This window comes from Actibacterium naphthalenivorans, from assembly GCF_014196965.1.
Lineage (GTDB): Bacteria > Pseudomonadota > Alphaproteobacteria > Rhodobacterales > Rhodobacteraceae > Actibacterium_A > Actibacterium_A naphthalenivorans.
Genome location: NZ_JACIEQ010000003.1, coordinates 1 through 56,073, shown reverse-complemented (window position 1 = coordinate 56,073; position 56,073 = coordinate 1). Strand labels below are relative to the sequence as shown.

The window sequence follows — 56,073 nt, the reverse complement described above, 5'->3', positions numbered from 1 at the left end:
TATCATGCAGGTTTTGACGGCGGGCGGGCAGTGGGCGTGATGGGCTGGGTCGCCGAACCCTACATGGCGGCGCGTCACCGTGCGATGCTGATGTCGGTTTATATTCGCCCCGCCTGGCGCGGCGCGGGGGCGGCGGGGCAGCTGCTGCACCAGGTGCTGGCTGATGCCGCGCGCCACGGCATCCGGCAGATGGAACTGGGCGCCCGCGCCGGCGATCCGCGCGCTGTGGCGTTCTACAAGCGTCACGGGTTCCACCCGATGGGCGAGATCCCCGATGCATTCCATCATGACGGGCAGTCGCATGACGAGCTTCTGATGTTCCGACGCCTGGACGCTTGAGACACACGCGCAGGCCGGATATGTGAAGGGCAAGGAGAGACCCATGCCCCAGTTTCTTGACACCACCGATCCCGATTTTGCCGCCCGGTTCGACGCCCTGCTGGGCGCCAAGCGCGAGGATGCGCCGGATGTGGACGAGACCGTGGCGGCGATCATCGCTGACGTGCGTGCGCGCGGCGATGCGGCGGTGCTGGAGCTGACCGCGAAGTTCGACCGGCTGGAACTGACGCCCGAGACGCTGGCCTTTTCCCCCGAAGAGATCGAGGCCGAATGCGCCAGGGTCTCGCCCGAGGATCGTGCCGCGCTGGAGCTGGCGGCGCAACGCATCCGCGCCTATCACGTGCGCCAGATGCCGGAGGATCAAAGCTGGACCGACCCGGACGGCGCCACGCTCGGCTGGCGCTGGACGCCGGTTTCGGCGGCCGGGCTTTACGTGCCGGGCGGGCTGGCCTCTTACCCGTCCTCGGTGCTGATGAACGCGATCCCGGCGCAGGTGGCCGGCGTCAAGCGGCTGGTGATCTGTGCCCCGACGCCGGATGGCGTCTGCAACCCGCTGGTTTTGCTGGCGGCGCGGCTGGCCGGGGTGGATACCGTCTATCGCATCGGCGGCGCCCAGGCGATCGCGGCGCTGGCCTATGGCACCGCCACCATCGCCCCGGTGGACAAGATCACCGGCCCCGGCAATGCCTTTGTCGCCGCCGCCAAGCGCCGGGTGTTCGGCAAGGTCGGCATCGATATGATCGCCGGCCCGTCGGAGATTCTGGTGATCGCCGACCGCAACAATGATCCAGACTGGATCGCGGTGGACCTGCTCAGCCAGGCCGAGCATGACGAAAGCGCCCAGTCGCTCCTCATCACCGATGACGCGGCTTTTGGCCGTGCCGTCGCCGCCGCCGTCGAGAAACGGCTCGAAACGCTGGAGCGGCGGGTGATCGCCGGGGCGAGCTGGCGCGACTACGGCGCGGTGATCATTGTGCGCGATCTTGCCGAGGCGGCCGCGCTGTCGGATCGTATCGCCCCCGAGCATCTGGAGCTTTGCGTCGATGATCCCGACGGGCTGTCACGGATGGTCACCCATGCCGGGGCGATCTTTCTGGGGCAATGGACGCCCGAGGCGATCGGCGATTACATCGGTGGCCCCAATCACGTGCTGCCCACGGCGCGCTCGGCGCGGTTTTCCTCTGGCCTCTCGGTGATGGATTTCCTGAAACGCACCACGCTGGCCCGGATGACGCCCGAAGCGTTGCGCGCCATCGGCCCCGCCGCCGAACGGCTGGCCATTTCCGAAAGTCTGGAGGCGCACGGCTTGTCGGTGCGCGCCCGGCTTGAGCGTCTGAACGAGGGCACAGAATGACCCTATCCCGCCTGTCCCAGGTCGAAATCGACGATACTGGCCTGCCCGCCCCGACACCGGAAATCGAGCAGGAGCGCAAGGTCGCGATCTTCGATCTGCTCGAAGACAACAGTTTCGCCCTTCCGCCCCGTGACGGGCAGGCGGCGCCCGCCGGGCCCTATAACCTGCATCTGGCCATCCGCGAAAAGCGGCTGGTCTTCGAAGTCCGCACCGAGGCGGGCGAGGCGGTCGCCGAGTTCCACCTTTCGCTGGGGCCGTTCCGGCAGGTGGTGAAGGATTACTTCCAGATCTGCGAAAGCTATTTCGACGCGGTCAAGAAACTGCCCCCCGCCAAGATCGAGGCCATCGACATGGCCCGCCGCGGCATCCACAACGAAGGCGCGCGCGTGCTGCAGGAGCGGCTGGATGGCAAGGTCGAACTCGATACCGATACCGCCCGGCGGCTTTTCACCCTGATATGCGTTCTGCATTTCGGGGGCTGATGTGGTGATGAGGGACCTCCCACAATCGGTTCTCTTTTGCTGTGATCACAACGCCGTCCGTTCCCCCATGGCCGAGGGGATGGCCAAGAAGTTTTATGGCCGTCGGTTCTATGTGCAATCGGTAGGCGTGAAGAATGATCTGGAGGTCGACGGTTTCGCCATCGCCGTCTGCGCCGAAATCGGTGTGCCGCTCGAGCGGCATCAATCGCGCTCGTTCGACGAGATGGAGGAATGGGGCGATGACCTGTCCAGCTTCGATCTGGTGGTGGCGCTGTCGCCGGCCAGCCAGCGGCGCGCACTGGAGCTGACGCGCTTCTATCATCTCGACGTGGAATACTGGCCGATTCTGGACCCGACCGGCCTGGGCGAGACGCGGGAGGCCAAGCTTTCGGCCTATCGCCAGTCGCGCGACCAGATACGCGATCACCTGATCGAACGGTTCGGCCCGCCCTGTGCCTGACGGCAAACGCGGGCGGGTGCGGCCGCGAATACCACTGAAATCGAAGGAAATGCGGTTTTCCGGCGGGCGGCGCGCAATGCGCGGCAGCGCCGTTTTGCGCCCGCGTGGCGCGGCATCCTTGCCCGCAGGAACAGTTTTGCGCGATCCGCCCTTGAAAAAGCAGGGGTTTAAGAGCATTTAAGGCCACGCTCGCATCCTGGCGGGCAAAACCACTTAGGAGTGACCATGGCCAAGGAAGAAATGCTCGAATTCCCCGGCGTCGTGAAGGAACTCCTGCCTAACGCGACATTCCGGGTCGAGCTTGAGAACGGCCATGAGATTATCGCGCATACGGCAGGAAAAATGCGCAAGAACCGTATCCGCGTTCTTGCCGGCGACCGCGTTCAGGTGGAAATGACACCGTACGATCTGACCAAGGGTCGGATCAACTATCGCTTCAAGTAACCGGCTGATGCGGCTGGTTCTGGGCTCTGCCAGCCCGCGCCGGAAGGATCTTCTGGCGCAGATCGGAATCGTGCCTGACGCGATCCGCCCTCCTGACATCGACGAAGACCCCGCAAGGGGCGAGCTTCCGCGCCCCTATTGCGCCCGCATGGCCATCGAAAAGGCCCGCGCGGTTCAGGCCGGGGCCGACGAGGCGGTGCTGTGCGCCGATACCACCGTGGCGCTCGGGCGCCGCATTCTGGGCAAGCCCCGGAACGCGGGCGAGGCGGCGGAATTCCTGCTGGCGCTGTCGGGCCGCCGCCACAGCGTGATCACCGCCGTGGCCCTGCGCCTGGGCGAGCGTGTGTGGGAGCGTGACGTGGTGACGGCGGTAAAGTTCAAGCGGCTGTCCGACGAAGAGCTGAACGCCTATCTGCGCTCTGACGAATGGCGGGGAAAGGCGGGCGGCTATGGCATACAAGGCATGGCCGGCGCCTTCGTGCCCTGGATCAGCGGCTCGTTTTCCGCCGTCGTCGGCCTGCCGCTGGCCGAAACCGCATCGTTGCTGCAGGCGGCGGGCTATCCGCTTTACAAGGAGGCGCCATGAAGGGCCGCACCGTCATTCTGGGCCAGCTCAACGGGCGCGCCGCCGCCGCGCTGATGGTCAACGGCCGCCTCGAAGACCTGCTTGTCGATCCGCCCGAGGATCTGCCCGCGCCCGGCGCCATCTTTCGCGCCACCGTCGACCGGCAGGTCAAGGGGCAGGGGGGTATCTTCCTGAAACTGCCCGGCGGCACCGCGTTCATGCGGCAGGCCAAGGGGCTTGCCCCTGGCCAGACGCTGCTGGTGCAGGTCTCCGGCTTTGCCGAGCCGGGCAAGGCAGTGCCGGTCACGCCGAAACCCCTGTTCAAGAGCCGCTATGCGATCGTGACGCCCGGCGCGCCGGGGCTCAACGTGTCGCGGACCATCCGCGATGACGAAGAGCGTGACCGCCTGCTGGAAATCGCCCATGCCGCGATGGGCGAGGAGAGCTCCGGCTTCGGGTTGATCCTGCGTTCGGCCGCCGCCGGCGTGGCCGAAGAAGAGATTGCCGCCGACATTTCCGCGATGCGCGACGTGGCGCAGGCGGTCATGTCGGAAGGCGTTGGCGCGCCCGAGTTGCTGCTGGATGCGCCCGATGCCCATATGCGCGCCTGGCGCGACTGGGCCGATCCCGATCCCGATGAGGTGATCGAGGGTGACAGCGCCCTTGCCGATCTGGGCGTGCTGGATGCCATTGACGCGCTCGCCGGGCCCGCATCCCTGCCCGGCGGCGGCGCGCTTTATATCGAGCCGACGCGGGCGCTGTTGGCAGTGGACGTGAACACCGGCCCCGACACGTCGCCGGCGGCCGGGCTGAAGGCCAACCTCGCCGCAGCGCGGGATCTGCCGCGGCAGTTGCGGCTGCGGGGGCTGAGCGGCCAGATCATCGTCGATTTCGCGCCGATGCCGCAAAAAGACCGGCGCCAGCTGGAACAGGTGCTCAAGGCCGCCTTTCGCCCCGATCCGGTCGACACCACTTTTGCCGGCTGGACCCCGCTGGGCAATTTCGAGATCCTGCGAAAGCGCGAGCGCTTGCCGCTGACGGAGGGCCGCGAAAAATGAGTTGCCCGATCTGCGGAAAAGACAGCGCCCCGAAATACCGGCCCTTCTGCTCCCGGCGCTGCGCCGATGTAGACCTCGGAAAATGGCTGACCGGAGGCTATGCCATCCCCGACGACACCCCGGAGGCGCTGGAGGAGGCGGCCGACGAGGCCGACCGTCAAACGCGCAAGCCGAACTGAGCCGCGGCCTGCCCGAAAACCCGCGGCAGGGGAAGGCGGCATTGGAGGGCGAATTTTTATGCTCCGCCCTCTGGACACCGCCCAGCCGCGCGTCTAGAAGATCGCAGCCCGAACGGCGGTGCGGCAGGTTTCCCGGCCGATCACCACACCCGTTCACCCGTGCCCGGGTAGCTCAGGGGTAGAGCAGTGGATTGAAAATCCTCGTGTCGGTGGTTCGATTCCGCCCCCGGGCACCATTTAAACATTCGCAATGAATGGCTTATGCCAAGGTGGAACTCTCCACCCTCCCGTGCCTTGCGGGATGGCTTCGCCCGCCGCGAAGCTGCGGCTGCCGCACCTCCAGCCTGGCTATAAAGGAGCCGGCTCTATTCCGCCGCCAGTTGCGATGCGCTGTTTTGGGGGTGCAACGCCGCGAAATGGCGGACATAGCGCATCCCCTCGGCATCGGCGGTGGCGAGCGTCTTGCGGAACACGCCGATCGTATCGCCCCAGTCGGTATCCACGTTGCGATAGGTCTTTTCCATCGCCCTTGCCTTGGTGCTGTTGTTTTCGCGCCAATGATCCAGATGCCGGGTTTCCCAGTCGGTGGTGGCCTCGACAACCTCCAGCCCGGCCCAACGGGCCAGCGCGGTCATGCCGTCGCGGTAGAACCGCCAGCAATCCTGCGGCGCGCGATGTTCGTAGCCGCGCGACGGCGCGATATGGATCATCAGACCGCCCATCTTCAGAACCCGCGACATCTCCAGAAAACTCAGCCAGAACATTTCGTTATGTTCCAGCATCTGGCCACTGATCACCGCGTCAAAGCTTTGATCTTCCAGCGGAAACAGGAACGGGTCGGACAGTACCACGTCAACATTCGGCCCATCGGCCAGATCGCAGCCCACATAGGACCAGCCGCCGCTTTCCCAGATTTTCCGATATTTCGGCCGCCGCCCCATCGCACCGATATCCAGCACACGGCCGGGTTCAAGCTTGCTCGCGTGGTCCTGAAACATGCGCTGCATGTAAAGACGGGATTCCCTGTGCATGGCACATACCTGCTCTGATTTATTTGTTTTTGAACTGCTCTTGTTACCAAGAGGTTAGCACAGGCGGCGAATCACCGGCAAGCGTGATGATCCGGTTTCTTATCCGGCGCTGGCGGCGGGCTGCACGCAGCGCCCCCCGGCCCACACGGCGCTCACCGCGCGGTCGTCACCCATCATGATCGTGGGGAACAGCGCCTCCCATATGTCGTTGGCGCGGGTGCTGCGTTGGGCGATGGCGGGAGTCGACGCAAGGTCGAGCACCACGAGATCGGCCTCGATCCCCGGCGCAAGGTTGCCGATGCGGTGATCGAGCCGCAGGGCGCGCGCGGCGCCCTGCGTGGCCAGCCAGTAAAGTTCGGCCGGATGCAGGGCACGCCCGCGCAGCTGTGCCACCTCATAGGCGGCGGCCATGGTGCGCAGCATCGAAAAGGATGACCCGCCGCCGGTGTCGGTGGCCAGGCCGATGCGCTGGCCTTCTCGCATCAGCCCGTCCATGTCGAACAGGCCCGATCCGATGAAGGTGTTCGACGTCGGGCAATGCACAAGGCTGGCATCCGCCTCTTTCAGCCGCGCCCGTTCGCGCGGTTCCAGATGGATGGCATGGCCGAACACCGCGCCGGCGCCCAGAAGGCCGTGGCATTCGTAGGTATCCAGATAGTCGCGCGCCTCCGGGAAGAGGGACCGGGCCCAGGCCACCTCATCAACCTGTTCGCTCAGATGGGTCTGCATCAGGCAATCTGGATGTTCGGCCCAGAGCGCGCCCATGGCGGCAAGCTGTTCGGGGGTCGAGGTGGGCGAAAATCGCGGCGTGATCACATAGGACAGCCGGCCCGCCCCATGCCATTTCTCCAGCAGCGCCTTGCTGTCGTCATAGGCCGATTGCGGCGTGTCGCGCAGGCCTTCGGGCGCATTGCGATCCATGCAGGTCTTGCCGCCCAGCATCCGAAGGCCGCGCGCCTGTGCCTCGGAGAAATAGGCATCCACGCTTTCGGGGTGGATCGTGCAGAAGGAACAGACAGTGGTGGTGCCGTTGGCGAGCACCAGATCGAAATACCGCGCGGCGATTTCGGCGGCATAGGTGGCGTCGGCGAAGCGCATCTCTTCGGGGAAGGTATAGGTGTTGAGCCAGTCGATCAGCCGTTTGCCCCAGCTTGCGATCATCGCCGTTTGCGGGAAATGCGCATGGGCGTCGATGAATCCTGCGGTGATCAGCCCGTCGCCGTAATCCCGCACCGTGGCACCCGGGTGCCGCGCGCGCAGCTCATCCGCCGTGCCGGTCTCTTGGATCAGGCCGTCGCGCAACGCAACGCCGCCGTGGCGCACATGAACGGCCGATTCCGCCACGCCCGCGGCGAAGGGATCGGCGCGAAAGCTCAGGGTCTGCCCCAGAAGAAGCGTGGTGTCGGCCATGCGTGTCCCTCGTGTTTCCGGCGCAGCGTAAGGGGCGCGCGCCGCGGCGTAAATCACGCATCTTGCCCTGTTGCTCGATCCGGGCTTTGGCTATGGTCGGGCCAAAGCGCAGGGGGCAGGCCATGGCGGAAGAGATCACCGAGCAGGTGGAACGCGAAGACGACGGATACGGGCTGGACAACCGCACCGTTGCGGCGGTCCGGCTTGCCGTGGCGGCAGGCGATGGCCCCCGGCTGGGCGCGCTGCTGGAGCCGCTGCATGCCGCCGACATCGCCGACCTTCTGGAGCAGATGGACAGCGGCCACCGGCGCGAGATCCTGCTGCTGGACCCGAGCCATGTGGATGGCGAGGTGCTCTCGGAGCTTGATGACAGCATCCGCGAGGAGGTCATCGAATTCCTGCCCAGGAATGTTCTGGCCGACGCGGTGCGCGATCTGGAATCCGACGATGTCGTCGATCTGGTCGAGGATCTGGAAGAGCCGCAGCAGGCGGCGATTCTGGATGCGCTGGAAGATGCCGACAGGGTCGCCGTCGAACAGGCGCTGAGCTATCCGGAATATTCCGCCGGCCGCCTGATGCAGCGCGAAGTCGTGGCCGCGCCCGAGCATTGGAACGTGGGCGATGCGATCGACTATCTGCGCTCCAACAAGAAGAAACTGCCCGAGGAATTCTATCATATCATCGTGGTCGATCCGCGGATGAAGCCGGTGGGCTATGTCACCCTTGGCAAGCTCCTGTCGACCAAGCGCAGCGTGCCCCTGACCGGTATTCTGGAAGACAGCTTCCGCGCCATCCCCGTGACCCAGCCGGAATCCGAGGTCGCCTATGCCTTCAACCAGTATCACCTGATCTCTGCCCCCGTGGTCGATGACGAAGGGCGGCTGGTGGGCATGATCACCATCGATGACGCGATGATCGTGCTGGATGAAGAGCATGAGGAAGACATCATGCGCCTGGCCGGTGTTGGTGAGGGCAGCCTGTCGGACAGGGTGATCGAAACCACCAAGCGCCGCTTCCCGTGGCTGTTCGTGAACCTGATCACGGCCATTCTGGCCTCGCTGGTGATCGCGCAGTTCGAGGCGACGATCGCGCAGTTCGTGGCGCTGGCGGTGCTGATGCCCATCGTCGCCTCGATGGGGGGCAACGCGGGCACCCAGTCGCTGACCGTGGCCGTGCGGGCCATCGCCACCAAGGACCTTACCGGATCGAACGTCTGGCGCGTTGTCCGCCGCGAGGCGCTGGTGGGGCTTGTGAACGGCAGCATCTTCGCGCTGGTCATGGGCGTCATCGGCATCCTGTGGTTCGGCACGCCGATGCTGGGCGTGGTGATCGGGGTGGCCATGGTGGTGAACCTGGTGATCGCCGGTCTGGCCGGGATCCTGGTGCCCGTGGCGCTGGACAGGTTCGGCGTGGATCCGGCGCTGGCCTCGGGCGCCTTCGTGACGACAGTGACCGACGTGGTCGGCTTTTTCGCCTTTCTCGGGCTGGCCGCGGTTCTGCTGCTGTGAGCGGGATCGCCGAGCAGAAGGCCGCGGCGCGCAAGGCGGCCTTCGCGCGCCGCAAAGACGTGCATGACGAGCTGCGCGGGGCAAGGGCGGCGCAGGTGCTGCTGGAGGTGCTGAGGCCGCAGGCGGGCAGGGTGGTCTCTGGCTACATGCCGATCCGCACCGAGGCCAGCCCGCTGCCCGCGATGCTGGGGATGATCGGCCTGTCATCCGTGACCGTGCCTGTCATCCAGGGCGAGGGCCTGCCGCTGATCTTCCGCGAATGGCGCCCCGACAGCGCGATGATCGATGGGCCGTTCGGCGCGTTGGTGCCGGCCGACGGCGATTTTCTGGCGCCGCAGGTGCTGATCGTGCCCTTGCTGGCGTTTGACCGGCGCGGCTACCGGCTTGGCTATGGCGGCGGGTATTACGACCGGACGCTTCAGGCCCTGCGCGCAAGCGGGCCTGTGCTGGCCATCGGCTTTGCCTATGCGGCGCAGGAAATGGCCGAGGTGCCGACGGAGGACACCGACCAGCCGCTGGACATGGTGGTGACAGAGGCGGGCGCGCTGGCCCTTGCCGGATGATCGCGCCCAAAAATCGCGCCGCGCATCGCGGGGGCTTGCCCTGACCGACCGGGCGTCCTAGGCATTACGCCATGAAAATCCTCTTCCTTGGCGATGTGATGGGCCGTGCCGGCCGTGCCGCGATCACCGAGCGCCTGCCGAAGCTGCGCGCCGACTGGGGCCTCGATTTCGTTGTGGTCAACGGTGAGAATGCCACCTCTGGCGCGGGGCTGACCGCGGCCCATGCGAAGGCTCTGCTGGAGGCCGGCGCCGATTGCCTGACGCTGGGCGATCACGCCTTCGACCAGAAAGAGATGCTCAGCTTCATCGAGCAGGAGCCGCGTATCCTGCGGCCGCTGAATTTCGCCAAGGGCGCGCCGGGCAAGGGCTACCGGCTGTGTTCGGCTGCGGGCGGGCGCAAGGTGCTGGTGACCCAGGTGCTGGGCCAGGTCTTCATGAAGCGGCCCTTCGACGATCCCTTCTCTGCGATCGATCTGGTGCTGAAGGCGCACCCGCTGGGCGGGCAGGCGCAGGCCATTCTGGTTGATATGCATTGCGAGGCGACATCAGAGAAGATGGCGATGGGCCATTGGTGCGACGGGCGCGCCAGCATGGTGGTCGGCACCCATACCCACGTGCCGACCGGCGATGCCCAGATCCTGCCGGGCGGCACCGCGTTCCAGTCGGACGCGGGCATGTGCGGCGATTACAATTCGGTCATCGGCATGGACAAGGCGGAGCCGCTGCGCCGGTTCATCACCGGTATGGGCAAGGGGCGTTTTACCCCGGCGGGGGGCGAGGCCACGCTTTCCGGCCTGTATATCGAAACCGACGACCGGACGGGCAAGGCCACCCGCGTGCGGATGATCCGTGAAGGCGGGCGTCTGGAGGCGGCCGCGCCATGACCGGGCGCCCGGCTCTGGTCGCGTTTCTGGCGCTTCTGGGCGCGGGCTGGGGGATGACACAGCCGCTTGCGAAACTCTCTGTCTCGGGCGCGTATCGCCAGTTCGGGATCATCTTCTGGCAACTGGTCATCGGCGCGCTGCTGCTGGGCGCGATCACCTGGCTGCGCGGCAGGCCGCTGCCGATGACGGCGCGCCACCTTCGGCTTTATGTCTTCATCGCGCTGGTCGGCACGCTGCTGCCCAACGCAGCGTCGCTGCAGGCGGCGGTGCATCTGCCGGCCGGCATCGTCTCTATCCTGCTGTCGCTGGTGCCGATGGTCTCTTTCCCCATGGCGCTGGCGCTTGGCGTTGACCGGTTCAGCTGGCCGCGCATGGCCGGGCTGGGCTGCGGGTTGGCCGGGGTGGTTCTGATCGTCGGCCCCGACGCGGGGCTGCCCGACCCCGGCATGCTGGTTTTCGTCCCGCTGGCCCTGATCGCGCCGGTGTTCTACGGGGTCGAGGGCAACGCGGTGGCCAAATGGGGCACCGCCGGGCTGGACCCGATCCAGCTCTTGTTCGGGGCCTCGCTGGTGGGGGCGGTGCTGGCGCTGCCCGCCGCGCTGCTGCTGGGGCAGTGGATTTCGCCGCTGCCGCCCTGGGGCGTGGCGGATCTGGCGCTGACTCTGAACGCGGTGATCCATGCGCTTGTCTATGCCGGCTATGTCTGGCTGCTGGGACGGGCGGGGGTGGTTTTCGCGGTGCAGGTTTCCTACCTGGTCACCGGTTTCGGGGTTCTGTGGTCCATGCTGCTGCTGGACGAGGCCTATTCGGGCTGGGTCTGGGCGGCGATGGCGCTGATGTTCGCCGGTCTGTTCCTTGTACAGCCCCGCCCGAACAAGGTGCTTGTGCCGCCGCCGCCTGTGGCTAATGATACGGGCTGACCGGACAACAGGCCCAGGCTGAATGATCGCACTCTCCCTTTCTCCCACAGGCGATGCCATTCTGGCGCTGTCTGTTGTGTTCGTGATGTTCGTGCTTTTCGTCCGGGAACAATACCCGGCCGAGGTTGTGGCGATCTCCGGTGCGGCGGTGATGCTGGTGCTGGGCATACTGCCCTATGACAGGGCGCTGAGCGTGTTGTCGAACCCCGCCCCCTGGACCATCGCGGCGATGTTCATCGTGATGGGGGCGCTGGTGCGCACCGGCGCGCTCGACGGGTTCACCCAGGCCGCGGAGCGCAACGCGCAAAGCCGCCCCAGGCTGGCGGTGGGCGGTCTGATGCTGTTCGTGGTCGGGGCCTCGGCGGTGGTGTCCAATACGCCGGTGGTGGTGGTGATGATCCCGGTGTTCGTCCAGCTTTCGCGGACGCTGAACCGGCCGGCCTCGAAATTCCTGATCCCGCTCAGCTATGCGGCGATCCTGGGCGGCACGCTGACGCTGATCGGCACCTCGACCAACCTGCTGGTGGATGGCGTGGCGCGGGCGCAGGGGCTCAAGCCCTTCACGATTTTCGAGGTCACGCCGCTCGGGCTGGTCCTTGTGGTCTGGGGCATGATCTACCTGCGGGTCTTCGCGCCGCGGCTGTTGCCGGAACGGGCGAGCATGGCCACGCTGATGTCCAACAAGTCGAAGATGAAATTCTTCACCGAAGTCGCCATACCCGAAGACAGCGAACTGGTGGGCATGCCGGTGATGACGGTCGATCTGTTCCGGCGCGAAGGCGTGCGGCTGATCGACGTGCTGCGCGGCGATGCATCGCTGCGGCGCGACCTGAAATCGGTGCTGATCGAACCGGGCGACCGCATCGTGCTGCGCACCGAGATGTCAGAGCTTCTGGGCATGCAGCAGAACAAGAGCGTGCGGATGATCGACAAGCTCAGCTCGGTCGCCACCTCGACGGTCGAGGTGCTGATCACGCCGGGCTGCCGCATGGTGGGCCGCAGCCTCGGCTCGTTGCGTCTGCGCCGCCGTTACGGCGTCTATCCGCTGGCGGCGCACCGGCGGAACCAGAACATCGGGCGTCAGCTTGACGACCTTGTGGTGCGCGTGGGCGACACGCTGCTGCTGGAAGGCTCGCCCGAAGACATTCAGCGGCTGGCCGTGGATATGGAACTGGTCGATATCACCCAGCCCTCGGCGCGCGCTTATCGCCGGGGCCATGCGCCTGTCGCCATCGCGTCGCTTGTGGGGATCGTCGCGCTGGCCGCCTTTGGCGTGGCGCCGATCTTCCTTCTGTCGGTGCTTGCGGTGGCGGTGGTTCTGCTGACGCGCTGCATTGACGCCGAAGAGGCGTTTTCCTTTATCGACGGTCGGTTGCTGGCGCTGATCTTCTCGATGCTGGCGATCGGCGCGGCGCTGGAGGAATCGGGCGCCGTACAGCTTATCGTCGATGCGGCCTCGCCTGCGCTGATGGGCCTGCCGCCGTTCCTGATCGTCTGGGCGATCTACCTGCTGACCTCGTTCCTGACAGAGCTTGTGTCGAACAATGCGGTCGCCGTGGTGGTAACCCCCATCGCCATCGGGCTGGCGCAGGCGCTCGGCTTCGACCCGCGGCCGCTGGTGGTTGCGGTGATGATCGCCGCATCGGCCAGTTTCGCCACGCCCATCGGCTATCAGACGAACATGCTGGTCTACGGCCCCGGCGGCTACAAGTTCACCGATTTCATGCGGGTGGGCATTCCGCTGAACCTGTCCATCGGTCTGCTCGCCTCTGCGATCATACCGTTGCTCTGGCCGCTCTGAGCCGCTATTGCGTCCGCCCAAGGAGAAACCCGCATGTTCCGCGCCCTGCTGCCCGTTTTGCTGTTCGTTGCCGCCTGCGGCGTGCAAACCTCCAGCCGCCCCGAAGCGGTGCTTGTCGAGCGTGACCGGATCACCGTCAGCATGAGCAGCGGCTGGCCCTGTATGGGCTTTCGCACTGATGAAACGCGCACGGCCGATGGCTGGGCCGGGCGGCTGGAAGGCTGCCCCGACGCGTATCCCTACCGGGTCTCGCTCTACGGCATGTCGAATCCGCTGCGGACGCTGCTCGTCGAGGTGTTCGAGGCCATCGGCGCCGAAGACCTGATCGCGCCGGCCGCGCTGGTCGAGATCACGACGGATACCGGCCATGTCTATCGCTTCCGCTCGCCCGATCCGCGCAAGGATGATTGATCCGCCAGGGCCCTAGCGATCCGGCGTTTTCCAGTCGGCCCGCGGCGCGCCCCGGTCGCGCAGCCGCAGCGCCATGCCCACCGACACGCCGACACCGATGGCGACGGTCAGATCAACCGTGACCGTCAGAACCAGCGTCAGCAGCAGCAAGAGCCGGTCGGACGGCCGGGCCGCCATGTAGCCGCGCCACTTGTGCGGCTCGCTCATGTTCCAGGCCGTCAGGATCAGCAGCGCGGCCATCGCCGGCATGGCCAGGTATCCCGCCAGCGGCGCGGCAAGCATCATCAGCCCCAGGATAACCAGCGCGTGCACGATTCCGGCCACGGGGGTTTTCCCGCCGGCCCGGATATTGGTCGCGGTGCGGGCGATGGCGCCGGTGGCGGGCAGGCCGCCGAACAGCGACGAAGCGATATTGGCAACGCCCTGCGCCAGCACTTCGGCATTGGGGCGGTGGTGCCCCTCGATCATCCGGTCGGCCACCATGGCCGACAACAGCGACTCGACCCCCGCCAGAAAGGCGATGATCAGCGCCGATGGCAAAAGCTCGGTCACCCGCGCGAGGGTGAATACCGGCAGGTGCGGGGCGGGCAGGCGGTTTGGCAGCGCCCCGAACCGGCCGTTGATCGTATCGACCGGCAGATGGGCCAGCGCCACCAGGGCCGAGCCTATGGCCACCGCTACGATCAGGCCGGGCAGTTTGGGCCAGGCGCGCCGGAACACCACGATCAGCACGATCGTGACCAGCCCCACCCCGACGGCCCACGGGTTGAGCGTGCCGCGCGCCGCGAACAGCCCCGCCAGCTTGCCGAAGAAATCGGCGGGCAGGGCGCCGGTGGACAGGCCAAGGAAATCCTTCAGCTGGCTGGTGCCGATGATGATGGCGATGCCGATGGTGAACCCGTTCACGACCGCCTCGGGGATGAAGGCGATCAGGTTGCCTATCCTGAAATACCCCGCGATCAGCAGGATGATCCCCGCCATGAACGTCGCCAGCACCAGCCCGTCATACCCATGCCGGGCGATCACCCCGTAGACGACCACGATGAACGCCCCGGTAGGCCCGCCGATCTGCACCCGGCTGCCACCGAGCAGCGAAACGAAGAACCCGCCGATGATCGCCGTGACCAGCCCCTGCGCCGGCGTGGCGCCCGAAGCGATGGCGATTGCCAGGCTCAGCGGTATGGCGACCATCGCGACGGTAACGCCCGCCATCGCATCGGCGGCGAAAAGGGGCCAGCTGTAAGTCCTGAGGGTCGTGAGGATTTTCGGGTGTCGCATGGTGAAATCAATTGAAAAAGGGGTGCGCGCCCCGATGACAGCGTTTCACATGGAAGGCATGGTTGGCAATCGGAATTCAGCATTTCCCCTGCGGCTCATTTCACCGCTGCCCTTGCAGGCCGCGCCGCCCCTGAATTATAGAGTGCCGCAGGCACGGGATCAGGTTCGGAGAGTTTCATGGCAGGCCATTCCAAATGGGCGAATATCCAGCATCGCAAGGGGCGGCAGGACGCCGCGCGGTCAAAGCTGTTTTCCAAGCTGTCCAAGGAAATCACCGTCGCGGCCAAGATGGGCGATCCCGACCCCGACAAGAACCCGCGCCTGCGGCTGGCCGTGAAAGAGGCCAAATCCAACTCGGTGCCCAAGGATGTGATCGACCGCGCCATCAAGAAGGCGACCGGCGGCGATGCCGAGAGTTACGATGAGATCCGCTACGAAGGCTACGGGCCCGGCGGCGTTGCCGTGATCGTCGAGGCGATGACAGACAATCGCAACCGCACCGCCTCGAACGTCCGCTCCACCTTTACCAAAAGCGGGGGCAATCTGGGCGAGACGGGTTCAGTGGGGTTCATGTTCGAACGCAAGGGGCAGGTAACCTATGCCGCCGATGTCGGGGATGCCGACACGGTGATGATGGCCGCGATCGAGGCGGGCGCGGAGGATGTGGAGAGTTCGGAAGAGGGCCACGTCATCTGGTGCGCCGATACCGACCTCAACGAGGTTTCGACCGCGCTCGAGGCGGCGCTTGGGGAATCGGTCTCGACCAAGCTTGTGTGGCAGCCGCAGACCACCACCGAGCTGGATCTTGAAGGTGCCCAGAAGCTGATGAAGCTGATCGAGGCGCTGGAGGATGACGACGACGTGCAATCGGTCACCGCGAATTTCGAGATCTCGGACGAGGTGATGGCGCAGCTTTAAGGGCGGCACGGGCGAAGCCGGGTTGATTTTGTTCCCGGTTTTGACGCCGCACCTGGTGATGTGATCCGGCGGCGCGCTCCGGGCTCCGCATTCTTCCTTGGGCGGCACGGCACTTCTGACCTGCCGCGCCGTGACACTGCGCGTCGAACCGACTAGGGTTCGAACTATTGAAGACGTGAAAAGATATTGAATGCGCGTGGGCGCGCTCCGCTTGCCCACGGCGGCAGAGAGGCTGATTTTTAGCATGACAGAAAACATTACCCCGGACCTGCGCCAGGGTCTGCCCGAAGCCCTGCGGTATCTGGTGGCCGAATACCCGCGTGACATCTGGAGCGGCCACCGGAATTTCGAAGGCCTGACCCGCTTCTGGCTGGAGCGTCACGTCATGTTCCGGCAGGTGCTGGCACGGCTGGAGCAGGAGGCCGAGGCGATGCTCGACGGCAAGATGGAGGCACGGCGCTATCAGCAACAGACCGCGCGCCTGGCGGGGCTTTTTCTGAACCAGCTCGACAGTCATCACCAGGTCGAGGATCAGCACTATTTTCCGCAACTGGCCGCTCTCGAGCCCCCGCTTGCACGCGGGTTCGAGATTCTGGATGCCGATCATCATCTGATCGACGGTCATCTGACCCGGCTGGCTGACACGGCAAATGCGATGCTGCGGGCCGATCCCCTGTCGCCCCTGACCGATGTAGTCGGAGCGCTGAAGCACACTTATGAACGGATCGCGCCCTTTCTGAATCGCCATCTTCTGGACGAGGAGGAACTGGTCGTGCCGGTGATCCTCAAACACGGCCCGCTCCTGCACGGCTGATCCTCGAAAGGGCGGAAATTTTCCGCCGGAAAATGCGCAGCTGAGCGTTTACCTGTGGATGGGTCCAAACGATGGAGTGATGTGGGATGTCGATCAGACGGGTATTCTTTTGGGCCCACCTTGTGGCGGGCGTGGCTGCGGGCCTTGTCATCGTCTTTCTTTCGGTCACAGGGGCCTTGCTGACCTACGAGCGACAGATCATCGCCTGGGCCGAGAAAGGCAGCCTCGCGCTGCCGGCAGAAGCGGGCGCGCCGCTCAGCGCTGATGCGCTGGCGACGGTCGCGGAACAAATCGGCAAGGGCGCGGCCACGTCGCTTGTTTTGCGCGATGACCCCGCGGCGCCGGTGACGGTGCGTACTGGCAGATCCAACACCACGCTGGTTGACCCTTATTCGGGCGTGGTTCTCGAAGACGGGGCGGCCGGCGTCCGGGCGTTTTTCGACTATGTTACCCGGCTCCACCGCTGGTTCGCGATGGAAGGCGTGGCGCGGGAGACCGCAGCGGCGATCACCGGGGCGGCCAACCTTGTCTTCCTGTTCATTCTGGGCTCGGGCATCGTTCTGTGGTGGCCGAAGAAATGGAAGTGGCGGCTGGTGCGCATGAACCTCGTGTTCCGGCGCGGCCTGCCCAACGCCAAGGCGCGGGACTACAACTGGCATCATGTGTTCGGCATCTGGGCGCTGATCCCGCTGATCGTGGTGGTCGCCACAGCGGTGGTGTTTTCCTATCCCTGGGCCAATCGCGCCGTTTATGCCGCCTTTGGCGAAGAGGTGCCTGCCCGCAGCGGCCCGCCGGGCGCCGCACCCCTGGCGAACCAGTCTCAAGGCAACGCCCGGATGGATGGAGACCCGGCAGGCCAGCAGTTGCAGGCGATCGTTGATGACGCGAAGCTTCGGCTGCCCGAGTGGCGCAGCATCACCCTTTCCCTGCCCGACGCCGCCGCGCCCGTAGAGCTTCGCGTGGATAGCGGCACGGGCGGACAGCCGACAAGGCAGACGACCCTGACCTATGCCGCCGACAATGCGCAGTTGGTGTCGGAACGCGGCTTTGTCGACGAAAGCCCGGCGACGCGCGCGCGCATGCTGATCCGGTTCCTGCATACGGGCGAGGCGCTGGGGATCATCGGCCAGACGATTGCCGGGCTTGCCTCGCTCGCCTCGGTCATTCTGGCCTATACCGGGCTTGCGCTGGCCTGGCGCCGGCTGGTCACGCCGCTTTTGCGCAAACGCCGGGTGGAACTTGATCGGCGTCAAGGTTAGGGGTGGGGCAGGCCCCTAATCTCGATCGAAACACAAAGGAAGGAGACCGCAAATGTCCCACACCCCGCATGAGCTGGCCGATGAATTTCCCGAAAAAGCCGATGCGATCCACGCGCTGAAACTCAGCAATCCGCATTTCGCCAAGCTGGTGGACGAGTATCACGAGGTGAACCGCGCCATCCATCGCGCGGAAACCAATGTCGAGCCGACCGACGATTTTCACGACGCCGAGATGCGCAAGACGCGCCTGACCCTGAAAGATCAGATCGCGCGGCTTCTGGCCGCCCCGGCCGAGGGCTGAAACAAAGGCGCGGCAGGGGGCAATCGCCCTGCCGCGCGCCGTTCATTCGGCAATCTCATAGGGCAGCACACCGCGGTGATCGGGATCAACGGTCAGGCGGCGTTCCAGCGGCGGAACCGAGCGCTGGTGGCAGTTCTTCCGGTCGCAGATGCGGCAGGAAATCCCGATCGGTTCGAACGCGGCGGCACGGGCCATATCCAGATCATCGGTATAGACAAGCTGCGCCGCATGTTGAATCTCGCAACCCAGACCGATCGCAAAGCGGCGCACCGGCGCGCCCCAGGCACCGCCGGGTTTCGTCACGTCGCGGGCCAGGCAGAAATAGCGCACCCCGTCGGGCGTTTCCGCCAGTTGCCGCAGAAACCGCCCCGGTGTTTCGAAGGCACGGTGCATGTTCCACAGCGGGCAGGCCCCGCCGAACCGGGCGAATTGCAGTCGGGTGGCCGAATGGCGCTTGGTGATCGTGCCCGCCTGATCGACCCGCACAAAGAAAAACGGCACGCCCTTCGCGCCCGGCCGCTGCAGCGTTGAAAGCCGGTGCGCAACCTGCTCGATCGAGGCGCCGAACCGGTCGGCCAGCCGCTCCAGGTCATGCCGCGTTTCCTGCGCGGCGGCGAGAAAGGGGCCGTAGGGCAGCAGCGCCGCGCCGGCGAAATAATTGGCAAGGCCGATGCGGGCGATGGCGCGGGCCTCGTCGCTCTGGAACCGAGCGAAATCCAGCGTTGCATCCAGAAGCTGCGCCTGGGTCAGCAGCGCCACCTGATGCAGCAGTTGGAAATTCCGCGACGCAGGCTCTGCATGCGAGGAGATGGTCAAGACGCGCCGCGCCGCATCGAAATCGCGCAGCGCGATCTTTTCATCCAGCCTGACGGTAATGCCTGCCGCATCAAGCGCCACGGCGGCCAGCGCGACCGGATCCCCCGGCTCGCCCCGGGGGCAGGCGAACCGTTCGGCGGCACGGTCCACCGCGTCGATATAGTTGTCGCAGTAGTGGAAGAAGTCGCGCACCTCTTCCCAGGGCGAGGATTGCGCGCGCCCGTCTTCGCGCCCCAGCGCCTCGTCCAGCGAGGCCAGCCGTTCATGCGTCTGCCGATAGGCGCGGTGCAGATCGAGAAACGCGCGCGCCAGGGCAGGGGCGTTCGACGCGGCCAGCCGCAGGTCGGCCAGCGGCGGAGCGGTTTCACCGAAGACCGGATCGGCCAGCGCCTCACGCATGTCACTGACGATGCGCGACGCATCCCCGACCGAAAGCTCGGTGACGTCAAAGCCGAATTCCTGCGCCAGCGCCAGCACCACCCCGGTCGACACCGGGCGGTTGTTGTTCTCCATCTGGTTCAGATAGGGCAAGGATATGCCCAGCTTTGCGGCGAATTTCTTCTGGGTCAGTCCCAGCCGGGTGCGGGTCTCGCGCAGCTTGACGCCCGCGTAGAGTTTCTGATTGGTCATCGTCCGCGCCTTCGCAGTTTTGCAGATGCCAGCATAGGCTTTTGCAAAGGCGCGGCGCAAGCGTCAGTCGGGCAGGGGGATATCCAGCTCGCCCGCGATCCGCGTGACATGCAGTACATAAAGCATCGCCAGAACGGCAGCGACGGAGCTGCACAGCATGATGATCAGCAAGGTGAACACGCCCGTGCCGGGAACGAGCAGCGCGCCGGCAAGCGCCGACAGCGCGGCGCCGCCTCCGATCATGATGGTGCCGCCCAGCCCGCTGGCGGTGCCGGACAGCGCCGGCCGCACCGACATCATGCCCGAGGTGGCGTTCGAGATGACCATGCCGTTGCCGACGCCCACGGAAGTCATCAGGCCGAAGAATGCCAGCGGATGCGTGGCGCCCAGAAGGAATGCGAGTATTGACAGGATCAGCCCGACGGTCGGAAGCATCGTGCCGATCATGATCATCCGGTTGATGCCCAGGCGCGTCGCATATCGCCCGGTCAGGAAATTGCCGGCCATATAGCCGAGCGCCAGCAGGCCGAAATACATCCCCAGCGTCGCCGGCGAAAGCCCGAACACCGCGCTGCCCACATAGGGGGCGCCTCCGAGATAGGCGAAAAAGGCGCCGGAGGCGAAGGCGGTTGTCAGCGCATAGCCCCAGAACCGGCGCGAGCGGAGCAGCTCGGGGTATTCACGGAACTGTGCCAGGAGGCTGTTTTCGCTGGGCCGCGCGGTTTCGCCCAGATCCGCCCACAACAGCAGGAAAAGCGCGATGCCGGCCACCAGCAGCGCCTCGAAATTCGCCTTCCAGCCAAACAACTGATCCAGAACCCCGCCAAGCGCCGGGGCCAGCATCGGCACAACGGCCATGCCCATGGTCACATAGCCGATCATCGACGCCGATTCCTCGGCCGGAACCATATCGCGGACAACCGCGCGGCTGAGCACGATCCCGGCCACGATTGCGGCCTGCAACATCCGAAAGCCAAGGAAAACATGCGCGCTCGGCGCCAGCAGGCAGCCAAGCGTGGCCACAAGGAAGATGACGACCGAGCCCAGGATGACGGGCCGGCGGCCATATTTGTCGGAGATCGGGCCGATCAGCAGTTGCAGCCCGGCGCTGACGCCAAGATAGAGTGCCACGGAAAGCTGCATCAGCCGGTATTCCGTGTCGAAATAGGCCGTCATCTTGGGGAGTGACGGCAGGAAGATATTCATCGACATCGCAGACAATCCCGCAAGCAGGACAAGCGTCACGAGATGTGGTGGGGTGCTGCGATCGAGAAAGCGCGCGCGGAGTCTGGGGTTCATGACTTGTGACTTAGGCCGATGCCTGGCACCTGTCCACAATTGCGCGCGCGATGTCTGAATATTTTCGAATTTGCAATTTGCAGATATGTGGTTGTCAACTGTTTGCAAATATACTGAAATTCGCTTTGTCTTGCGTGGTGCGCGCTATAGGGTGCGCCGAAACCGCCATGGGGGAGCCAAGATCATGAAAGACATCCTGCAGGAACTTGACGACCGTCGTGCCTCTGCGCGGCTCGGGGGCGGGCAGCGCCGCATCGACAGCCAGCACGCCAAGGGCAAGCTGACGGCGCGCGAGCGGATCGATCTTCTGCTGGACGAAGGCTCTTTCGAAGAGTTTGACATGTTCGTCGCCCACCGCTGCACCGATTTCGGCATGGAGCAGGAGCGGCCTTATGGCGACGGTGTGGTCACCGGCTGGGGCACGATCAACGGCCGCATGGTCTATGTCTTTTCGCAGGATTTCACGGTGTTCGGCGGCTCGCTTTCGGAAACCCATGCGCAGAAGATCTGCAAGATCATGGATATGGCGGTGCAGAACGGCGCCCCCGTCATCGGGTTGAACGATTCGGGCGGCGCGCGGATTCAGGAAGGCGTGGCCAGCCTCGCGGGTTATGCCGATGTGTTTCAGCGCAACATCATGGCCTCTGGCGTGGTGCCGCAGATCAGCGTGATCATGGGGCCCTGCGCGGGCGGCGCGGTCTATTCCCCGGCGATGACCGATTTCATCTTCATGGTCAAAGACAGTTCCTATATGTTCGTCACCGGCCCCGACGTTGTGAAAACCGTCACCAACGAGCAGGTGACGGCGGAAGAACTCGGCGGCGCCTCGACCCATACCAAGAAATCCTCGGTCGCCGATGGCGCGTTCGAGAATGACGTGGAGGCGATGGCAGAGGTGCGGCGGCTTGTCGATTTCCTGCCGCTGAACAACCGCGAAAAACCCCCGGTGCGCCCGTTCTTCGATAATCCGGCGCGGGTGGAAGACAGTCTCGATACGCTGATCCCCGATAACCCGAACCAGCCCTATGACATGAAGGAACTGATCCTGAAGGTGGGCGACGAAGGCGATTTCTATGAAATCCAGGAAGATTTCGCCAAGAACATCATCACTGGCTTCATTCGGATGGAAGGCCAGACCGTGGGCGTGGTTGCCAACCAGCCGATGGTGCTGGCCGGCTGTCTCGACATCGACAGCTCGCGCAAGGCCGCGCGCTTCGTGCGGTTCTGCGACGCTTTCGAAATTCCGATCCTGACATTCGTCGACGTTCCGGGCTTTCTGCCGGGCACCAGTCAGGAATATGGCGGCGTCATCAAGCACGGCGCCAAGCTGCTGTTCGCCTACGGCGAGGCGACGGTGCCGAAAGTGACCGTGATCACCCGCAAGGCCTATGGCGGCGCCTATGACGTTATGGCCTCGAAACACCTGCGCGGTGATTTCAACTATGCCTGGCCCACGGCGCAGATCGCGGTGATGGGCGCCAAGGGCGCGACCGAGATCCTGTACCGCTCCGAACTGGGGGATCCCGAGAAGATCGCGCAGCGCACGGCCGATTACGAGGATCGCTTCGCCAATCCGTTCGTCGCCGCCGAAAAGGGCTTTATCGACGAGGTGATCCAGCCCCGCTCGACGCGCCGGCGGGTGGCCCGCGCCTTCGCCTCGCTGCGCGGCAAAAAGCTGGAAAACCCCTGGAAGAAGCACGACAATATTCCGCTGTAAGCGGGATGTTGGGGGCTATCCGATGCAAGACCGCTGGCATATCATCCGTGAAGACGGCGCGCTGACCCTGGCGCGCCATCTGCCGCCGCGTTTCGACGTGATGGCCCAAACGGCGATGCCCTTGGCCCGCAAGGGGCGGTTGGCGCAACAGATACGGCAGGACCTCTGGCGCGCGCTGCGGCGCTTGCGCGGGTTCACGCCGGTGGTGCGGGTCGAGGAGGACGGAGCGCACCTGTTGGTCCGGGCAGGCGGAGAGATCCGCGCCCGGACCTTCCCCAGGGCCCAGACGCAGGCGACGATCGAAGCCGTGCTGAATTGTCCGGCGAATCGCGCGCGCTGGCTGGCCAATGCAAGGCGGGAGGCGGCCGCCGATGCCTGATTTCCACCTCTTCGCCAAGGGTCCGCGCCCTGTCGCGCCGTTCTCCCATGCGGTCGAGGCCGATGGCTGGGTCATCCTGACCGGCCAGATGCCGACCGACCCCGCCGCCCCCGACGCACCGCTGCCCGATGGCGTCGCGGCGCAGACGCGGCGGGTGATGGACAATCTGGGGCTGATCCTGGCCGAGCTGGGGCTCGATATGTCGCATGTCGTGCAATGCCGCTGTTTCCTGATGGAGTTCGAGCGCGACTACGCCGCCTTCAATGAGGTCTATCAGGGCTATTTCGCCCCCGATCGCCGCCCGGCGCGAACCACTGTCGGGGTGACCGCGCTGGCCGTTGGCGCACTGGTCGAGATTGATTGCATCGCCCGCCGTCCTGACGTCGGGGAAGGAATGTGAAATTGCTAAGACCCTCGCGGATATTTCGCTCAACCGACCGGAAAAATGAGGCTTTCGCGTCACAGCGTGCGGGTGAGGCCACCGTTTTTGATGCAACCGCAAAACAATCGGCTATACTTGAAATTGGCCGCTGTCACGCGGCCGTGATCAATGGTACGGGCGAGAGGGGGCGAGAGCTCCGCATATCAGCCTCAAAGAGAAATTGGAGTGAGACATGTCGAAGAGCGTCAAGACCCTCGTGGCAGTGTGCCTTGTGGCTTTCACCGCGGCCTGCGCTGCGGAAGAGGAAGTTGTTTACGTTGAGCCCGAGCCCATCGCGGCAGAGCCCGTATACAGCAAATACTGACATTCTGGCGGGGCGGCCTTCGGGCCCGGCCCCATACAGCATGACAGATTTTGATGCGCGCCCCGGAGATACCGGGGCGGGCATCTTTTGTTTTCAGGCGGGTGCGGCATGATCGTCCGGCGCGCGCATGATACCGCCAGCGCCCCTTGTTTCGCTGGCCTCCCGCCGGCCCACGGCGACAGAATCAGGGGCCGGGCATGCTGAAGCACAAGGGATTTCCCGGCCGTCTTCCCGGCACTGATTTCCAGTTCACGATTCGCCGTGAGAACAAGAAGGGCATAACGCCGATCGTCGCGCGCGAACGTTTTGCCGATCGCCGCCCAGCCGATCGCCGCGCCGACGCCGGTTTCCTTGCAGCCCTGTGGGAGCATTTCGGCGACGCGCCGTTCGAGCGGGGCAATCTCGATGCCGGTCGGCTTTCGTGGTTGTTCGGGCGCGAGGTGGTCGCGGCCGAAGATCCCTTTGATCCGGCGAGCTATGAGGCGCTGCTGCGTATCGACGCGGCCCGCGCCCGCGCATCCTTTCCCGATGTCTTCGAAGGGGGGGATTCGGCGTGAAACCGCGCGTTGTCACAAAACTTAGGCAAAAAATGGCCCAAGCCGCAGGGCTTCCGAAAGTGGCCTTTCCCGGCCATGATTTCTGCGTCAGGCTCATCGGTGGGACGAGACCGCGCAAGCATCGCGCTGCCCCGGCCCAAGTTTACCGTTACCCTTCCACTTCCCTACGGTCTGGCCCCTCGTGGGTCAGACCACCCCTTTTCGGCGCCCCCCGCCTTGCCCGGCAAGAGCCCGCCGATCGCCGATCCGCAAACCGGTTCGCAGTTGAAACTGTTCCGGTCCGGGGCCATCTTTCCCTTGCCAAAATACATATGAAGGGCAGAGCAGCATGCGTACTCTCAAACTCCTCGTCGCACCGGCAATCGTTCTGGTGCTTGCCGGATGTCTGGAAAATGACACCGAGCGTGCCGTTGCGGGTGCCGCGACCGGCGCCGCGGTTGGCGTCGCGACCGACGGTAATGTCGCCGCGACGACTGCGATCGGCGCTGCCGCCGGCGCGCTGTGCGACGACGTGGGCGTCTGCGACTGACGCCAACGGCCTCGCCGCCGGTATAGGGCCGCGCGCCGCCGTCTTGGCTGACGGCGGGCGCTGTGTGCCGACCTTTTCCGGGGCCGCGCGGGCCTGCCCGGCCCGCTTTTCCGAAAACCACCTGCCCGGTATCCGAGGCGGCGCATCTTCATGCGGCCGCCCGTTCCGCGTTGCGCCCTGCGATCCCCGACACCCCGAGATCCGGGCGCAAGCGCCCGCCATTGCCCCGCCCGAAAAGGCCGAACCGCAACCATGCCGTCGGAACCGACGCCATCTGCCGAACGCCGTCACGGCGAAGCGAGAGAAAAGGACTGTTTAATGTTCAAGAAAATCCTGATTGCAAACCGTGGGGAAATCGCCTGCCGCGTCATCAAGACCGCGCGGAAGATGGGGATCAAGACCGTCGCAATCTATTCGGATGCCGACAAGAACGCGCTGCACGTCGAGATGGCCGATGAGGCGGTGCATATCGGCCCGCCGCCGGCCAACCAATCCTATATCGTGATCGACAAGGTGATGGACGCGATCCGCCAGACCGGGGCCGAAGCGGTGCATCCCGGCTATGGCTTTCTGTCGGAAAACAAGCTGTTCGCCGAGGCGCTGGCCAAGGAAGGCGTGGCCTTCATCGGCCCGCCCGCCGGCGCGATCGAGGCGATGGGCGACAAGATCACCTCCAAGAAGCTCGCGCAGGAGGCCGGCGTTTCCACGGTGCCCGGCTTCATGGGGCTGATCGACGACGCCGAACATGCGGTGACGATCTCCAATGAAGTCGGCTATCCGGTGATGATCAAGGCCTCCGCCGGCGGCGGCGGCAAGGGCATGCGCATCGCCTGGAACGACGAGGAGGCGCGCGAAGGCTTTCAGAGCTCGAAGAACGAGGCGGCCAACAGCTTTGGCGACGACCGGATTTTCATCGAGAAATTCGTGACCCAGCCGCGCCACATCGAAATTCAGGTGCTGTGCGACAGCCACGGCAACGGCATCTATCTGGGCGAGCGCGAATGTTCGATCCAGCGCCGCAACCAGAAGGTCATCGAAGAGGCGCCCAGCCCATTCCTCGATGAAGCGACCCGCCGCGCGATGGGCGAGCAGGCCGTGGCCCTGGCCCAGGCGGTGGATTACACCAGTGCGGGCACGGTGGAATTCATCGTCGATGGCGAGCGCAATTTCTACTTCCTCGAAATGAACACGCGTCTGCAGGTGGAGCACCCGGTGACCGAGCTGATCACCGGTGTCGATCTCGTGGAGCAGATGATCCGGGTGGCGTATAGCGAAAAGCTGAGCCTGGCCCAGAAGGATGTGGTGCTGAACGGCTGGGCGATGGAATGCCGCCTTTATGCCGAAGACCCCTATCGCAACTTCCTGCCCTCGATCGGGCGGCTGTCGCGCTATCGCCCCCCGGTCGAAGAGGTGCGCCCCGGCGCGGTTGTGCGCAACGATACCGGTGTCTATGAGGGCGGCGAGATCAGCATGTACTACGACCCGATGATCGCCAAGCTGTGCACCTGGGCGCCGACCCGCAGCGAGGCGATCGAGGAAATGCGCATCGCGCTCGACACGTTCGAGGTGGAAGGGATCGGCCACAACCTGCCGTTCCTCAGCGCGGTGATGGACCATCCGAAATTCGAGGAAGGGAACATCACCACCGCCTTCATCGCCGAGGAATATCCCGACGGGTTCGAAGGCGTGGAACTGCATGCCGAAGATCTGCGCCGCGTGGCGGCGGCGGCGGCGGCGATGTACCGCGTGGCCGAGATCCGGCGCACGCGCATTTCCGGCACCATGGACAACCATGAGCGCAAGGTGGGCCGCGACTGGACCGTGGTCGCCCAGGGCCAGAGGTTCGTGGTGACGATCGACGCCGACCCGCAGGGCGCCACCGTGACCTTCAGCGACGGCGACAGCCACCGCGTGACGTCGGACTGGACGCCGGGCCAAAGCCTGGCCCGGCTCGACATCGACGGTGCGCCGCTCGTGCTGAAGGTGGGCAAGGCGACAAGCGGCTTCCGCATCCGCACCCGCGGCGCCGACCTCAAGGTCAATGTCTACAGCCCGCGTCAGGCGGAACTGGCGGCGCTGATGCCCGAGAAACTGCCGCCCGACACTTCCAAGCTGCTGCTTTGCCCGATGCCGGGCCTGATCGTGAAGATCGACGTGGAAGTGGGGCAGGAGGTGCAGGAAGGCCAGGCGCTGTGTACTGTCGAGGCGATGAAGATGGAAAACATCCTGCGGGCCGAGAAGAAGGCCATCGTGTCGAAGATCAATGCGGCCCCGGGCGACAGCCTGGCGGTGGACGAAGTGATCATGGAGTTCGAGTGAGGCGCAGATGACCGGCCCCCGCCAAAAGCTGGATATCGTGACCGTGGTGTTTCGCGGCGAGCTGCCCCTGCTGGTATTGCAGGCGCGCTCGCTCGCCCGGTTTTTCGATGCCGATGCGATTGGCGGGATCCATGTCATCGTCAATGACCGGGCCGAGGCCGATTGCGTCCGCGCGGTCGAGGCGCTGCGCGGCGAATATGGCGCGCTGGCGCCGCTGCTGCGGGTTGTTCGCCCGGCCGAATTGCGCGATCCCAAGCGGCGCGAAAGCGCCGGGCAACGTGTGGAACGGTGGGTCGTGAACAATGTTCGCGGGCGCATCCGCAACTTGCTGCCGCAGCGCGAACGCCTCGCCAGCGGCTGGCGCGGCAACAGTGGCTGGGCGATGCAGCAGGCGTTCAAGCTGATGTCGGCGCGGGTGCTCAGCGCGCCCAATGTGCTGATCCTTGACGCCAAGAACCATTTCATCGGCCAGGCGGGCGCGGCGAATTTCATCGACGATATGGGGCGCCCGCGCAGCCGCGCCGTGGCACAGGTGCCGATGCAGGGGCGTTGGATCGAAGCGTCTTTCGGGTGCCTCGGCTATCCGTCGCCCCCGAGCGACCGCCCGGTGCCGCCTTCGGTGACGCCGGTTGTGCTGGGGCGGCGGCGGCTTTTGGGCGCCGTCGCGGCGATGGAGCAAAAGATAGGGCCGCTGGATCTGTTCTTTGCCCACAAGCGCGGCGAGACCACGGAATTCATGCTTCTTTTCGCCGAAATCGACAAGGGGCAGGGCCTGTGGGCGCAGGAGTTCGGCGATGGCCTGCCCGTGTCTCTGACGGCGTTTTCAAGCAGCGACGATGCCTATCTCGGCGAACTTCTGCAGGCCGCGCGCGACGGGCGCTCGCCTCTGATGGGGGTTCACCGGCGCCGGATCACCAGCACGGCGGAGGATCTGAGATCGGCGCTGTTCGGGTTCTGGCAGGATCGCGGGTTGATCCGCGATGCGGCCGAAGCGAGGGCGTTGTTCAATGTCTGACCGCGCACGCCCTTGCCCGATCGGCTATTGCTGTTCGCGCCGGTCCCGGATTTCCTGCTGGCGCAGCGGCATCTTGTCGATCGCGCGGGACAGTTCGCGCACATCCCAGGGAAAGGGTTTGCGCAGGCTGACCGTGCCGTCCTTGGCGACAAGCGCCAGCATGAACCCGCGCGGCCGCAGCTTTTGCCGGGGCTGGGATCTGGCGGCGGGATCGGTATCGACGATGACCACCACGTCGCGCTGTACCAGCTCGCCCGGCCGCTCCGCGAGAAGGGCCATCTGCTGTTGGAAGCGCGGGTCGGCGGAAGTGTCGGCAAAGACGATCACAGCCCGCGCCAGCCACTGGAAATCGGCCAGATCAACCTCGCGCGCGTCCAGCACCACGGCCGCATCCGCTTGCCAGCGTGCCAGCGGTGATAGGGTCGGGGCCTCGGTCGCGGTGGCCGCAAGGGGCATCAACCCGGCAAACGCGCAAAGCAGAAGAATTTTCATAACGTCTCCAATCCCGCTTCATATAGGCGGTGAACGGGGAAATGCGAAGGCTGATCCCGTCCGAACGGGACACAGTGTCGCCGCAAGGAAAGGGATGATCCGATGACGGAGAAAACAAAAGCCTGGGCCAAGATGGCCGAGAAGGAATTGCGGGGCCGCCCGCTTGACGATCTGACATGGCAGACGCCGGAAGGGATCGCCGTCAAGCCGCTTTATACCGAAGAGGATACCGAAGGGCTGCCGCATATGGGATCGGTCCCCGGCGCGGCACCGTTTACCCGCGGCCCCAAAGCCACGATGTATGCCGGTCGCCCCTGGACGATCCGGCAATATGCGGGTTTTTCCACCGCAGAGGCTTCGAACGCCTTCTACCGCAAGGCACTGGCCGCCGGGCAGCAGGGCGTGTCGGTGGCCTTCGATCTGGCCACCCACCGCGGCTATGACAGCGACCACCCGCGCGTGGTCGGCGACGTGGGCAAGGCCGGTGTGGCGATCGACAGCGTCGAGGACATGAAGATCCTGTTCGACGGCATCCCGCTGGACAAGGTCAGCGTGTCGATGACGATGAACGGCGCGGTGATCCCGATTCTGGCGAATTTCATCGTGGTTGGCGAAGAACAGGGCCATGACCGCGCCGTGCTGTCGGGCACCATTCAGAATGACATTCTGAAAGAGTTCATGGTGCGCAACACCTATATCTACCCGCCCGAACCCTCGATGCGGATCATTTCGGACATCATCGAATATACCTCGACCGATATGCCGAAGTTCAACTCGATCTCGATTTCCGGCTACCACATGCAGGAGGCCGGCGCGAACCTCGTGCAGGAGCTGGCCTTCACCCTGGCCGACGGCAAGGAATACGTGAAGGCGGCGCTGGAGCGCGGGCTGGATGTCGATGCCTTTGCCGGGCGCCTCAGCTTCTTTTTCGCCATCGGCACCAACTTCTTCATGGAAATCGCCAAGCTGCGCGCCGCGCGGTTCCTGTGGCACCGGATCATGAGCGAGTTCGAGCCGAAGAACCCCAAATCGCTGATGCTGCGCACCCACTGCCAGACTTCGGGCGTGTCGCTGCAGGAACAGGATCCTTACAACAACGTGGTGCGCACGGCCTATGAGGCGATGAGCGCGGTTCTGGGCGGCACCCAGTCGCTGCACACCAACGCGTTTGACGAGGCCATCGCGCTGCCCACCGAATTCTCGGCCCGCATCGCGCGCAACACCCAGCTGATCCTGCAGAACGAGACCAAGGTGACCAAGGTCGTCGATCCGCTGGCTGGCTCCTACTACGTCGAGAAGCTGACCAACGATCTGGCCGAAGAAGCCTGGAAGCTGATCCAGGAAGTCGACGAGATGGGCGGCATGACCAAGGCCGTGGCCACAGGCATGCCCAAGCTGCGCATCGAAGAGGCCGCCGCGCGCTATCAGGCCGCTGTTGACCGAGGCGACGAGGTGATCGTCGGCGTCAACAAGTTCCGGCTCGAAAAGGAAGATCCGATCGACATTCTGGATGTCGACAACGTGGCGGTGCGTGAAAGTCAGGTCGCACGGCTGGCCCAGACCCGCGCCAACCGCGATGCCGCCGCTTGCGATGCCGCGCTCGCGGCGCTGGAAGAGGCCGCCAAAAGCGGCGAGGGCAATCTTTTGCGGCTGGCGGTCGAGGCTGCCCGCGCACGCGCAACCGTCGGGGAGATCAGCATGGCGATGGAAAAGGCATTCGGGCGGCACCGGGCCGAGGTCAAGACGCTGGCCGGCGTTTACGGCGCGGCCTATGCGGGCGACGAAGGTTTCGCCGCGATCCAGAAATCAGTCGAGGATTTCGCCGAGGCCGAAGGCCGCCGCCCGCGCATGCTGGTGGTCAAGATGGGCCAGGATGGCCACGACCGCGGCGCCAAGGTGATCGCCACCGCCTTTGCCGATATCGGCTTCGACGTGGATGTGGGCCCGCTGTTCCAGACACCCGAAGAGGCGGCGCAGGATGCGGTGGACAATGACGTGCACGTGGTGGGCATCAGCTCTCAGGCCGCCGGTCACAAGACGCTGGCGCCCAAGCTGGTCGAGGCGCTGAAGGCGGCGGGCGCCGAGGATATCATCGTGGTCTGCGGCGGCGTGATCCCGCAGCAGGATTATCAATTCCTCTATGACGCGGGCGTCAAGGCGATCTTCGGGCCGGGCACCAATATTCCCGATGCCGCGCAGGGCGTGCTGAAGCTGATCCGCGAAGCGCGGGGCTGACTGCCCCACTCATGCGGAAAGAACAAAACCCGCGCCTGGTGCGCGGGTTTTTCATTGCGTGATGCGGCGTTCCCGGTGGCTCAGGCCCGGTGCGCCCCATCCGCCAGGCTTTTGACATAGGCCAGAATCTCGTCCAGCGGGCGTTGCTCTTCGATCAGTTTGACGATCGCAGACCCGACCACCGCGCCATCCGCAATGCCCGCGATCTGTTCGGCGGCCTCCGGCGTGCGGATGCCGAAGCCCACCACGACCGGCAGATCGGTCTGCGCCTTGATCCGGGCCACTTCCGGTGCCACGTCGATGGCCTGCGGCGCAGCCGCGCCGGTGATCCCGGTGATCGAGACGTAGTAGAGAAAGCCGCTGGTGTTCTGCAGCACCTTGGGCAGGCGCTTGTCATCGGTGGTGGGGGTGGCCAGGCGGATGAAATTCAGCCCGGCCTTCGCTGCCGGAATGCACAGTTCCGCGTCTTCTTCGGGCGGCAGGTCCACCACGATCAGCCCGTCGATCCCCGCCGCTTTCGCATCTTCAAGAAACTTCGGCACGCCGCGATTGTAGATCGGGTTGTAATATCCCATCATCACGATCGGCGTTTCATCATTGCCCTTGCGGAATTCGCGCGCCATCGCCAGCGTCTTTTCCAGTGTCTGCCCACCGTCCAACGCCCGCTGGCCGGCAAGCTGAATGGTCGGGCCGTCTGCCATCGGATCGGTAAAGGGCATGCCCATCTCGATGATGTCCACACCCGCGCCCGGCAGGCCCTTGATGATCTCCAGCGAGGTATCGTAATCTGGATCGCCCGCCATCACATAGGCGACGAACGCCTTCTTCCCTTCGGCCTTCAGGGCGGCGAATTTGCGGTCGATGCGGGTCATGGTGTCCTCATTGTCTGATCCATGGCGGTTTGCGGTATAAGGGGCGGAAAATCAATGCCCGGCTTGACCTCTGCACCCCGGCGCCCCTACATGCGCGCGATTGCACGCCAAGGAGAGGGCCATGGGCTTCAAGACCGGGATCGTAGGGCTGCCCAATGTGGGCAAGTCGACGCTGTTCAACGCGCTGACGAAAACGGCTGCGGCGCAGGCCGCCAATTTCCCCTTCTGCACGATCGAGCCCAATGTGGGGGAGGTGGCGGTGCCCGATGCGCGGCTCGACAGGCTGGCCGAGATCGCGGCATCAAAGCAGATCATCCCCACGCGGATGACCTTTGTCGATATTGCCGGTCTGGTGAAAGGCGCCAGCAAGGGCGAGGGGCTGGGCAACCAGTTTCTGGCCAATATCCGCGAATGCGATGCCATCGCCCATGTGCTGCGCTGTTTCGAAGACGGCGACGTGACCCATGTCGAAGGCCGGGTGGACCCGGTGGAAGATGCCCAGACCATCGAGACCGAGCTGATGCTGGCTGATATGGAATCGATCGAGAAGCGGCTGCAAAACATCGTGCGCAAGATCCGCGGCGGCGACAAGGACGCGGTGCAGCAGGAACGCCTGCTGAAAGCCGCGCTGGCCGCGCTGGAAGACGGCAAACCCGCCCGCACCGTCGAGGTGGCCGAGGATGACCGCAAGGCGTGGGACATGCTGCAACTGCTGACCTCCAAACCCATCCTCTATGTCTGTAATGTGGCCGAGGATGAAGCCGCCGCCGGCAACGCCCATTCGCAGCGGGTAGAGGAAATGGCGGCCGCGCAGGGGGCCGCTTCGGTTGTCATCTCGGCCCGGATCGAAGAGGAGATCAGCCAGCTCGACGCCGAAGAGGCGGCGATGTTCCTCGACGAACTGGGGCTGACCGAGGCGGGCCTCGATCGGCTGATCCGCGCGGGTTATGAACTGCTCGACCTGCAGACCTATTTCACCGTAGGCCCGAAAGAGGCCCGCGCCTGGACCATTGCCAAAGGCACGCGCGCACCGCAGGCGGCGGGGGTGATCCACGGTGATTTCGAACGCGGCTTCATCCGCGCCGAAACCATCGCCTATGACGATTTCGTTGCCTGTGGCGGCGAACAGGGCGCCAAGGACGCGGGCAAGATGCGGGCAGAGGGCAAGGGCTATGTGGTGAAGGACGGCGACGTTCTGCACTTTCTGTTCAGCGGCTGAGGCGGGGCAGATAGCCCTGCAACCCCGCAGCTTGATCAGAGTTCTGCTGTTTGTTGAAGATGAGCAAGGCGTGCCGGTCAATCGCAGGCACCTGATGACATCCCGGTGAAATGCCGGCGGCTGTGGCCTGCGGTTTTCGTTTCTGCTGGGTGCGAATTTGGATCGGATGCCAGAGTTCCGGGGTTTTGCCTCATTTCAAGCGTTGTATGGTCGTGGCTCTGCGCGTACCGAAGAACCACTCTTGTCCGCTCAATCCGGCATGCCCTCCAGGTCATCGTGACCTTCTCCCCCTGAAGCCAGCGTCAACAAGTTAGCTCTGTTCAGGGGTTGGTCTTTCTTTGAGCGGTTAACATATTCCACCGGTGTCCGGCCGGCGAGGCTTGAACGCGGGCGGTGATGGTTGAAGTCATCGCGCCATGCCGCGATCAGAGGTGAGCATGGCACAGGGGCGGAAACAGGTTCTGGTTGAGGTGGGCAACGCCTTCAGTTCATTGTGCTTTTTCTCTGCCGTGGCGCTGCGGCGTCCATTTCGGCATTTGCGTGGACAATCGGACGTCCGTCTGATATTTGAGGGTGAGTTGTCGGGAGTCCGTTCTGCGGGCTCGCCAGCGCCGGCGCTTGAACCTTACCCCTCGGAGGTCCGTCATGGATGAAAAATTAACGCGTCAAATTCAAATACTGGCGGCATGGTGCGGCCCGGCGTTTGTCGTGCTTTATGGCCTGGCCTGGGTGGTCATGGCGCATAACTATCCGCCGCCCGATCCGTCGTTCACGGCGCAGGAACTCGTCGATAATTTCTACCTGAAATATCAGGATCGTATCCTGCTCGGGCAAAGCCTCTCAACCGCTTTCGGCATTCTCTATCTGGTCTGGGCCTGTCAGGTAAGCGTTCAGATGTGGCGGCGCGAGACGGTCCCGATCCTGTCTCTTATTCAGCTGTGCGGCGGCCTTCTGACCGGCTGGGTGCTGATGTTCGTCCCCGCGATGTGGGCCTGGTGCGCCGAAGTGGCCGGGGTTGCCGATCCTGAAACAATCAAGATGGTTCATTTCATTGCCTGGTATTTCTTTGACATGACCTACTGGATCACCACCATCGAGGTGGCCGCCATCTTCATCATGGTCATGACCGACAAGGAAAAACCCGGACTGGTGCCGAAATGGGTGGCGTCGCTTGCGATGTTCTCGGGTCTGTCGTTCCTGCCGCTGACCTTCCTGCCCTACTTCAAGACAGGCATCTTCGCACTGAACGGTTACTGGTCCTTCCATGTCGCCTTTATCAGCTATGGCCTGTTCACCTTCGCCTTCGGTCCGTACATGGTGAAGGACATCAAGCGCGTGCGCATCCCTGCGGTGCCGGGCATAGGCCAGGCCATCAGCCGCAGTCAGGGATGACGATGACTGACGACGCCTTTGCGGCGTTCACGCTTTCCGCCCCTCCCGCCACATCCGGCGGGAGGGGCGATCACGTTGCGCTGAACCCTGACGATATGGCGGCGCGGGGCTGGAGGGACGGCGATTGCGTGATGGTCACGGCGGTGGCGCGGGCGGCTGGCCGCCTTGTGGCGCATAAGGACATCGCGCGGGGACATCTTGCCCTCGCTCCGATGCTTGGCGCGGCGACTGGCGCAGGAACGGGCGCAGTAACTATCGAAGCGGTGCAGCCGACACCTGCCACGCGCATCGTGTTTGGCGTCGTGGACCGCGAACCCCCGGCAAAGGGCGGCGCTTTGGCGCGCTTCTTCGGTGCCGAAGACAGCGCCACACCCCGGCCCATACCTGTTCCCGACATGCAGACGCTCAATGAGCGCGTGCTGATGCGCGGCACCCTGATCGAGCAGGACGGCGCGTGTCTGCGTGTGGTCGAAACCGTGCCCCCCGGGCCGGTCCTGGTTGATCGGGAGACGTCGATTTCCGTCGTCGATCCCCGCAACAGACGGGTGTCCTATCAGGATGTCGGCGGCCTCTCCACCGAGATCGCCCGTATCCGCGAGATGGTCGAACTGCCCTTGCGGCGCCCCGAAATCTTCGCGCAGCTTGGCGTCGAGGCGCCGCGCGGGTTGCTGCTCTATGGCCCCCCGGGCTGCGGCAAGACCCTGATCGCCCGCGCCATCGCCCAACAGACCGATGCCTTCTTCCTGTCGATTAACGGCCCCGAAGTCATCCAGAAACATTATGGCGAGTCCGAGGAGGTCTTGCGAAAAGTCTTTGAAGAGGCACAGAAACACCCGGCCACCATCCTGTTCATCGACGAGATCGATGCCCTTGTCCCGAACCGGGAAACGGTGCTGGGCGAGGTCGAAAAGCGGGTCGTGGGCCAGCTTCTCGCGCTGATGGATGGCGTGACCTCGCGCGGCAAGGTGGTGGTCATGGCCGCGACCAACCTGCCCAATGCCGTTGACCCGGCGCTGCGGCGGCCGGGCCGCTTTGACCGCGAGATTTCGATCAACCCGCCGACCAAGGCGGGACGGCGTGAAATCCTCGACATCCACACGCGGTTCATGCCCCTGTCTGCCGATGTGGATCTGGAGCGGGTGGCCGCCGTGACGCATGGCTTTCTGGGGGCCGATCTGGCCGCGCTTTGCCGGGAGGCGGGCATGGCCAGCGCGCGCGACAGTCAAAGAGGCGATCAGAGCGGCGATACGCGCGCGCCGCTTTTTGTCACGATGGCGCATTTTCAGGACGCGCTGGCAAGTTTTCGCCTGTCCACCATCCGCGAACTCTCGACGGATATCGCGGAGACCCAATGGGACGACATCGGGGGACTGGCGAAGGAAAAGCGCCTGCTGCAACAGGCGATCGACTGGCCGCTGCTCTACGGCGCCCGGTTCCGGCATGCTGGCGCCCATGCGCCCAAGGGCATTCTGCTGACCGGCGGATCGGGCACGGGCAAGACGTTGCTGGCGCAGGCGGTCGGCACGACGACGGAGGTGAATTTCATTGTCGCGCGCGGCCCCGAGCTCCTGTCCAAATGGGTGGGCGAATCCGAACGCGGCATCCGCGACGTGTTCCGCCGCGCCCGTCAGTCGGCGCCCTCGATCCTCTTTTTCGACGAGCTTGACGCGATTGCGCCGACCCGTGGCAAGAGCACCGGCGATGGCCAGATCGGCGATCGTATGGTCGGTCAGTTCCTGCTTGAACTCGACGCGATTGATGGCAGCTCCGGGGTCGTCGTCCTGGCCGCCACCAACCGGCCCGATATCATCGACCAGGCGTTGCTGAGGCCGGGCCGGTTCGATCTTGTCATCGACCTGCCGGAGCCTGACCGGGACGCACGTCTTGCCATTCTCAAGGTGCACTGCCAAAACGCTCCCCTTGACGGGGATGTCGATCTCGCCCGCATCGCCGAGGCGGCCCAGGGCCTCAACGGCGCGGATCTGGCGGCGCTCTGCCAGAGGGCCAAGATGCAGGCGATAGCGGCGTCGATCGAGGCTCAGCACGGCCAGGATTTCGCGCCGTTCCCGATTTCGGCCGCCCATTTCGACACGGCGTTGAAGGCAGTCAGACACAGCAAGCATCCGGGTGAAAACAAAAGATGAGAGACCAGTGCATGGGCGGCGATCCCGTGACTGGCCCCCCGCCCGTGTCAAACCCCGCGTCAAACACGGTTTTCACGACATGAAAGAGGCATATTGAATGGAAGTGTTCGTTACACTCGTCGTCCAGCTCGCCATGGGCATCTTTGGCGGCCAAATGATCAGCGCCAATCGTAAATGGGAAGACATCAGGCAGACGGTCAAAATCACCGCCGGGGGCGCCGGAGGGCTTGTTCTCGGTCAGGTGGTCGGTATGATCGTCGGTAACGAAAACTCGTTTTTCGCGATGCTGGGCGATGCGGGTGGCGGCCTCGCGGGCGGTGCGATCGCTACGGCCATTATCGTGACGATCATCAGGAAATTGCGCGGCCGCTGAAGTGGGAACGGCTCGGTCTCTTCACTCGGCAGGTCGATCTGACGGGAACAGGAGGGGCGTGATGCCGAGGGTGAAAACCACAGGATACTCTGGCTTTGAGGACGCCGCCGCGAGCGCCAAGGGCGAGGCTGCGGCGGAACGCATTCTGGACGCCGCGTTCCGCTCGATCGCGACGCGCGGCTGCGGCGCGGTCACCCTGCGCGGGATCGCCGAGGAAGCCGGCGTCGTGCTCAGCCAGCTCAGCTACTATTACGGCAACAAGGACAGCCTCTTTGCCGCGGTTCTCAAGCGCATGCAGCAGGGCTATATGGAGGGCCTCGACACCCGGCTTCGCGGGCATGATACCATGGCGGAACGGATGGGCGCGCTTGTCGATTACAACGCCTCGGTTCTCAATGACAGCCCCGACACCTACCGGAACTTCCTGGAATTCTTCAACTTCGCGATGAGTTCGCCGGACTTCCAGGCGGAGGTGGCCGGTTTCACCTCGGGCGTCGCGCAGATCATGCAAAGCCGCATCGTGCGCGACGAGACCGACAGCGCGCGCGCGGACAGCTTCTCGGCCACTGCGGTGACCCGCTTCATCCTCTCCGCCTCATTCGGCATCGCCCTGCAACACTTCCTGAGCCCGGAGAACGAGGACGTCCGCAAAGGCTTCGACATTATCAAGGCAACGGCAACAAAGCTGATCAATGAGAAGTAAAATGGACAGAGCAAACGGCAAGGTATCAGCCAGCGCTTCGCGCGCAGGCCGGGTTTCAGTCGCGAAGGCGGTCTGCCGGAGGGGACGGGCCTGAAATCCAACCCTCTCCACCCTAAGTCATTGTTATAAATATCTGTATTAGAACCATCCGCCGCTACCGACAGACCTTTTCGAACACGTTGACTAGCTCACGAAACTTCTGGCGCTGTTCCTCTGGGACAGACGCTAGAATTGCGTCTTCCACGCATCCATCCGAATGATCCTGAAGGATCAACATCTCGACCTGCGAAAGCGCGGAACGGACCGCGAGCGCCTGGTTCAGGATGTTGATTCAGTAGTGGTCCTGCTCAATCATCCGCGCGACGCCGCGCACTTGGCCCCCAAGGCGGGCAAGCCGCTGAAGTGCGTCCTGCTTGCGATCTTTCATCGTTCAAAGCCTCGGTTCGTGCCGGATGAACCACCTCTGACCTGAAAAGTTTCCGGGAACAACGGCGGCGGCCTCCTGTTTAAGAAGCATACTCCAGAGGAGTACCTCGGGCGATCGTGCACAGAATCCGGTTCGTCACAGCGGTCAGCAGGGGAGATCATTCATGCAGAAGCATCCATTGGCCATTGGGATCATCGGCGGCATCATCGGGACGCTCCTCGTGGCTGTCGCGGTCTGGCTCACCATCGCCTACACGGGCGCCTACAACGTGGCGGCATCCGACCAGCACGCGGACGCGGTCCGGTGGACGCTTGACACCACGATGCACCGTTCCGTCAAACGCCGCTCGGCCCCCGCTGCGTCTTCAACCGCAGCCTCGAGACCGATCCGATCCTGTGGGCGTCGGAGGGCGGCCTGGCAGCCACGAAGCTCAACGGCGTGCTCGTGCCCCTCGAGGCGGGCGCTGAGACCGATGGCGGTCTCGAGTTCACTGCACTGGGCGTCACCATGACCGTCCGTCCGCTCGGGGACGAGGCCGACTGGCGTTCGGACGCCGAGCTCGTCTTCGAGCTCGATCAGGGACCGACGGTTGGCTATCGCGGCTTCTATGGATGCCAGGCCGATTGAAATAGGAGAATCGAACTTCTCGAAGGAGGCTCCACATGGCACTGGATCAGAGCGGCAAGACCGCAACGCTCTACCGGATGGTGATGCCCGATCACCTCTGCCCCTACGGGCTCAAGTCAAAGGACCTGCTCGAACGCCACGGATTCACGGTCGAGGATCACCACCTCAAGACCCGCGACGAGACCGAAGCGTTCAAAAGAGAGTACGACGTCGACACGACCCCCCAGATCTTCGTCGGCGACGAGCGCATCGGCGGCTACGACGACCTGCGCGAGCACTTCGGGCAGGAGGTCAAGGACGAAGGCGAGACCAGCTATCAGCCGGTCATCGCGGTCTTTTCGGTCGCCTTCCTCATGGCCCTCGCGGTCAGCTGGTATGCGTTCGGGACCTTGCTCAGCATCCGGGCGTTCGAATGGTTCATCGCGATCAGCATGTGCCTGCTGGCGGTCCAGAAGCTGCAAGACGTCGAGAGCTTCTCGACGATGTTCCTGAACTACGACCTGCTGGCGCGCCGCTGGGTCCGATACGGATACGTCTACCCGTTCGGTGAGGCCCTAGCCGGCATCCTGATGATCGCGGGTGCCCTGATCTGGGTCGCAGCGCCGGTCGCGCTCTTTATCGGCACGGTCGGCGCGGTCTCGGTCTTCAAGGCGGTCTACATCGACAAGCGCGAACTGAAATGCGCCTGCGTTGGCGGATCGAGTAACGTGCCGCTCGGCTTCGTCTCGCTGAGCGAAAACCTGATGATGATCGCCATGGCGATCTGGATGCCGATCCGGATGTATTGGCTGGGATAGCGGCGCGCCTCTCGCGTCTGACCGGTCACGTCCGGCGGCACCTTAAGTTCGTGAAGGAGATGAAGGGTGGCTCTTCTGCTCGGTTTTGTGCTGGTTGGCGCACTTGGGATCGGCCACCACTATGGCCTCCTGGCGGTTCGCGGGATGAAGCCGAACTCGAACGAGAGCCCGCAGGCGGCCATCATGGTCGTGTTCCTCGGTCTGCTGACGCTCCACACGATCGAGATCCTCGCCTTTGCCGTAGTCTACTGGGCACTGCTAGGCTGGGGCGGCTTTGGAGGCCTCGGGGGCAGCTACGACGCGAGCTGGGGCGGGCTGATCTACTTCTCCGGCATCAACTTTGCAACGCTCGGCTACACGCAGATCGAGACCGGGGGGACGATACGGATGATCAACATGATGCAGTCGCTCGGCGGCTTCATGGTGCTGACCTGGTCCGCTACGTTCCTCTACTCGGTATGCGAACGAGCGTGGCGCGAGTAGAAGGTGAGGATCAAGGGACGGTCAGTCCGCCGCTTACACACTCTCCTGTTGGCTGGGGCCGCGTTCCCGGCGAAGTGCTAGCCATTTCACGCGAAAGTCAGCTTCCTTCCGATACAGGATGGATTGACAAATGTTCTTAATTTGCGGACACCCCGTACATGCACCTGCAATTACATATCTTTGCTTGGCTGAAGTCGCTTGTTTGCCTTTGCTTTGCGATTGCTCTGGTGTTTTCCCTGCCCTCTGTGTCCCATGCGGCGTCGGGCATGCATGGCAACCATCACACCGTTGCCGCCAGTCGGGAACATGCGGACAGTGCCGGTTCGCACGGAACGACGCCGTCTGCTTCGCTGCACGAGACATGCGGCTCAATGTCAACGGCAGATGATGGAGACCAGTTCTCCACTCAGTGTTGTGGCGGAATATGTGTTTCGGGCGTCCTCATCGAGACGGGCGTCGGTTTTTCTGACCATGTGACCAGCAGCAGATACGCGGCGCGTCTCGTGCAGACGACCTCGATCAAACCCGCCGGTTTTCTGCGACCTCCCCGGTTCCTGATCTGACCCAAGACCCTTAGCGGGTCTTTGCCTTGCGCACGGTTGTGCGTGAGTTCGAAGTCAATCAGTCAGGTTCCATTCATGAAAATACTTCTACCTATCGGGGCTTCGGCCTTCTTGCTTGGCGCGTGCGCCTACGAGCCTACGCCGTTGCCCGCTGTGGCGGGGCAACTGGCGATCAGCGACCCGACCATTTCATCACCAGTGTCCTACCAAGATCCATTCGCTGGTTACACCTATCGTGGCCCCACTGGCCCACGCGACTGGCGGTCCGTCAATCAAGAACAGTCGGAGGACAACTGATGCGGATATCGAAATCTCCGCTCGCAATCGGCTTTCCGCTGCTGCTGGGAGCTTGCGCGACCGCGGTGCCCGGCGTCTATACCGAGCAAAAGGCGGGCTTTGCCAATGTGGCCGGTCAGATCACGCCGGCGATTGGCAAACGCGCGGTCTTTGCCCAGACGCAGGCCGAAAATGAGGCGCTGAGCCGCGAAGTGCACGGCATGGTGCATCGCAGGACAATATCGGCAGATACCGCCGTTCAAGTCGCGCTGCTCAACAACAAGGGGTTACAGGCGTCCTATGCCAATGTGGGGCTGTCGGCAGCCGAAGCATGGCAGCAAGCGACGCCGGAAAATCCCGTCGTCTCCATCGGGCTTCTGGGAATCGGCGCTCCGGAACTGGGTGCCTATCGGGCCGTCGAGGGCCTGATCCGCACCAACATTCTGGATGCGACCACACGCAAGCAGCGAATGGCGATCGCCGATGCCAGCTTTCGTCAAGCGCAACTGAGCGCCGTGAACGATACGCTCACCCTCGCCAACCAAACGCGTCAGGCCTGGATCAACGCCGTTGCGGCTTTCGAAACCGTTGGCTACCTGACCCGCGCCAAGGCGACTTCGGACGCTGGTTCGGAACTGGCGCTCAGGTTGGGCGAGACGGGGGCGCTCAACAAGGCCGGGCAGGCCCGCGAACAGGCGTTCAACGCAGAGCTTGCCGGGCAACTTGCAAGGGCGCGGCTTGATGCGGCCAAGGCAAAAGAGCAACTGACCCGATTGATGGGACTCTGGGGCGCCGAAGTCGATTTCTATGTGCCCGACGCGCTTCCTGCCCTGCCGGGTTCCGTCGGTCATGTGACTGACATTGAAGCAAAAGCGTTGCAAAACCGGGTTGATCTGCGCGTTGCCAAACTTGGCCTGGAAGCACAGGCCTGGGCCTTTGGCTTGACCGACCAGACCCGCATTGTCAGCGATCTTGAAATCGTCGCGGGGTTCGAGGCAGAGCGGGAGGTAGAGGACGGCGAAACGGAAACCGTTACCACTCCGCAAGTGGAAGTGGAATTTGCGATCCCGGTCTATGACAGTGGCAAGGCCCGGATGCGCACGGCGGAATTGTCCTATCTGCAAGCGGCCAACGTGCTTGCCGAGCGGGCCGTCAACGTCCGATCCGAAGCGCGCGGTGCGGAAACCGCATATCACGCATCCTACCAAATCGCCCGACACTACCGTGACGTACTCGTTCCACTTAGGACGACCGCCGAGGAAGAAGGTCTGCTGTCTTACAACGGCATGATCACCAACACTTTTGAGCTGCTGACGGACGTGCGCGAGAAGCTCAGCGCCGAACTGGAGGCAGCAAATGCGAAACGCGAATTCTATATGGCCCAGGCCGATCTGACCGCTGCGATCTACGGCGGTGGTGCAGGCAGCGCGGGTGCCGGTGGAGAAGGCGTATCACTGGCCGCCGGTGGCGGCGCTGGACACTGAAAGGAAATGACATGTTGAACAGACGTCAATTGCTCGGGGCTGGCGCCGCAGGTGCAGCGCTGGTCTCCGGCCAGGCATGGGGCAAGACCCTGAACATGGGACTGCCTGAGGCGGCGCAGATGGACAGCGCGGCAACCGCGATCACGCCGCGCCCCAGTTCGGGACCGGACTACAATCCGGTCGTCACGCTCAACGGATGGACGTTGCCACATAGAATGAACAACGGTGTGAAGGAATTCCACCTTGTTGCCGAACCCGTCGAGCGAGAGCTGGCCGACGGCATGATCGCGCATCTTTGGGGGTATAACGGCCAGTCCACCGGCCCGACCATAGAGGCGGTCGAGGGCGACCGGGTGCGCATCTATGTCACGAACAAGCTGCCCGAGCATACCACGGTCCATTGGCATGGGCTGATCCTGCCTTCTGGCATGGACGGGGTTGGCGGGCTGTCGCATCCTGGGATTCCGCCTGGTAAAACCTACGTTTACGAGTTCGATCTGATCAAATCCGGAACCTTCATGTATCATCCGCATGCGGACGAGATGGTGCAGATGGCCATGGGAATGATGGGCATGTTCGTGGTCCATCCGAAAGACCCAGCCTTCATGCCGGTGGATCGTGATTTCCTCATCATGCTGAATGCGTTCGACATCGACCCAGGCACCTATGTGCCACGCATCATGACGATGACCGATTTCAACCTCTGGACATGGAATAGCCGGATTTTCCCGGACATCGACCCGCTGGTCGTCAACAGGGGCGATCGGGTGCGCGTGCGCGTCGGCAACCTGACGATGACCAACCACCCGATTCACATGCATGGCTACGACTTCAAGGTCACCTGCACCGATGGCGGGTGGGTGCCGGAAACCGCACAATGGCCGGAGGTGAGCATCGACATCCCTGTGGGTGCCATGCGGGCCTACGAGTTCGTCGCCGATCACCTGGGCGACTGGGCGATCCACTGCCACAAGTCGCATCACACCATGAATGCGATGGGCCACGATGTGCCAACGTTCATCGGTGTGGACAAGACGCAACTGGCCCGGCAGATCCGCACGTTCCAACCGGAATACATGCCCATGGGTACCGCCGGGATGGCCGATATGGGCGTGATGGAAATGCCGCTTCCGGACAATACCATACCGATGATGACAGGCTGGGGGCCGCATGGCCCGATTGAAATGGGTGGCATGTTCTCGGTCGTCAAAGTGCGCGATGGCATCGGCGCGGACGATTACTCGGATCCAGGCTGGTACGAAAACCCCCCGGGCGAACAAGCCTATGAATGGACTGGTGAATTGCCAGAGTTCGCCACCAACAACAGCCCCAAGACCCTCCTCACACCGAAACCGACCTCCAAGGGCTGAATGGCTCTTCAATTCAACCTACGAGACCACAGGACAAAGAAATGAAAAAACTTCTTCTGACGACAACTCTCGCATTCGCTCTCACCGGGCCGGCATTCGCCGCCGGAATCCACGAAGGTGGGCACGGCGATGATCACGCTGCGATGGCTGAGGAAATGATGATCGGCGTGCCCGGCGACCCTGCCAAGGTGACGCGCACCATTGACGTGACGATGCGGGAAACGGATGACGGCGAAATGTTGTTCGAGCCTAAATCCTTGGATATCGTCGAGGGCGAGACGATCCGCTTCACTGTGGTCAACAATGGTGAATTGGAGCATGAATTCGTCATTGATACGATGATGGGCAACGCCGAGCACAAAGAAGCCATGGCCAAGATGGACATGGAGCATGACGATCCCAATTCGGTCCGGCTGGATCCGGGAGCGTCCGGTGAAGTTGTCTGGACCTTCTCGAACACCGGCTCATTTGAATTCGCATGCCTGATCCCGGGCCATTACGAATCCGGCATGCATGGACCGATCGTCGTAGGCGAGCAGATGGCGCAACCAGATGTCGAGTATGCAACCGGAACCATCAAGAAAATCGTCGCCGAAGCCGGAAAGGTAACGATCATTCATGGTCCCCTGGTCGCACTTGATATGCCTGCGATGACCATGGTGTTCCGCGCCGATGAGGACATGATCGCCAAAATGTCTGAAGGACAGGACATCGAGTTCGTCGCGGACCGAGTCAATGGAAAGCTTACCGTGACCGCTTTCAGGTAAAGCAAGATCCAGGAGCGTTGGATAAAGCCGGCGCTCCTGAATCCGGTTTATACTGTCGCGCAGACCTCGATGGTCGATTTCTCCCGAGACGCGCTCGAGGTCGTCCTTTGGATGCTGCATTGTCACCACATGCCGCGCCTTACGACGGGCATGATGACAGAGTGTGCGGTCACAGCCTCGGTCTGATCCGGGCGGGGCGTTCGGATCGAGCGCCCCGACGTCCCGCTACCAATCAGTCCTGCCCCAAGTTTTCGCGAGGGCCGGGAACAGGGCACCCTGAAGCAAGAATGCGGGAATTTGAGATGATGAACTGGAACGACATGGGCATGGAATGGGTTTCGGGATGGGGTTTGGCTGGCTCTTCGGCCTGCTGATCCTCGTGCTGGTGGTTTTGGCCATAGCAGCGCTGAGCAAGTATCTTCGGAAATAGAAGAAAGGAGTTCGCAATGACCTATACGATCAATCGAATGGTCCCCGACACCGGAATCGATGACGTAGACGCCCGCGCGCGACAGGCGCTGGCGGATCATGGCTTCGGCGTCCTGACCGAGATCGACGTCCAGGCAACGATGAAAAAGAAGCTCGATGTCGAGATGCCGGCCTATCGCATCCTCGGCGCCTGCAACCCGAAGATGGCGCATCAGGCGATCGGGATAGAGCCGCGGGTGGGTGCGATGCTGCCCTGCAATGTCATTCTGCGCGAGGTCGAGGGCGGCGTAGAGGTCAGCGCCATCGATCCGGTGGCGTCGATGCAAGCGATCGAGAACGCTGGACTGACGGCCGTGGCGGGCGATGTCCGCGACCTTCTGGCGAAGGCCGTCGAGGCGATCTGAGATGAGCCTGCGCGTCGCCATTCTCGCGGGCCTTACGATCTTCGGGATCGTCCTGCTCGGCGTCTGGTTGGTCGCGCCCTCGGTGTTCGCCGAGGCTCGCGGACTTCTGGACGGCGAGCGCTTGGAAATGCTGGTGGCGCATGCGGGTCTCTGGGGCCCGGCCCTGATCATTACGCTCATGACCGTCGCGGTCGTGGCCAGCCCGATCCCGAGTGCACCCATCGCGCTGGCGGCGGGAGCGGCCTACGGACATCTCTGGGGTACGGTGCAGGTCGTGATCGGCGCGGAGCTCGGGGCGCTGATCGCATTCGGCCTCGCGCGGGTTCTGGGGCATGACGTCCTGCGGCGGGTGTTCGGCGATCGCGTCGATGCCGGGCTGCTCGGGTCCCAATCCGCGTTGACGGCGACGGTCTTTGCCAGCCGGCTGATGCCCTTCGTCTCCTTCGACATGATCAGCTACGCTGCCGGACTCAGCCGTCTGCATGTCTGGCGGTTCGCGCTCGCGACGCTGGCGGGCATCGTCCCGGCAAGCTTCCTGCTGGCGCATTTCGGCGGAGAGGCGGTCAGCGGAGACTTTGGGCGCGCAGCCTGGGCAGTGCTCGGTTTCGGCCTCGTGTCGGGTTTGCCGCTGCTTTGGGTGGCGATGCGGAGAAGGCCTGGAGAAGGCGCTCACGACCACCAATGAAAAGGGCTTGAGCTTCCAACGGCTGGAGGCCGCAAGCTGAAACGAGATACCGAAAGGCTGGCAGACCATGGAGCACGATCACCATCACGCGGCGCCCGACATCCCGGCGGGGACCGAGACGGCGAAGGACCCGGTCTGCGGGATGACAGTCGCGGTCAAGCCGGACGGACGTCACGCCGAGTTCCAGGGCGAGACCTTTCATTTCTGCTCGGAGAAGTGCCAGACGAAGTTCAAGGCGGATCCGTGGTTCTACGCTTCGGGCCGGGCCGCCGGGCAGAAGAAGGCTGCTCCGGCCAACGTCCAGTACACCTGCCCGATGCATCCCGAAATCGTTCGCGACGCGCCGGGGGCCTGCCCGATCTGCGGCATGGCGCTGGAGCCGATGGTGCCCTCGGACGAGCCCAGCGAGGAATTGACCGACTTCACCCGACGGATGTGGATCTCGACTGCCGCGGCGGTGCCGCTCATCATCCTGACCATGGGCGAACTGGTGGCGCTGCCAGTGCGCGACTGGATCGGGCATCAGACCGCAAGCTATCTGGAGTTCGTGCTGGCCACGCCAATCATCCTCTGGGCCGCCTTGCCCTTCTTCCGGCGCGGCTGGGACTCCTTCGTGAACCGCAGCCCCAACATGTGGACGCTGATCAGCATCGGCGTGGCGGCGGCCTACCTTTACTCGCTCGTCGCCACCTTCCTGCCGGGCGTGTTTCCGGAACAGTACCGGATGGGCCACGGCGTCGGCACCTATTTCGAGGCGGCGGTGGTGATCGTCGCGTTGGTCTTCGTGGGCCAGGTGCTGGAACTCCGAGCGCGCGAACGCACCGGGGATGCGATCCGCGCTCTTCTGGACCTGGCGCCGAAGACCGCAAGGCGCATCCTGCCGGACGGTACTGAATACGACGCGCCGCTCGAGAACATCATGGAGGGCGATCGGCTGCGCGTGCGCCCCGGCGATGCCGTGCCGGTGGACGGGACGGTGATCGACGGCCGATCGTCCTTGGACGAAAGCATGCTGACCGGCGAGTCGATGCCGGTCGAAAAGGGACCGGGCGATGCGGTGACCGGTGCAACGATCAACAAGAACGGTTCCTTGGTGATGGAGGCGGGCAAGGTCGGGTCTGATACCGTGCTGGCGCAAATCGTCGCGATGGTGTCGAACGCGCGCCGCTCGCGCGCACCGATCCAGGGTCTGGCCGACCGCGTGTCGGCGGTATTCGTGCCAACCGTGGTCGTCATCGCAATCGTCGCTTTCGTCGTCTGGATGATCTTCGGCCCCGAGCCCGCGCTGGTCTTCGCCATCGCCTCGGCCGTGTCGGTGCTGATCATTGCCTGCCCCTGCGCGCTGGGGCTTGCGACCCCGATCTCGATCACCACGGCGGCAGGGCGCGGCGCACAGGCGGGCGTGCTGATCAAGGACGCCGAGGCGCTGGAGCGTATGGCCGCTGTCGACACGCTGATCGTCGACAAGACCGGCACGCTGACCATGGGCAAGCCGAAACTGACGGACACCGTGGCGTTGGGCGACGTCACCGAGGCCGACCTGCTGTCGCTGGCTGCGGCGCTGGAGCGCGGCTCGGAACACCCTCTGGCCGAAGCGATCGTCGAGGGAGCAGAGGCGCAGGGTGCGCCACGTCAGGAGGCCACGGACTTCGACGCCGTGACTGGCAAGGGCGTGCAGGGCCGCGTCGGCGCGCGCGCGGTGGCGCTCGGCAATGCGGCGATGATGAAGGAGATGGGGCTCGATTCCACGCAGGCCGAGGCAAAGGCCGACACCCTTCGCGCCGAGGGCAAGACGGCGATGTTCATCGCACTCGACGGCGCGCTCGTCGGCATTGTGGCGGTCGCCGATCCGATCAAGGAGAGTACCGCGCAGGCCATCCGGGAACTTCATGCCCAGGGGCTGCGCGTGATCATGGCGACCGGCGACAACGAGCGCACGGCACAGGCGGTGGCGGGCAAGCTCGGCATCGACGAGGTGCGCGCGGGAATCCTGCCCGAGGCCAAGAAGGACCTGATCGACCAGTTGCGCCGAGAAGGCCACAAGATCGCGATGGCGGGCGACGGGGTGAACGACGCGCCCGCGCTGGCCGCTGCCGATGTGGGCATCGCCATGGGCACCGGAGCCGATGTTGCGATGGAAAGCGCAGGCATCACTCTATTGGGCGGCGACCTGATGGGCATCGTGCGGGCCCGCAAGCTCGCCCGCGCCACCCTGCGCAACATCAAGCAGAACCTGTTCTTCGCCTTCGCATACAACGCCCTTGGCGTCCCCATCGCGGCAGGGCTTCTCTACCCGGTCACCGGACTTCTGCTCTCGCCGATGATCGCGGCGGCGGCGATGAGCCTGTCCTCCGTCTCGGTGATCAGCAATGCGTTGCGGCTCAGGCGGGTCGATCTTTGACCGGCCAGTCCACACATGTAATCTCGAACGGAGAACCAGATGATCCAAGACACTTTTTCCGCCGAAAGCTTCTGATCGGCACAGCTGCGCTGAACTCCATGTCCGTCACCCAGCTTAAGTCAGAGTGGCAGACGATCTTTGCCTCGGCAGCGCCGAACAACAGCCCAGCGTTCCTTGAGAGCCGGTTGGCCTACCGCATCCAGGAACTGACGTATGGCGGCCCTGATCGCGAAACCGGCGCATGCTGGGCCTGCTGGCCGACGAGGTCGGCGGCACCCTGACGCGCAAGAGCCAGATCGCCGATCCTCGCAATCCCGTGGTCGACACAAAGCTGATCCGCGAATGGAATGAGGTCGAGCACACCATCACCGTCTTGCGGGACGGTTTCGAGTGGCAGGGGCGACCGTACAAATCCTTGTCCGCGATCGCGCGAGCGATCACCGGGACGCGCTGGAATGGCTACCGCTTCTTCGGGTTGCGCGAACGAAAGCGGGGGAGTGATTGATGGACCAGCGCGCAAATCCCGTCCGCCGCCAGCGCTGCGCCATCTACACGCGCAAATCCTCCGAGGAAGGGCTCGAACAGGAGTTCAACAGCCTGCACGCCCAACGAGAGGCCTGCGAGGCCTACATCGCCAGCCAACGCTCCGAAGGCTGGGTGCTGGTCCGCGATCAGTATGACGACGGCGGCATCTAGGGCGGGACGCTGGAACGGCCCGGCCTCCAGCAGCTTCTGGCAGACATCGAGGAAGGCCTGATCGATGTGGTGGTCGTCTACAAGATCGACCGCCTGTCGCGCTCGCTGATGGACTGCTCGAAGCTGGTCGAGGTCTTCGACCGCAACGGCGTGACTTTTGTCTCGGTCACGCAGTCCTTCAACACGACGACTTCCATGGGGCGGCTGACGCTGAACATCCTGCTCAGCTTCGCCCAGTTCGAGCGCGAGGTCACAGCCGAGCGCATCCGCGACAAGGTCCGCGCTTCCCGGATGAAGGGAATGTGGATGGGCGGCTACGTCCCGCTCGGGTACGATGTGAAGGACCGCAAGCTCGTGGTGAACGAGGAAGAGGCCGCCACCGTGCGGGGCATCTTCGAACGTTTCGTCGAGGTCGGATCAGCGACCGTGCTGGCCCGCGAACTGCGCCGCAAAGGGCTCCGCAACAAGCAGGGCACCTTGGTCGACAAGGGATACCTCTACAGAGTGCTGGTGAACCGCGTCTATCGCGGCGACGCCGTCCACAAGAGCAAAGCCTATCCCGGCGAGCATCAGGCCATCATCGACCAGAAGCTATGGGATCAGGTCCATGCCATCTTGCGCGAGAGCCCACGAAAGCGCGCCAACAACACCCGCGCGCAGGCGCCTGCATTGCTCAAAGGGCTGATCTTTACGGCCACGGACGCCGCCATGACCCCGAGCAGCACGAAGAAGGGCGCGCGGCGATACCGGTATTACGTCTCGATGGACGTCATCAAAAATCGCGAACCCAGCGATGAGTGCATCCCGCGCCGTCTTCCTGCCGAACTCGTGGAAGCGGCCGTGGTCACAGAATTGAGGCGGGTGATGCGCGCCCCGTCGATCACGGCACAGGTCATCGCCCATTTGGCGCGCGAGGATCACGCCTTCGCCGAGGCCGACGTGATCTCCGCGCTGCAGACGTTCGAGGACGTCTGGGGCCAATTGTTCCCTGCGGAGCAGACCCGGATCGTGCAGTTGCTGGTGCGCCGGGTCACTGTGACGTCCGAGGGGCTGGTGATCGATGTCCGGACCGACGGCGTCTCGGGCGTCATGCGCGACATGATGGCGCCACGAAAGAAGGCGGCGGCGGAATGATGAAACCAGACGAGTCCCTCCAGATCTTCGTGCCGCTCAAGGTCCGCAAGCAGAACGGGCGGCCGAAGATCATGCCGCCCGCCACCTATCTGCCCAGCGAAGACCGGACACAGGATCCGCATATCCTGCGCGCCATCGATCGGGCGTGGGGCTGGCGGCGGCGCATGGAGGCTGGTGAATTCAACACGGTGACCGATCTGGCGAAAGCGGTGGGGCTTGCCGAACGCCATGTCAGCCGCCAGCTGCGGCTCGCCTATCTCGCGCCGGGTGTCCTCAAGCGACTGGTCTACAAGCGCGAGGTGCCCGCCGTGACCCTGTTGAAACTGACCGACGTCGCGGCCCTGCCGTGGCACGAACAGCCGGAGCGGGTGTTCGACTGATCCTCAGTGAAAGCTCGCCTGAAACGTTGTCGCCGTCAGCGAGACATGCGCGTCAAGCGGCGGGTGCAGTTCGAACGCCTTCGGCTCGCGTGAGAAATTCCACAGGCGGAACAGACGCCATTCCGACCGACGCTCCTCGGCCACGGCCAGTTCGTTGCGGGTGATGTGGAAGGGCGTGCGCTCCCATCCGTTCGTCGTCTTGACCTCGATCAGCCGCGGTAACCCGTCCGGGGCGAAACTCGCGATGTCGTAGCCCGCGCCGTCGCCATCCTCGTCCGACACCCAGCGCACCTTGCGCGCCAGATCGTCCCGTCCCGCGGTCCGCAAGGCCGCGCGCTCATGCGCCAGCACGCGCTCCTCGCCCGCGCGTCCGAGGGCCCGGTTGCGCTCGTCCCGGCCCGCCACGTCGAACTTGCGGGCGATATGCAGCATCTGGTCCAGTTCCTGCGGCGGCGGCTGGTTCGACAGCGTCGGCGGCGGCCCGATCCAGATCTGCGCCGCCTCGCGTAGGCCAGCGGCGGGTTGCAGTCCCGGTTGGCGCCCGAGCCAGGCCGGGTTCAGCGCCAGCCACCGCGCCACGGCATCTACCAAGGTCATCTGGAAGTTGAACGCGGGCTTGTAGCCGGGGATCCAGTCCTCGCCGAGCCCCTTCAGCACCGCGCTGATGTTCTGGTGCTTGAACTCGATGGACCCCTCGGACCGATCGTTCAGCAGCGGAATGAGCGCGCGGCGATGCTCGGCCTTGCTGTAGCGGCGCCCGGAAATGTCGTCGGCCAGCATCGCGAAGTGATCCGCGACGATCAGGTCGTTCTCTTCATCTGTCCACGCCCCGTTCGACATTGCGCCAGGCTATGGGCACGAAGTCTGTTTGTCATCAGAGACTTCCGGCAGGCTCCTGGCTCGCTTCGAACGCTGCCGCCGGACTTGGGGATCGGCCGCCACGGAGCCGTCCTCCCGACCGCCCTGCGCCTTCGTGTCGGTCTCCGTCACCGGATTACCTCGCGAACGGGGCGAGCCCGTGAACGCGGCAACCCATTGAAAATGCAAGGATGTTTTACGCCGTCCCATGGCCATCGAGGGGCGCTCGAAGAGAGACCCGGTCCATTCGGAGACCGGTTCTGCGTCAACCGCTGAGTCTCCGAAGGGCGGATGGCCCTGCCAACGCCCTTTGAAACAAAAAGAAAAAAGGCCCCAATCGGGGCCCCTCGACGGATTCAGCATTTGAATGTGGCGGAGACGAAGTCCGAAAGTTGTTTTAAGTCAAACACTTAAGGTATTGAATTCGCTGGGCGCAGGATCGTTGAGTGTTACGAATTGTGCAGCAAAGTGTGCAGCAAAGATTTCGTTCCGAACATCAAAACCCTCTGCGCCAAAAAAGCTCACGGTACAGGTGCAACGCCAAATATAGAGGCTAACTCCGTAAGAATTGCGCGTTCGACCGCTTTTTCTGCAGCCTCCCTCGAATCAAACATAGCTGCGTACTTGCGCCATTTTTCCTGACGCCCTCCGTCTTTTCGAAATTGCGAATAGTCCAGTTGGTCAATCTCCAGATCAATAGCAGCTTTTTCAATAATCGGATCAAACTCATGAACATCCCAATGCGTGCGCTTGTCAGAAGCATACTCGCGCCATAGCTCCCTCTTATCAAAATCAATCTCACAGATCTTCTCGATCTTTAAGAGAATATCCTGCAACACCAATTCCGCCTCGTCCATAAGGGACTTGCAGCACTTGACCCAGTCAACAGGATCACCGCCGTTTTGGATTATCCAGATATCATGCTGCCTTTTCCTTTTTTCATCGCTTGCATTTTCCTGAGACAGGTTATGTGCGTGCACCGTTCGAGCGCATTCAACCAGGAATTTGCAACTTTTGAATCTCTCGCTCACTTGCGAATCGGTTCGGAGCAGCTTTGCTGCGAACCGCAAGAAAGGACCCGTTTCGTTGAACAGGACATAAAGCCAAGAAACCGCTTTCCGGAAGTACAGTTCATCATACGGACACTCGGGCAAGTCGACCGAGATTTCCCTAATCTCAGTTTCGCCGATGTTTTCTGCACACAACGCTCTTAGTGCAGTGACCTTGTCTTGAATCTTACTGAAACCATCCATGCCACGTCCTAACTTGGTCGAGACGCGATAGGGCCTAAGTAGTTGAATGAAATTGAGAACTTCAACTCCTTTCCGATTGATACATCTCGCACCCATCCTCCCTCAACGAGATCTACCTTGCGGCCAAGCTCGCCAACGTGGATTGACCAACGGTTTTCTCCAATTTGCCGTTGAACAATTCCAGAGAAAATAATGGGTTCACGAGTGGCGCCAGTTATCACATTTCGCGGCAGCACACGTTTTCCTTCAATGTACTCGGTATCTCGAGAAAGTTGGCGAAACTGAGTAATGGCACTCTGTTCGTCACCAGCAAGCCAACGGAACACTGCGATAAGGTATCGGGTATTTGGTTGGAGGTCTTCGCCAGTTGAATACGACAGATCGGTTAGGACGCCGAGGATCTCGTTCCTGTCATCATCTGAGTATGGAAGCGGACCATGTAGCCCGCGCAACATTTGGCTTTCGGTCTTCCACACCCAAAGGCACCTAAGTAACAAGCGCATGCATCTGCTATCGTCGGAGATGCGGTCCCTATGTTGTAAGAGGTATTCGGCTGCAGCCCTCGCCTTTCTGAGATCAGGCTCTGAGATTGAGTCCTGTTCAAAGGAGATCAACGGCGCCAGATTTTTTGCTCTGAAGTAGTATCCAACAGAAGAGCCGACCTTTTCCAGTGCGTCAAAAGCTTCGTCACTCATTTCAAGGTCGCCAACAAGTTCAGCAGCCCTTAGCCGTTGCCGCTGGAAGTTCTCTTCCTGCGAGGAGTCCAATTCATCTAAGTCTACCATGTCGATAGTTGCTGCAACATCCGCTTTTAGCTCTGCAGACTGCTCAATCCCAAAGTGAGTATCGGACTCAAGCAGTCCAAGCGCAGTCCACAACGAAATATCGATGGGAAAATATGTGCCTGACTTACTAGTAGCGTTCCGTACCGCCTGACGAGCAGCAAGGTAGTTAGCCCAAATTGTCTCTGTGGAATGATTGTTTCTTGCCGCTGAGGTTGCAAGAAATCCATATGTTGCTGCTCGCTCAACCCAAAGGTATTCAACCGTACGACGCCCAGCTTTCAGCCCACCGCTAGGTAATGAAATATCGGTCAGGGCCTCCTCAACGGACTCTCTCGCCTCGTCCAAGATACTTAAACGATCTTCGTCAGACAGGTTCGTTTCGTTCTTCCGGATATGGTGTCGACGCAGAGTGGCTTCCTGTAACATCAGACGCGCATTGCGAACACCACGAGTTTTTCTAAGTAACGTCAAAGCAGCTGCTATTTCACCATAACTCTCAGAATACCGCTCTCCTAGCGGGCCATCTGGGCCAAGGGCATAGACAATATCTGCAACGAACCGTGTTTCCTCCGCCCCATCCGGTCCGGCGCGTGTTGCGTTTGAGACAAGCTCCAATATTGCCTTAGCCTCATATGCCGCTCCTCCAAGTCGTTGGTCACAGATCAACTGAGCCTCGAGTTGAAGTCGTGCTCCGACAAGAAGTTGGTCCTCCGAGTTGTCATGATACCGCCATCGGAAGAGATCATTTCCTTCAAACAGTTCGCGAACAAGGTCGATGTCAATACCAGTCTGTGAAGCTAGACTTTCGGACATCAGAGCCCGCAAAATCAGATTTATTGGTACCCACCGATGCACTCGTGAGCACGCCATGATGTAGTCGATGAGCTTGCCGGCAGAATCGTTCTCGCTCTGTGCTTCCGGCTGCTGAGTCAAGATCGGTGCCTCTGATCGATATCCCGCTTCTAGGAGAGCAAATGCGAGCGCACCCACTTCTTTGACCGGCTTTTTCGACCGTCCACGGTCGCGTAGTACTCTCTCGGTTTTTCTGGCTTCTTGCACTAAGCCCCTCGCTAAGCTTGATCTGCTTTGGGGAAGTTGCCAAAAGAACTGCGCTAGCACATGCTCTGATGCAATTATTTTGTCCTGTATCTCTCGACCAGGATTGAATTGTTCGGATAACTCGACGAGAGCTTCTCGCTCTACATCACTGAGTCCTGCGCGAGCATTGACCAAGCGACCTTCGTGCCGGTGCTCAACCATTTCCGTATTGTATGAAGAACCGAGTAACACGATACGATGGCCGCGGCTGCGAAAGCTTTCCAAGAGGGTGTCGTAGCGTCGTGGTGCAGCCAGTGCATCAACGATTAAGAGGGTGACGTGATCCAACCGATCAACATCAGACAAGAACGCACCAAGTTCGACCGCAAGCGGAAGACGGTCTCTTGCAAAAAGCACGGCGGCTGACCTCTTCTTCCTAATTGAGGCCGCGATGCGAAACAGTGCAATTGACTTTCCGACGCCCGATTGGCCGCTTACGATAATCGCCCCCTTCTCATTAGAATGGTTCTTAATTGCCCTTTCGACCACTCTTTGGAGCTCGTCTTCAAAATCGCGCCGAATTGCGAAGCCATGGCGGACGCCGTCAAATAACACCCGAGAGCTGGTTGGAATGGAATGAAAAACAGAGAATGCACTTTCTTTTAAACCATCGTCTAATCCCTGAAGGTGATCCGTCCAGGCGTCATCTATAATCGAGGCCGATGCCTCGGTACTAAGCCGCATGCTGGGCGTTGTGACAAGACGCTTACCATCATCGAACGATACTATCCCAGGCTCGTTCCAAGCCTGTAGTTGGGCAGACCCGCCATGCAACTCTGCTTCAGCAATAACAGCCCCTAATGAGCGTTCATCCCTTATGATTACGTTTGCGTCTATGAGTTCTTCGAAGATTTCTGCATCCTCACCTTCGAAGCCTGGATCGGGGCCGAACCAAAGTACGCTCTCTGTCGCTGCGCGACTAAGATGACCAAGTATTTCGCCGGTATTGAGCCAGTCTTGACCGGCGTTCAATCCTGCCACAACGATAACACCCAGAGGTGTCGAAACGTCAAACAGGCTGTTTAACATCGGCGTTGCGTGCTGGGCACGGCGCGCACGCAGTTCAAGTCGGGTCGATGGCGGCTGAAACACTCCAGCCCCTGTCATTCCAAACAGGTAGTAGATACGTGGTCGAAGCTTGCTTCGGCTGACCGGCGGGGGCGGATCACCCACCAATATTGGCTCTGGAAGTCGGCCATCAGTTCCAAACATGTTCTTTAGAACTGGATCAATAGAGGAAGTAAAAACAGCCGAAAAGTGAACATCAGAAATTGAGGCCAGCTCGCTGGAAGGGGTTCTCCTTTCGAAACGCTCAGCTAGCCAGCCGTAAAATTCGGCGTTTAGCTTTCCAGCAGAAAAGATTTCGCTCCAGGATGAACCTTTTACTCCTATCCGGTCCAAGGCGGCAAGGCAAACACTGTCCTTGCCATCCGACGCGCTGTGAATGGATTGGCCGAGGATTGCCACAAGTGGTACATCCTCGGAAATTGCCCTCCGAAGGATCTCCTGCGCCGACGAAATTTCTGAATTAACTCGTTCGCTCAAGACCGATTCACCTAATCTTTGATCTGCTTCTTGAGTACTCTGGCGTGGTGGTGGTCATGCGACAAGCTTCCTTCTGGCTAAGGAACGTGGTTTCCGCTGGTGTCCGTCGTCAGAGTTTTTGGGCCAGTTGGCGGCCTGATCTAAGAGAGTATCTGGCGCATCTGGTTGGTTTGATTATGCGGCGGGTTTGCGGTG

At 63.0% G+C, this 56,073-nt stretch carries 55 protein-coding genes, 1 tRNA gene and 3 pseudogenes (1 of these 59 only partly in view); 47 read left to right on the top strand and 12 right to left on the bottom strand.

Annotation, left to right across the window (positions count from 1 at the left end):
* The 9 genes from GGR17_RS11545 to GGR17_RS11505 form a co-directional block, all read left to right on the top strand.
* Positions 1–339, top strand: the 3' portion of a protein-coding gene (locus GGR17_RS11545) for a GNAT family N-acetyltransferase (protein WP_054539714.1). It extends 156 nt beyond the left edge of the window; only the last 339 of its 495 coding nucleotides appear in the window; its start codon lies beyond the left edge, outside the window; its stop codon occupies positions 337–339.
* A gap of 43 nt (positions 340–382) precedes the next feature.
* Positions 383–1,693, top strand: a complete 1,311-nt coding sequence (gene hisD, locus GGR17_RS11540) for a histidinol dehydrogenase (RefSeq protein WP_054539713.1) — start codon at positions 383–385, stop codon at positions 1,691–1,693.
* Positions 1,690–2,175, top strand: a complete 486-nt coding sequence (locus GGR17_RS11535) for a UPF0262 family protein (RefSeq protein WP_054539712.1) — start codon at positions 1,690–1,692, stop codon at positions 2,173–2,175. Before hisD ends, GGR17_RS11535 begins: the two co-directional genes overlap by 4 nt.
* A 7-nt stretch (positions 2,176–2,182) precedes the next feature.
* Positions 2,183–2,635 (top strand): arsenate-mycothiol transferase ArsC, encoded by a 453-nt coding sequence (locus GGR17_RS11530; protein ID WP_082386663.1) that lies wholly within the window; start codon positions 2,183–2,185, stop codon positions 2,633–2,635.
* 225 nt (positions 2,636–2,860) lie between these two features.
* Positions 2,861–3,079, top strand: a complete 219-nt coding sequence (infA, locus tag GGR17_RS11525; RefSeq protein WP_037209844.1) for a translation initiation factor IF-1 — start codon at positions 2,861–2,863, stop codon at positions 3,077–3,079.
* 7 nt (positions 3,080–3,086) lie between these two features.
* Positions 3,087–3,665 (top strand): Maf family protein, encoded by a 579-nt coding sequence (locus GGR17_RS11520; protein ID WP_054539711.1) that lies wholly within the window; start codon positions 3,087–3,089, stop codon positions 3,663–3,665.
* Entirely contained in the window at positions 3,662–4,702 is a 1,041-nt protein-coding gene (locus tag GGR17_RS11515) for a ribonuclease E/G (protein ID WP_054539710.1), read from the top strand. Before GGR17_RS11520 ends, GGR17_RS11515 begins: the two co-directional genes overlap by 4 nt.
* A complete protein-coding gene (locus GGR17_RS11510; protein WP_037209840.1) occupies positions 4,699–4,881 on the top strand; it encodes a DNA gyrase inhibitor YacG in 183 nt (60 codons plus the stop codon). The genes GGR17_RS11515 and GGR17_RS11510 overlap by 4 nt, the downstream gene beginning before the upstream one ends.
* 161 nt (positions 4,882–5,042) lie before the next feature.
* Positions 5,043–5,117 (top strand) — tRNA-Phe (locus tag GGR17_RS11505).
* 129 nt (positions 5,118–5,246) lie between these two features.
* On the opposite strand, the gene GGR17_RS11500 is transcribed toward GGR17_RS11505, so the two are convergent.
* Together GGR17_RS11500 and guaD are read right to left on the bottom strand one after the other, a co-directional pair.
* Entirely contained in the window at positions 5,247–5,912 is a 666-nt protein-coding gene (locus tag GGR17_RS11500) for a methyltransferase domain-containing protein (protein WP_082386662.1), read from the bottom strand.
* A gap of 99 nt (positions 5,913–6,011) precedes the next feature.
* The gene (guaD, locus tag GGR17_RS11495) at positions 6,012–7,322 is read right to left on the bottom strand and encodes a guanine deaminase (RefSeq protein WP_054539708.1); all 1,311 of its coding nucleotides are present in this window, start codon (positions 7,320–7,322) and stop codon (positions 6,012–6,014) included.
* 122 nt (positions 7,323–7,444) lie between these two features.
* On the opposite strand from guaD, the gene mgtE reads away from it, so the two are divergent.
* From mgtE to GGR17_RS11465, 6 genes are all read left to right on the top strand, one after another.
* Positions 7,445–8,830 carry a magnesium transporter gene (gene mgtE / locus GGR17_RS11490; protein ID WP_054539707.1) on the top strand — a complete coding sequence of 462 codons (1,386 nt, stop codon included), beginning with the start codon at positions 7,445–7,447 and terminating at the stop codon, positions 8,828–8,830.
* On the top strand, positions 8,827–9,393 hold the full coding sequence (locus tag GGR17_RS11485; protein WP_054539706.1) for a 5-formyltetrahydrofolate cyclo-ligase: 567 nt from the start codon (positions 8,827–8,829) through the stop codon (positions 9,391–9,393). Before mgtE ends, GGR17_RS11485 begins: the two co-directional genes overlap by 4 nt.
* A gap of 71 nt (positions 9,394–9,464) precedes the next feature.
* Positions 9,465–10,277 carry a TIGR00282 family metallophosphoesterase gene (locus GGR17_RS11480; RefSeq protein WP_054539705.1) on the top strand — a complete coding sequence of 271 codons (813 nt, stop codon included), beginning with the start codon at positions 9,465–9,467 and terminating at the stop codon, positions 10,275–10,277.
* The gene (locus tag GGR17_RS11475; protein ID WP_054539704.1) at positions 10,274–11,197 is read left to right on the top strand and encodes a DMT family transporter; all 924 of its coding nucleotides are present in this window, start codon (positions 10,274–10,276) and stop codon (positions 11,195–11,197) included. Before GGR17_RS11480 ends, GGR17_RS11475 begins: the two co-directional genes overlap by 4 nt.
* A 22-nt stretch (positions 11,198–11,219) precedes the next feature.
* Positions 11,220–12,998, top strand: a complete 1,779-nt coding sequence (locus tag GGR17_RS11470; RefSeq protein WP_054539703.1) for an SLC13 family permease — start codon at positions 11,220–11,222, stop codon at positions 12,996–12,998.
* A gap of 33 nt (positions 12,999–13,031) precedes the next feature.
* Positions 13,032–13,409 (top strand): hypothetical protein, encoded by a 378-nt coding sequence (locus GGR17_RS11465; protein ID WP_037207219.1) that lies wholly within the window; start codon positions 13,032–13,034, stop codon positions 13,407–13,409.
* Positions 13,410–13,421: 12 nt separating this feature from the next.
* Here the strand turns inward: GGR17_RS11465 and GGR17_RS11460 are convergent, their stop codons facing one another.
* Positions 13,422–14,687 carry a SulP family inorganic anion transporter gene (locus GGR17_RS11460; protein WP_054539702.1) on the bottom strand — a complete coding sequence of 422 codons (1,266 nt, stop codon included), beginning with the start codon at positions 14,685–14,687 and terminating at the stop codon, positions 13,422–13,424.
* Positions 14,688–14,864: 177 nt separating this feature from the next.
* Here GGR17_RS11460 and GGR17_RS11455 point away from each other — a divergent pair, with 177 nt between their 5' ends.
* From GGR17_RS11455 to GGR17_RS11440, 4 genes are all read left to right on the top strand, one after another.
* Positions 14,865–15,605: a YebC/PmpR family DNA-binding transcriptional regulator gene (locus GGR17_RS11455; protein WP_054539701.1), complete on the top strand. Its 741-nt coding sequence runs from the start codon at positions 14,865–14,867 to the stop codon at positions 15,603–15,605.
* 244 nt (positions 15,606–15,849) lie between these two features.
* Positions 15,850–16,419: a hemerythrin domain-containing protein gene (locus GGR17_RS11450; RefSeq protein ID WP_054540459.1), complete on the top strand. Its 570-nt coding sequence runs from the start codon at positions 15,850–15,852 to the stop codon at positions 16,417–16,419.
* Between the two features lie 86 nt (positions 16,420–16,505).
* The gene (locus GGR17_RS11445; RefSeq protein WP_054539700.1) at positions 16,506–17,678 is read left to right on the top strand and encodes a PepSY-associated TM helix domain-containing protein; all 1,173 of its coding nucleotides are present in this window, start codon (positions 16,506–16,508) and stop codon (positions 17,676–17,678) included.
* A 52-nt stretch (positions 17,679–17,730) separates the two neighbouring features.
* On the top strand, positions 17,731–17,979 hold the full coding sequence (locus tag GGR17_RS11440; protein ID WP_037207204.1) for a YdcH family protein: 249 nt from the start codon (positions 17,731–17,733) through the stop codon (positions 17,977–17,979).
* Between the two features lie 42 nt (positions 17,980–18,021).
* Here GGR17_RS11440 and GGR17_RS11435 read toward each other — a convergent pair whose 3' ends face one another.
* A complete protein-coding gene (locus tag GGR17_RS11435; RefSeq protein WP_054540458.1) occupies positions 18,022–19,425 on the bottom strand; it encodes a helix-turn-helix domain-containing protein in 1,404 nt (467 codons plus the stop codon).
* Positions 19,426–19,488: 63 nt separating this feature from the next.
* A complete protein-coding gene (locus tag GGR17_RS11430; protein WP_054539699.1) occupies positions 19,489–20,724 on the bottom strand; it encodes a multidrug effflux MFS transporter in 1,236 nt (411 codons plus the stop codon).
* A 184-nt stretch (positions 20,725–20,908) separates the two neighbouring features.
* On the opposite strand from GGR17_RS11430, the gene GGR17_RS11425 reads away from it, so the two are divergent.
* The 7 genes from GGR17_RS11425 to GGR17_RS11395 all read left to right on the top strand — a co-directional run bounded on the left by GGR17_RS11425 (position 20,909) and on the right by GGR17_RS11395 (position 27,986).
* Complete coding sequence (locus GGR17_RS11425; RefSeq protein ID WP_054539698.1) at positions 20,909–22,441, top strand: acyl-CoA carboxylase subunit beta; 1,533 nt, start codon at positions 20,909–20,911, stop codon at positions 22,439–22,441.
* Positions 22,442–22,463: 22 nt separating this feature from the next.
* Positions 22,464–22,820, top strand: coding sequence for a hypothetical protein (locus tag GGR17_RS11420; protein WP_054539697.1), 357 nt, complete (start codon positions 22,464–22,466; stop codon positions 22,818–22,820).
* Positions 22,813–23,220 carry a RidA family protein gene (locus GGR17_RS11415; protein WP_054539696.1) on the top strand — a complete coding sequence of 136 codons (408 nt, stop codon included), beginning with the start codon at positions 22,813–22,815 and terminating at the stop codon, positions 23,218–23,220. The genes GGR17_RS11420 and GGR17_RS11415 overlap by 8 nt, the downstream gene beginning before the upstream one ends.
* Positions 23,221–23,763: 543 nt before the next feature.
* Positions 23,764–24,123 (top strand): hypothetical protein, encoded by a 360-nt coding sequence (locus GGR17_RS11410; RefSeq protein WP_054539695.1) that lies wholly within the window; start codon positions 23,764–23,766, stop codon positions 24,121–24,123.
* 328 nt (positions 24,124–24,451) lie between these two features.
* Complete coding sequence (locus GGR17_RS11405; protein ID WP_037207192.1) at positions 24,452–24,652, top strand: hypothetical protein; 201 nt, start codon at positions 24,452–24,454, stop codon at positions 24,650–24,652.
* 318 nt (positions 24,653–24,970) lie between these two features.
* Positions 24,971–26,971 carry an acetyl-CoA carboxylase biotin carboxylase subunit gene (locus tag GGR17_RS11400; RefSeq protein ID WP_054539694.1) on the top strand — a complete coding sequence of 667 codons (2,001 nt, stop codon included), beginning with the start codon at positions 24,971–24,973 and terminating at the stop codon, positions 26,969–26,971.
* A 7-nt stretch (positions 26,972–26,978) separates the two neighbouring features.
* On the top strand, positions 26,979–27,986 hold the full coding sequence (locus GGR17_RS11395; RefSeq protein WP_054539693.1) for a hypothetical protein: 1,008 nt from the start codon (positions 26,979–26,981) through the stop codon (positions 27,984–27,986).
* Positions 27,987–28,010: 24 nt separating this feature from the next.
* Here the strand turns inward: GGR17_RS11395 and GGR17_RS11390 are convergent, their stop codons facing one another.
* Positions 28,011–28,478, bottom strand: a complete 468-nt coding sequence (locus GGR17_RS11390) for a DUF4174 domain-containing protein (RefSeq protein ID WP_054539692.1) — start codon at positions 28,476–28,478, stop codon at positions 28,011–28,013.
* A 102-nt stretch (positions 28,479–28,580) separates the two neighbouring features.
* On the opposite strand from GGR17_RS11390, the gene scpA reads away from it, so the two are divergent.
* Positions 28,581–30,713, top strand: coding sequence for a methylmalonyl-CoA mutase (scpA, locus tag GGR17_RS11385; protein ID WP_037207185.1), 2,133 nt, complete (start codon positions 28,581–28,583; stop codon positions 30,711–30,713).
* A gap of 80 nt (positions 30,714–30,793) precedes the next feature.
* On the opposite strand, the gene trpA is transcribed toward scpA, so the two are convergent.
* On the bottom strand, positions 30,794–31,585 hold the full coding sequence (gene trpA, locus GGR17_RS11380) for a tryptophan synthase subunit alpha (RefSeq protein ID WP_054539691.1): 792 nt from the start codon (positions 31,583–31,585) through the stop codon (positions 30,794–30,796).
* A 121-nt stretch (positions 31,586–31,706) separates the two neighbouring features.
* On the opposite strand from trpA, the gene ychF reads away from it, so the two are divergent.
* On the top strand, positions 31,707–32,804 hold the full coding sequence (gene ychF / locus GGR17_RS11375; protein ID WP_054539690.1) for a redox-regulated ATPase YchF: 1,098 nt from the start codon (positions 31,707–31,709) through the stop codon (positions 32,802–32,804).
* Between the two features lie 249 nt (positions 32,805–33,053).
* Here ychF and GGR17_RS20370 read toward each other — a convergent pair.
* Positions 33,054–33,274, bottom strand: a pseudogene (locus GGR17_RS20370) (integrase core domain-containing protein); the annotation flags it as partial.
* Positions 33,275–33,449: 175 nt separating this feature from the next.
* Here GGR17_RS20370 and GGR17_RS11370 point away from each other — a divergent pair.
* The 4 genes from GGR17_RS11370 to GGR17_RS11355 all read left to right on the top strand — a co-directional run bounded on the left by GGR17_RS11370 (position 33,450) and on the right by GGR17_RS11355 (position 37,416).
* On the top strand, positions 33,450–34,196 hold the full coding sequence (locus GGR17_RS11370; protein WP_054539689.1) for a hypothetical protein: 747 nt from the start codon (positions 33,450–33,452) through the stop codon (positions 34,194–34,196).
* Positions 34,197–34,198: 2 nt separating this feature from the next.
* Positions 34,199–36,340 (top strand): AAA family ATPase, encoded by a 2,142-nt coding sequence (locus GGR17_RS11365; RefSeq protein WP_054539688.1) that lies wholly within the window; start codon positions 34,199–34,201, stop codon positions 36,338–36,340.
* Between the two features lie 97 nt (positions 36,341–36,437).
* A complete protein-coding gene (locus GGR17_RS11360; protein ID WP_054539687.1) occupies positions 36,438–36,713 on the top strand; it encodes a hypothetical protein in 276 nt (91 codons plus the stop codon).
* 61 nt (positions 36,714–36,774) lie between these two features.
* Entirely contained in the window at positions 36,775–37,416 is a 642-nt protein-coding gene (locus GGR17_RS11355) for a TetR/AcrR family transcriptional regulator (RefSeq protein ID WP_054539686.1), read from the top strand.
* Positions 37,417–37,570: 154 nt separating this feature from the next.
* Here GGR17_RS11355 and GGR17_RS20675 read toward each other — a convergent pair whose 3' ends face one another.
* On the bottom strand, positions 37,571–37,693 hold the full coding sequence (locus GGR17_RS20675; RefSeq protein WP_456237034.1) for a hypothetical protein: 123 nt from the start codon (positions 37,691–37,693) through the stop codon (positions 37,571–37,573).
* Between GGR17_RS20675 and GGR17_RS20365 the strand changes: the two genes are divergently transcribed.
* The 15 genes and pseudogenes from GGR17_RS20365 (at position 37,673) to GGR17_RS11280 (ending at position 50,339) form a co-directional block, all read left to right on the top strand.
* On the top strand, positions 37,673–37,888 hold the full coding sequence (locus GGR17_RS20365; protein WP_054539685.1) for a hypothetical protein: 216 nt from the start codon (positions 37,673–37,675) through the stop codon (positions 37,886–37,888). The two genes, GGR17_RS20675 and GGR17_RS20365, sit on opposite strands and share 21 nt — an antisense overlap.
* Before the next feature lie 393 nt (positions 37,889–38,281).
* Positions 38,282–38,470: a hypothetical protein gene (locus GGR17_RS11345; RefSeq protein ID WP_054539684.1), complete on the top strand. Its 189-nt coding sequence runs from the start codon at positions 38,282–38,284 to the stop codon at positions 38,468–38,470.
* A 35-nt stretch (positions 38,471–38,505) separates the two neighbouring features.
* Positions 38,506–39,267: a glutaredoxin family protein gene (locus tag GGR17_RS11340; protein ID WP_054539683.1), complete on the top strand. Its 762-nt coding sequence runs from the start codon at positions 38,506–38,508 to the stop codon at positions 39,265–39,267.
* Between the two features lie 66 nt (positions 39,268–39,333).
* Complete coding sequence (locus GGR17_RS11335; protein ID WP_054539682.1) at positions 39,334–39,750, top strand: ion channel; 417 nt, start codon at positions 39,334–39,336, stop codon at positions 39,748–39,750.
* A gap of 158 nt (positions 39,751–39,908) precedes the next feature.
* Positions 39,909–40,313, top strand: a complete 405-nt coding sequence (locus GGR17_RS11330) for a hypothetical protein (RefSeq protein WP_157445595.1) — start codon at positions 39,909–39,911, stop codon at positions 40,311–40,313.
* 296 nt (positions 40,314–40,609) lie between these two features.
* Positions 40,610–42,073 carry a TolC family protein gene (locus GGR17_RS11325; protein ID WP_054539681.1) on the top strand — a complete coding sequence of 488 codons (1,464 nt, stop codon included), beginning with the start codon at positions 40,610–40,612 and terminating at the stop codon, positions 42,071–42,073.
* Positions 42,074–42,084: 11 nt separating this feature from the next.
* Positions 42,085–43,443, top strand: coding sequence for a multicopper oxidase family protein (locus tag GGR17_RS11320; protein WP_157445594.1), 1,359 nt, complete (start codon positions 42,085–42,087; stop codon positions 43,441–43,443).
* Between the two features lie 41 nt (positions 43,444–43,484).
* Positions 43,485–44,210 (top strand): copper-binding protein, encoded by a 726-nt coding sequence (locus GGR17_RS11315; protein WP_054539679.1) that lies wholly within the window; start codon positions 43,485–43,487, stop codon positions 44,208–44,210.
* Between the two features lie 69 nt (positions 44,211–44,279).
* Positions 44,280–44,396, top strand: a complete 117-nt coding sequence (locus GGR17_RS20505; protein WP_157445593.1) for a multicopper oxidase domain-containing protein — start codon at positions 44,280–44,282, stop codon at positions 44,394–44,396.
* Between the two features lie 260 nt (positions 44,397–44,656).
* The gene (locus tag GGR17_RS11305; RefSeq protein ID WP_054539678.1) at positions 44,657–45,043 is read left to right on the top strand and encodes a DUF302 domain-containing protein; all 387 of its coding nucleotides are present in this window, start codon (positions 44,657–44,659) and stop codon (positions 45,041–45,043) included.
* 1 nt (position 45,044) lies between these two features.
* Positions 45,045–45,728 (top strand): TVP38/TMEM64 family protein, encoded by a 684-nt coding sequence (locus GGR17_RS11300; protein ID WP_054539677.1) that lies wholly within the window; start codon positions 45,045–45,047, stop codon positions 45,726–45,728.
* Between the two features lie 67 nt (positions 45,729–45,795).
* On the top strand, positions 45,796–48,129 hold the full coding sequence (locus GGR17_RS11295) for a heavy metal translocating P-type ATPase (RefSeq protein WP_054539676.1): 2,334 nt from the start codon (positions 45,796–45,798) through the stop codon (positions 48,127–48,129).
* A 98-nt stretch (positions 48,130–48,227) separates the two neighbouring features.
* A pseudogene (locus GGR17_RS11290) lies at positions 48,228–48,634 on the top strand (DUF2924 domain-containing protein).
* A pseudogene (locus tag GGR17_RS11285) lies at positions 48,634–49,959 on the top strand (recombinase family protein). Before GGR17_RS11290 ends, GGR17_RS11285 begins: the two co-directional pseudogenes overlap by 1 nt.
* Positions 49,956–50,339 carry a hypothetical protein gene (locus tag GGR17_RS11280; protein ID WP_054539675.1) on the top strand — a complete coding sequence of 128 codons (384 nt, stop codon included), beginning with the start codon at positions 49,956–49,958 and terminating at the stop codon, positions 50,337–50,339. The pseudogene GGR17_RS11285 and the gene GGR17_RS11280 overlap by 4 nt, the downstream one beginning before the upstream one ends.
* Positions 50,340–50,342: 3 nt before the next feature.
* On the opposite strand, the gene GGR17_RS11275 is transcribed toward GGR17_RS11280, so the two are convergent.
* From GGR17_RS11275 to GGR17_RS11265, 3 genes are all read right to left on the bottom strand, one after another.
* A complete protein-coding gene (locus tag GGR17_RS11275; RefSeq protein ID WP_054539674.1) occupies positions 50,343–51,179 on the bottom strand; it encodes a DUF3883 domain-containing protein in 837 nt (278 codons plus the stop codon).
* Between the two features lie 539 nt (positions 51,180–51,718).
* The gene (locus GGR17_RS11270; protein WP_054539673.1) at positions 51,719–52,450 is read right to left on the bottom strand and encodes a hypothetical protein; all 732 of its coding nucleotides are present in this window, start codon (positions 52,448–52,450) and stop codon (positions 51,719–51,721) included.
* Positions 52,451–52,458: 8 nt separating this feature from the next.
* Complete coding sequence (locus tag GGR17_RS11265) at positions 52,459–55,878, bottom strand: hypothetical protein (protein WP_157445592.1); 3,420 nt, start codon at positions 55,876–55,878, stop codon at positions 52,459–52,461.
* Positions 55,879–56,073: the final 195 nt, after the last annotated feature.

Bases quoted from the DNA above. Each gene is read 5' to 3' on its own strand.
- GGR17_RS11275 (WP_054539674.1), bottom strand. From the start codon at position 51,179: ATGTCGAACGGGGCGTGGACAGATGAAGAGAACGACCTGATCGTCGCG.
- GGR17_RS11435 (WP_054540458.1), bottom strand. From the start codon at position 19,425: ATGACCAATCAGAAACTCTACGCGGGCGTCAAGCTGCGCGAGACCCGC.
- GGR17_RS11405 (WP_037207192.1), top strand. From the start codon at position 24,452: ATGCGTACTCTCAAACTCCTCGTCGCACCGGCAATCGTTCTGGTGCTT.
- GGR17_RS11515 (WP_054539710.1), top strand. From the start codon at position 3,662: ATGAAGGGCCGCACCGTCATTCTGGGCCAGCTCAACGGGCGCGCCGCC.
- GGR17_RS11315 (WP_054539679.1), top strand. From the start codon at position 43,485: ATGAAAAAACTTCTTCTGACGACAACTCTCGCATTCGCTCTCACCGGG.
- GGR17_RS11340 (WP_054539683.1), top strand. From the start codon at position 38,506: ATGGCACTGGATCAGAGCGGCAAGACCGCAACGCTCTACCGGATGGTG.
- ychF (WP_054539690.1), top strand. From the start codon at position 31,707: ATGGGCTTCAAGACCGGGATCGTAGGGCTGCCCAATGTGGGCAAGTCG.
- guaD (WP_054539708.1), bottom strand. From the start codon at position 7,322: ATGGCCGACACCACGCTTCTTCTGGGGCAGACCCTGAGCTTTCGCGCC.
- GGR17_RS11445 (WP_054539700.1), top strand. From the start codon at position 16,506: ATGTCGATCAGACGGGTATTCTTTTGGGCCCACCTTGTGGCGGGCGTG.
- GGR17_RS11475 (WP_054539704.1), top strand. From the start codon at position 10,274: ATGACCGGGCGCCCGGCTCTGGTCGCGTTTCTGGCGCTTCTGGGCGCG.
- GGR17_RS11465 (WP_037207219.1), top strand. From the start codon at position 13,032: ATGTTCCGCGCCCTGCTGCCCGTTTTGCTGTTCGTTGCCGCCTGCGGC.
- GGR17_RS11460 (WP_054539702.1), bottom strand. From the start codon at position 14,687: ATGCGACACCCGAAAATCCTCACGACCCTCAGGACTTACAGCTGGCCC.
- GGR17_RS11295 (WP_054539676.1), top strand. From the start codon at position 45,796: ATGGAGCACGATCACCATCACGCGGCGCCCGACATCCCGGCGGGGACC.
- GGR17_RS11535 (WP_054539712.1), top strand. From the start codon at position 1,690: ATGACCCTATCCCGCCTGTCCCAGGTCGAAATCGACGATACTGGCCTG.
- GGR17_RS11325 (WP_054539681.1), top strand. From the start codon at position 40,610: ATGCGGATATCGAAATCTCCGCTCGCAATCGGCTTTCCGCTGCTGCTG.
- GGR17_RS20675 (WP_456237034.1), bottom strand. From the start codon at position 37,693: ATGTTGATCCTTCAGGATCATTCGGATGGATGCGTGGAAGACGCAATT.
- GGR17_RS11270 (WP_054539673.1), bottom strand. From the start codon at position 52,450: ATGGATGGTTTCAGTAAGATTCAAGACAAGGTCACTGCACTAAGAGCG.
- GGR17_RS11455 (WP_054539701.1), top strand. From the start codon at position 14,865: ATGGCAGGCCATTCCAAATGGGCGAATATCCAGCATCGCAAGGGGCGG.
- GGR17_RS11390 (WP_054539692.1), bottom strand. From the start codon at position 28,478: ATGAAAATTCTTCTGCTTTGCGCGTTTGCCGGGTTGATGCCCCTTGCG.
- scpA (WP_037207185.1), top strand. From the start codon at position 28,581: ATGACGGAGAAAACAAAAGCCTGGGCCAAGATGGCCGAGAAGGAATTG.
- GGR17_RS11360 (WP_054539687.1), top strand. From the start codon at position 36,438: ATGGAAGTGTTCGTTACACTCGTCGTCCAGCTCGCCATGGGCATCTTT.
- GGR17_RS20365 (WP_054539685.1), top strand. From the start codon at position 37,673: ATGATCCTGAAGGATCAACATCTCGACCTGCGAAAGCGCGGAACGGAC.
- trpA (WP_054539691.1), bottom strand. From the start codon at position 31,585: ATGACCCGCATCGACCGCAAATTCGCCGCCCTGAAGGCCGAAGGGAAG.
- mgtE (WP_054539707.1), top strand. From the start codon at position 7,445: ATGGCGGAAGAGATCACCGAGCAGGTGGAACGCGAAGACGACGGATAC.
- GGR17_RS11450 (WP_054540459.1), top strand. From the start codon at position 15,850: ATGACAGAAAACATTACCCCGGACCTGCGCCAGGGTCTGCCCGAAGCC.
- GGR17_RS11500 (WP_082386662.1), bottom strand. From the start codon at position 5,912: ATGCACAGGGAATCCCGTCTTTACATGCAGCGCATGTTTCAGGACCAC.
- GGR17_RS11415 (WP_054539696.1), top strand. From the start codon at position 22,813: ATGCCTGATTTCCACCTCTTCGCCAAGGGTCCGCGCCCTGTCGCGCCG.
- GGR17_RS11370 (WP_054539689.1), top strand. From the start codon at position 33,450: ATGGATGAAAAATTAACGCGTCAAATTCAAATACTGGCGGCATGGTGC.
- hisD (WP_054539713.1), top strand. From the start codon at position 383: ATGCCCCAGTTTCTTGACACCACCGATCCCGATTTTGCCGCCCGGTTC.
- GGR17_RS11430 (WP_054539699.1), bottom strand. From the start codon at position 20,724: ATGAACCCCAGACTCCGCGCGCGCTTTCTCGATCGCAGCACCCCACCA.
- GGR17_RS11400 (WP_054539694.1), top strand. From the start codon at position 24,971: ATGTTCAAGAAAATCCTGATTGCAAACCGTGGGGAAATCGCCTGCCGC.
- GGR17_RS11300 (WP_054539677.1), top strand. From the start codon at position 45,045: ATGAGCCTGCGCGTCGCCATTCTCGCGGGCCTTACGATCTTCGGGATC.
- GGR17_RS11470 (WP_054539703.1), top strand. From the start codon at position 11,220: ATGATCGCACTCTCCCTTTCTCCCACAGGCGATGCCATTCTGGCGCTG.
- GGR17_RS11425 (WP_054539698.1), top strand. From the start codon at position 20,909: ATGAAAGACATCCTGCAGGAACTTGACGACCGTCGTGCCTCTGCGCGG.
- GGR17_RS11365 (WP_054539688.1), top strand. From the start codon at position 34,199: ATGACTGACGACGCCTTTGCGGCGTTCACGCTTTCCGCCCCTCCCGCC.
- GGR17_RS11305 (WP_054539678.1), top strand. From the start codon at position 44,657: ATGACCTATACGATCAATCGAATGGTCCCCGACACCGGAATCGATGAC.
- GGR17_RS11530 (WP_082386663.1), top strand. From the start codon at position 2,183: ATGAGGGACCTCCCACAATCGGTTCTCTTTTGCTGTGATCACAACGCC.
- GGR17_RS11510 (WP_037209840.1), top strand. From the start codon at position 4,699: ATGAGTTGCCCGATCTGCGGAAAAGACAGCGCCCCGAAATACCGGCCC.
- GGR17_RS11280 (WP_054539675.1), top strand. From the start codon at position 49,956: ATGATGAAACCAGACGAGTCCCTCCAGATCTTCGTGCCGCTCAAGGTC.
- GGR17_RS11395 (WP_054539693.1), top strand. From the start codon at position 26,979: ATGACCGGCCCCCGCCAAAAGCTGGATATCGTGACCGTGGTGTTTCGC.
- GGR17_RS11440 (WP_037207204.1), top strand. From the start codon at position 17,731: ATGTCCCACACCCCGCATGAGCTGGCCGATGAATTTCCCGAAAAAGCC.
- GGR17_RS11420 (WP_054539697.1), top strand. From the start codon at position 22,464: ATGCAAGACCGCTGGCATATCATCCGTGAAGACGGCGCGCTGACCCTG.
- GGR17_RS11480 (WP_054539705.1), top strand. From the start codon at position 9,465: ATGAAAATCCTCTTCCTTGGCGATGTGATGGGCCGTGCCGGCCGTGCC.
- GGR17_RS11320 (WP_157445594.1), top strand. From the start codon at position 42,085: ATGTTGAACAGACGTCAATTGCTCGGGGCTGGCGCCGCAGGTGCAGCG.
- GGR17_RS11520 (WP_054539711.1), top strand. From the start codon at position 3,087: ATGCGGCTGGTTCTGGGCTCTGCCAGCCCGCGCCGGAAGGATCTTCTG.
- infA (WP_037209844.1), top strand. From the start codon at position 2,861: ATGGCCAAGGAAGAAATGCTCGAATTCCCCGGCGTCGTGAAGGAACTC.
- GGR17_RS11330 (WP_157445595.1), top strand. From the start codon at position 39,909: ATGCACCTGCAATTACATATCTTTGCTTGGCTGAAGTCGCTTGTTTGC.
- GGR17_RS11355 (WP_054539686.1), top strand. From the start codon at position 36,775: ATGCCGAGGGTGAAAACCACAGGATACTCTGGCTTTGAGGACGCCGCC.
- GGR17_RS20505 (WP_157445593.1), top strand. From the start codon at position 44,280: ATGGTCGATTTCTCCCGAGACGCGCTCGAGGTCGTCCTTTGGATGCTG.
- GGR17_RS11410 (WP_054539695.1), top strand. From the start codon at position 23,764: ATGCTGAAGCACAAGGGATTTCCCGGCCGTCTTCCCGGCACTGATTTC.